This is a genomic window from Agrobacterium tumefaciens (genome assembly GCF_013318015.2).
GTDB lineage: Bacteria > Pseudomonadota > Alphaproteobacteria > Rhizobiales > Rhizobiaceae > Agrobacterium > Agrobacterium tumefaciens.
The window spans coordinates 2,095,656-2,153,326 of sequence record NZ_CP115841.1 but is presented as its reverse complement, the minus strand read 5'-3'; the positions used below and the strand labels follow the sequence as shown (position 1 = coordinate 2,153,326).

50 protein-coding genes and 1 pseudogene (2 of these 51 cut by a window edge) are annotated in these 57,671 nt (G+C 58.9%); 34 read left to right on the top strand and 17 right to left on the bottom strand.

Annotation, left to right across the window (positions count from 1 at the left end; genetic code table 11):
• Positions 1-786: the 5' end (the start) of a DUF2817 domain-containing protein gene (locus G6L97_RS10660; protein WP_076844623.1), read on the bottom strand. The gene continues 1,176 nt to the left of window position 1, outside the view; only the first 786 of its 1,962 coding nucleotides appear in the window; its start codon is at positions 784-786; its stop codon lies beyond the left edge, outside the window.
• A gap of 138 nt (positions 787-924) precedes the next feature.
• Complete coding sequence (locus G6L97_RS10655; RefSeq protein ID WP_065702562.1) at positions 925-1,965, bottom strand: aromatic ring-hydroxylating dioxygenase subunit alpha; 1,041 nt, start codon at positions 1,963-1,965, stop codon at positions 925-927.
• 183 nt (positions 1,966-2,148) lie between these two features.
• Between G6L97_RS10655 and G6L97_RS10650 the strand changes: the two genes are divergently transcribed.
• The gene (locus tag G6L97_RS10650; protein WP_065658617.1) at positions 2,149-3,015 is read left to right on the top strand and encodes a LysR substrate-binding domain-containing protein; all 867 of its coding nucleotides are present in this window, start codon (positions 2,149-2,151) and stop codon (positions 3,013-3,015) included.
• Positions 3,016-3,038: 23 nt separating this feature from the next.
• Here the strand turns inward: G6L97_RS10650 and G6L97_RS10645 are convergent, their stop codons facing one another.
• Positions 3,039-3,554 (bottom strand): flavin reductase family protein, encoded by a 516-nt coding sequence (locus tag G6L97_RS10645; protein ID WP_013636818.1) that lies wholly within the window; start codon positions 3,552-3,554, stop codon positions 3,039-3,041.
• Between the two features lie 11 nt (positions 3,555-3,565).
• Positions 3,566-4,930 carry an LLM class flavin-dependent oxidoreductase gene (locus tag G6L97_RS10640; protein ID WP_111783441.1) on the bottom strand — a complete coding sequence of 455 codons (1,365 nt, stop codon included), beginning with the start codon at positions 4,928-4,930 and terminating at the stop codon, positions 3,566-3,568.
• Positions 4,931-5,357: 427 nt separating this feature from the next.
• On the opposite strand from G6L97_RS10640, the gene G6L97_RS10635 reads away from it, so the two are divergent.
• The 10 genes from G6L97_RS10635 to G6L97_RS10590 all read left to right on the top strand — a co-directional run bounded on the left by G6L97_RS10635 (position 5,358) and on the right by G6L97_RS10590 (position 14,786).
• Positions 5,358-6,494: an HD domain-containing phosphohydrolase gene (locus G6L97_RS10635; protein WP_245482033.1), complete on the top strand. Its 1,137-nt coding sequence runs from the start codon at positions 5,358-5,360 to the stop codon at positions 6,492-6,494.
• Positions 6,484-6,810, top strand: a complete 327-nt coding sequence (locus G6L97_RS10630; protein WP_081308774.1) for a hypothetical protein — start codon at positions 6,484-6,486, stop codon at positions 6,808-6,810. The genes G6L97_RS10635 and G6L97_RS10630 overlap by 11 nt, the downstream gene beginning before the upstream one ends.
• Positions 6,810-7,178, top strand: coding sequence for a response regulator (locus G6L97_RS10625; protein ID WP_013636814.1), 369 nt, complete (start codon positions 6,810-6,812; stop codon positions 7,176-7,178). Before G6L97_RS10630 ends, G6L97_RS10625 begins: the two co-directional genes overlap by 1 nt.
• Positions 7,175-9,142 carry a chemotaxis protein CheA gene (locus G6L97_RS10620; RefSeq protein WP_003514186.1) on the top strand — a complete coding sequence of 656 codons (1,968 nt, stop codon included), beginning with the start codon at positions 7,175-7,177 and terminating at the stop codon, positions 9,140-9,142. The genes G6L97_RS10625 and G6L97_RS10620 overlap by 4 nt, the downstream gene beginning before the upstream one ends.
• The gene (locus G6L97_RS10615; RefSeq protein ID WP_111783443.1) at positions 9,139-9,684 is read left to right on the top strand and encodes a chemotaxis protein CheW; all 546 of its coding nucleotides are present in this window, start codon (positions 9,139-9,141) and stop codon (positions 9,682-9,684) included. Before G6L97_RS10620 ends, G6L97_RS10615 begins: the two co-directional genes overlap by 4 nt.
• Position 9,685: 1 nt before the next feature.
• Complete coding sequence (locus G6L97_RS10610; RefSeq protein WP_013636812.1) at positions 9,686-11,503, top strand: methyl-accepting chemotaxis protein; 1,818 nt, start codon at positions 9,686-9,688, stop codon at positions 11,501-11,503.
• A gap of 2 nt (positions 11,504-11,505) precedes the next feature.
• Positions 11,506-12,000, top strand: coding sequence for a chemotaxis protein CheW (locus tag G6L97_RS10605; protein WP_003514179.1), 495 nt, complete (start codon positions 11,506-11,508; stop codon positions 11,998-12,000).
• Positions 11,997-12,866 carry a CheR family methyltransferase gene (locus G6L97_RS10600; protein ID WP_065658622.1) on the top strand — a complete coding sequence of 290 codons (870 nt, stop codon included), beginning with the start codon at positions 11,997-11,999 and terminating at the stop codon, positions 12,864-12,866. Before G6L97_RS10605 ends, G6L97_RS10600 begins: the two co-directional genes overlap by 4 nt.
• Positions 12,867-12,878: 12 nt before the next feature.
• A complete protein-coding gene (locus G6L97_RS10595) occupies positions 12,879-13,967 on the top strand; it encodes a protein-glutamate methylesterase/protein-glutamine glutaminase (RefSeq protein ID WP_003514176.1) in 1,089 nt (362 codons plus the stop codon).
• A 117-nt stretch (positions 13,968-14,084) separates the two neighbouring features.
• Complete coding sequence (locus tag G6L97_RS10590) at positions 14,085-14,786, top strand: ParA family protein (RefSeq protein WP_111783444.1); 702 nt, start codon at positions 14,085-14,087, stop codon at positions 14,784-14,786.
• 58 nt (positions 14,787-14,844) lie between these two features.
• Here the strand turns inward: G6L97_RS10590 and G6L97_RS10585 are convergent, their stop codons facing one another.
• The 3 genes from G6L97_RS10585 to G6L97_RS10575 form a co-directional block, all read right to left on the bottom strand.
• Positions 14,845-16,572, bottom strand: coding sequence for a chemotaxis protein (locus tag G6L97_RS10585; protein WP_111783445.1), 1,728 nt, complete (start codon positions 16,570-16,572; stop codon positions 14,845-14,847).
• 139 nt (positions 16,573-16,711) lie between these two features.
• Positions 16,712-18,826 carry a sensor histidine kinase gene (locus G6L97_RS10580; RefSeq protein ID WP_111783446.1) on the bottom strand — a complete coding sequence of 705 codons (2,115 nt, stop codon included), beginning with the start codon at positions 18,824-18,826 and terminating at the stop codon, positions 16,712-16,714.
• Complete coding sequence (locus G6L97_RS10575; protein WP_003514167.1) at positions 18,823-19,563, bottom strand: response regulator transcription factor; 741 nt, start codon at positions 19,561-19,563, stop codon at positions 18,823-18,825. Before G6L97_RS10575 ends, G6L97_RS10580 begins: the two co-directional genes overlap by 4 nt.
• Positions 19,564-19,792: 229 nt before the next feature.
• On the opposite strand from G6L97_RS10575, the gene G6L97_RS10570 reads away from it, so the two are divergent.
• From G6L97_RS10570 to G6L97_RS10555, 4 genes are all read left to right on the top strand, one after another.
• A complete protein-coding gene (locus tag G6L97_RS10570; RefSeq protein WP_164876668.1) occupies positions 19,793-20,785 on the top strand; it encodes an ABC transporter substrate-binding protein in 993 nt (330 codons plus the stop codon).
• Positions 20,786-20,902: 117 nt separating this feature from the next.
• The gene (locus tag G6L97_RS10565; protein ID WP_111783448.1) at positions 20,903-21,928 is read left to right on the top strand and encodes an ABC transporter substrate-binding protein; all 1,026 of its coding nucleotides are present in this window, start codon (positions 20,903-20,905) and stop codon (positions 21,926-21,928) included.
• Between the two features lie 86 nt (positions 21,929-22,014).
• Complete coding sequence (locus G6L97_RS10560; protein ID WP_019565040.1) at positions 22,015-24,246, top strand: ABC transporter permease; 2,232 nt, start codon at positions 22,015-22,017, stop codon at positions 24,244-24,246.
• Positions 24,243-25,304, top strand: a complete 1,062-nt coding sequence (locus tag G6L97_RS10555; protein WP_003514159.1) for an ABC transporter ATP-binding protein — start codon at positions 24,243-24,245, stop codon at positions 25,302-25,304. The genes G6L97_RS10560 and G6L97_RS10555 overlap by 4 nt, the downstream gene beginning before the upstream one ends.
• A gap of 27 nt (positions 25,305-25,331) precedes the next feature.
• Here G6L97_RS10555 and G6L97_RS10550 read toward each other — a convergent pair whose 3' ends face one another.
• Positions 25,332-27,368 carry an NADH:flavin oxidoreductase gene (locus G6L97_RS10550; RefSeq protein WP_111783449.1) on the bottom strand — a complete coding sequence of 679 codons (2,037 nt, stop codon included), beginning with the start codon at positions 27,366-27,368 and terminating at the stop codon, positions 25,332-25,334.
• 145 nt (positions 27,369-27,513) lie between these two features.
• Here G6L97_RS10550 and G6L97_RS10545 point away from each other — a divergent pair, with 145 nt between their 5' ends.
• From G6L97_RS10545 to G6L97_RS10530, 4 genes and pseudogenes are all read left to right on the top strand, one after another.
• Positions 27,514-28,143, top strand: coding sequence for a TetR/AcrR family transcriptional regulator (locus tag G6L97_RS10545; RefSeq protein WP_013636802.1), 630 nt, complete (start codon positions 27,514-27,516; stop codon positions 28,141-28,143).
• Positions 28,144-28,282: 139 nt separating this feature from the next.
• On the top strand, positions 28,283-28,957 hold the full coding sequence (locus tag G6L97_RS10540; protein WP_111783450.1) for a response regulator transcription factor: 675 nt from the start codon (positions 28,283-28,285) through the stop codon (positions 28,955-28,957).
• 35 nt (positions 28,958-28,992) lie between these two features.
• On the top strand, positions 28,993-30,390 hold the full coding sequence (locus G6L97_RS10535; protein WP_236762625.1) for a sensor histidine kinase: 1,398 nt from the start codon (positions 28,993-28,995) through the stop codon (positions 30,388-30,390).
• A 35-nt stretch (positions 30,391-30,425) separates the two neighbouring features.
• Positions 30,426-30,618, top strand: a pseudogene (locus G6L97_RS10530) (outer membrane protein); the annotation flags it as partial.
• A gap of 113 nt (positions 30,619-30,731) precedes the next feature.
• Here G6L97_RS10530 and G6L97_RS10525 read toward each other — a convergent pair.
• On the bottom strand, positions 30,732-31,118 hold the full coding sequence (locus G6L97_RS10525) for a hypothetical protein (RefSeq protein ID WP_162686674.1): 387 nt from the start codon (positions 31,116-31,118) through the stop codon (positions 30,732-30,734).
• Between the two features lie 104 nt (positions 31,119-31,222).
• Positions 31,223-31,654 (bottom strand): MarR family winged helix-turn-helix transcriptional regulator, encoded by a 432-nt coding sequence (locus tag G6L97_RS10520; RefSeq protein WP_025594436.1) that lies wholly within the window; start codon positions 31,652-31,654, stop codon positions 31,223-31,225.
• A gap of 206 nt (positions 31,655-31,860) precedes the next feature.
• On the opposite strand from G6L97_RS10520, the gene graD reads away from it, so the two are divergent.
• The 7 genes from graD to G6L97_RS10485 all read left to right on the top strand — a co-directional run bounded on the left by graD (position 31,861) and on the right by G6L97_RS10485 (position 38,525).
• Positions 31,861-32,400, top strand: a complete 540-nt coding sequence (gene graD, locus G6L97_RS10515; protein WP_003514147.1) for an FADH(2)-dependent resorcinol hydroxylase reductase component — start codon at positions 31,861-31,863, stop codon at positions 32,398-32,400.
• 36 nt (positions 32,401-32,436) lie between these two features.
• A complete protein-coding gene (gene graA / locus G6L97_RS10510) occupies positions 32,437-33,666 on the top strand; it encodes an FADH(2)-dependent resorcinol hydroxylase oxygenase component (protein WP_111783453.1) in 1,230 nt (409 codons plus the stop codon).
• A 46-nt stretch (positions 33,667-33,712) separates the two neighbouring features.
• A complete protein-coding gene (gene tsdA / locus G6L97_RS10505) occupies positions 33,713-34,696 on the top strand; it encodes a gamma-resorcylate decarboxylase (protein WP_174002903.1) in 984 nt (327 codons plus the stop codon).
• 3 nt (positions 34,697-34,699) lie between these two features.
• Positions 34,700-35,755 (top strand): maleylacetate reductase, encoded by a 1,056-nt coding sequence (gene graC, locus G6L97_RS10500; RefSeq protein ID WP_111783454.1) that lies wholly within the window; start codon positions 34,700-34,702, stop codon positions 35,753-35,755.
• 40 nt (positions 35,756-35,795) lie between these two features.
• Positions 35,796-36,683 (top strand): hydroxyquinol 1,2-dioxygenase, encoded by an 888-nt coding sequence (gene graB, locus G6L97_RS10495; protein ID WP_111783455.1) that lies wholly within the window; start codon positions 35,796-35,798, stop codon positions 36,681-36,683.
• Complete coding sequence (locus tag G6L97_RS10490) at positions 36,680-37,018, top strand: YciI family protein (protein WP_111783456.1); 339 nt, start codon at positions 36,680-36,682, stop codon at positions 37,016-37,018. The genes graB and G6L97_RS10490 overlap by 4 nt, the downstream gene beginning before the upstream one ends.
• Positions 37,019-37,238: 220 nt before the next feature.
• Positions 37,239-38,525: an MFS transporter gene (locus G6L97_RS10485; RefSeq protein ID WP_013636793.1), complete on the top strand. Its 1,287-nt coding sequence runs from the start codon at positions 37,239-37,241 to the stop codon at positions 38,523-38,525.
• Between the two features lie 53 nt (positions 38,526-38,578).
• Here the strand turns inward: G6L97_RS10485 and G6L97_RS10480 are convergent, their stop codons facing one another.
• From G6L97_RS10480 to mprF, 4 genes are all read right to left on the bottom strand, one after another.
• Positions 38,579-40,906, bottom strand: a complete 2,328-nt coding sequence (locus tag G6L97_RS10480; protein WP_162686675.1) for a DUF1217 domain-containing protein — start codon at positions 40,904-40,906, stop codon at positions 38,579-38,581.
• 377 nt (positions 40,907-41,283) lie between these two features.
• Complete coding sequence (telA, locus tag G6L97_RS10475) at positions 41,284-42,609, bottom strand: telomere resolvase TelA (RefSeq protein ID WP_111783457.1); 1,326 nt, start codon at positions 42,607-42,609, stop codon at positions 41,284-41,286.
• Positions 42,610-42,897: 288 nt separating this feature from the next.
• Entirely contained in the window at positions 42,898-44,268 is a 1,371-nt protein-coding gene (locus tag G6L97_RS10470; RefSeq protein WP_111783458.1) for a virulence factor, read from the bottom strand.
• An 11-nt stretch (positions 44,269-44,279) separates the two neighbouring features.
• Positions 44,280-46,880, bottom strand: coding sequence for a bifunctional lysylphosphatidylglycerol flippase/synthetase MprF (gene mprF, locus G6L97_RS10465; protein ID WP_013636789.1), 2,601 nt, complete (start codon positions 46,878-46,880; stop codon positions 44,280-44,282).
• A 275-nt stretch (positions 46,881-47,155) separates the two neighbouring features.
• Here mprF and G6L97_RS10460 point away from each other — a divergent pair, with 275 nt between their 5' ends.
• A complete protein-coding gene (locus G6L97_RS10460; RefSeq protein ID WP_003514125.1) occupies positions 47,156-47,449 on the top strand; it encodes a hypothetical protein in 294 nt (97 codons plus the stop codon).
• 60 nt (positions 47,450-47,509) lie between these two features.
• Here G6L97_RS10460 and G6L97_RS10455 read toward each other — a convergent pair whose 3' ends face one another.
• On the bottom strand, positions 47,510-48,550 hold the full coding sequence (locus tag G6L97_RS10455) for a dipeptidase (RefSeq protein ID WP_013636788.1): 1,041 nt from the start codon (positions 48,548-48,550) through the stop codon (positions 47,510-47,512).
• A 235-nt stretch (positions 48,551-48,785) separates the two neighbouring features.
• Here G6L97_RS10455 and G6L97_RS10450 point away from each other — a divergent pair, with 235 nt between their 5' ends.
• The 7 genes from G6L97_RS10450 (at position 48,786) to G6L97_RS10420 (ending at position 56,480) form a co-directional block, all read left to right on the top strand.
• On the top strand, positions 48,786-50,381 hold the full coding sequence (locus G6L97_RS10450; RefSeq protein ID WP_003514121.1) for an ABC transporter substrate-binding protein: 1,596 nt from the start codon (positions 48,786-48,788) through the stop codon (positions 50,379-50,381).
• 2 nt (positions 50,382-50,383) lie between these two features.
• Positions 50,384-51,397: an ABC transporter permease gene (locus G6L97_RS10445; protein ID WP_111783460.1), complete on the top strand. Its 1,014-nt coding sequence runs from the start codon at positions 50,384-50,386 to the stop codon at positions 51,395-51,397.
• On the top strand, positions 51,394-52,296 hold the full coding sequence (gene nikC, locus G6L97_RS10440) for a nickel transporter permease (protein ID WP_003514116.1): 903 nt from the start codon (positions 51,394-51,396) through the stop codon (positions 52,294-52,296). The genes G6L97_RS10445 and nikC overlap by 4 nt, the downstream gene beginning before the upstream one ends.
• A 3-nt stretch (positions 52,297-52,299) precedes the next feature.
• Positions 52,300-53,130, top strand: a complete 831-nt coding sequence (locus G6L97_RS10435) for an ABC transporter ATP-binding protein (RefSeq protein ID WP_003503986.1) — start codon at positions 52,300-52,302, stop codon at positions 53,128-53,130.
• Complete coding sequence (locus G6L97_RS10430) at positions 53,127-53,867, top strand: ABC transporter ATP-binding protein (RefSeq protein WP_111783461.1); 741 nt, start codon at positions 53,127-53,129, stop codon at positions 53,865-53,867. The genes G6L97_RS10435 and G6L97_RS10430 overlap by 4 nt, the downstream gene beginning before the upstream one ends.
• Positions 53,868-53,983: 116 nt before the next feature.
• Complete coding sequence (locus G6L97_RS10425; protein ID WP_111783462.1) at positions 53,984-55,495, top strand: serine hydrolase domain-containing protein; 1,512 nt, start codon at positions 53,984-53,986, stop codon at positions 55,493-55,495.
• A gap of 88 nt (positions 55,496-55,583) precedes the next feature.
• Positions 55,584-56,480, top strand: a complete 897-nt coding sequence (locus G6L97_RS10420) for a LysR substrate-binding domain-containing protein (RefSeq protein ID WP_111788421.1) — start codon at positions 55,584-55,586, stop codon at positions 56,478-56,480.
• 6 nt (positions 56,481-56,486) lie between these two features.
• Here G6L97_RS10420 and G6L97_RS10415 read toward each other — a convergent pair whose 3' ends face one another.
• Positions 56,487-57,353 carry a D-amino-acid transaminase gene (locus tag G6L97_RS10415; protein WP_111783464.1) on the bottom strand — a complete coding sequence of 289 codons (867 nt, stop codon included), beginning with the start codon at positions 57,351-57,353 and terminating at the stop codon, positions 56,487-56,489.
• Between the two features lie 20 nt (positions 57,354-57,373).
• Positions 57,374-57,671, bottom strand: partial view of a P1 family peptidase gene (locus G6L97_RS10410; protein WP_111783465.1) — the end only. 761 nt of this gene lie beyond the right edge of the window; the window shows 298 of its 1,059 coding nt (coding positions 762-1,059); the start codon falls outside the window, past its right edge; it ends in the stop codon at positions 57,374-57,376.

Sequence of the window (57,671 nt, the reverse complement as noted above, 5' to 3'; positions counted from 1 at the left end):
CACGACCGCGAGTGCGTGGCCATAGGTTTTTCTGCCCCATTCCAGACCGGCATGGTCCTCTTCCGCCACGGATAGCAGCGCGGGATATCCGTAAGGGCCTGCACCGGTGTGAAGATCGAAGACGACGACATCCGACGCGCCGCTGACGAAAGTGCTCAAGATATCGTTGAGGGTGCGGTTCGACCATGTCGGGCCGTTGCCGCCATAAAACAGTCCGTCTGGAAAGTCGTATTGGCCTGCTTCGATAATCGCGGCGATACCGGCGTGACCGTTTAATGCGGCCTTGGCATCTCTCAGCAGTTGATCGGCACGGTCACGATCGGGTCCATCCCACTCGGCGCAGACAAATGCATTGTGCAGTGGGGCGTATCGTTCGTTTCGTGGAACGGCTCTCTTCCAGTCAACGAAGTTTCGGTTGAGATCGACATTGTCCTCGTTGACCCGTCGGCTCCATGCTGTTCCCCACGGGTTGATCAGATGGATCATCACCACAGCCGTATCGGGAGGAAGCGGTAACGGGTTATTTGCGGCAAGCCATTCAGCCTGGCAAGCCGATCCGAATTGCCCCTCAACTCCGTGCGTGCCGGACAAGATGACGAGTTTTTTTGACGCGTTGCGTTCGCCCAGATATGCAACATCCGTGAAAAGGTGCTCTCCACCTGGGCCATGCAATGGATGCTTATATTCGAACAACGCAGCATTCGACCGGCGCGCGGCGGAAAGAAAACGTTGCCGCAGCACATTATAGTCCACTGAATAGAGCTCAGGCTGCCTGATGTGGCGCATCAAGGATACTCCCGATTTGTGGCGGGCGTCGGCTTTTGCCGATCACCAGCTATGTTCCCGGTTATTATTTTTTTGCCATCTCCGCCTGACCATTTGAGCAGGCGAAGACCATATCGTTAGTCATTCCGGCGCAGGCGCTTACTCCGCGGCAGCGACGACATTCATGGTCTCGCTATCGATCATCTGTGAAAGCTTGCGTCTGAACCGCAGCGGTCCGACATCGATCTTCAGATCGAGGTTTGGAGTCTTCTTGTTCGCGATCCCGTGGTGGACCGCCTCCAGCACGACACGGTCTTCCTCGAATGCGCCGCGTACGGATGTTGCGAAGCGCGCTGAAACTTCCGGGTCGTCGGGCGCGAAATTTCGCATCTGAAACCAGTAATACTTCGTGCGGTTCTCATCGACTGGCGTCATGAAATTGTAGCTGTCCATCAAGAACGTATTGGCTGGCAATTCGCGGCCTTCGCCGCCGGAGCCTGATGGTGCAAAGATGGCCTTGATGATGGCATTGCTGGGGTAGCGAACCTCGTAATGCTGTTTTCGATCGCATTTCCCCTCAAATTGCAGGAACGGTGCGTAGAAGGGGGCTGGATCTGAATCCAGCATCCAGCGCCAGACGACGACGCCATCGCTTTTCACCGTTGTTTCCAATGGCGTTTCTTCGCAGGCGGAACTGGCGAACGAGCTCTGATGTACCCATGCGACGTGGGATGGGTCCAGCAGATTGTCCGTCATGTAGAGGTAATTGCAGTTGATCGTCATCGACTCGCCGCGATTGACGCCCCAGGACGGATCACCGAAATGTTCGACATGGAAAATCTCTGCAGGATCGGCTTTCGCGGCCTCACCCATCCAGACCCAGACGAGCCCGTAACGTTCCTCCACCGGGTAGGAGCGGACGCAGGCCACATGTGGAATACGCTCTGCACCCGGCACGCGGGTGCAGGCGCCGGAACAGTCGAAGGTCAGTCCGTGATAGCCGCATTCGACGTCGTCGCCCTTGATACGCCCCATGGACAAGGGGAGCTTGCGATGGGGACAGGCATCTTCGAGCGCTGCAAGCTTGCCATTCTGAAGACGATAAAGAACGATATTTTCGCCGAGCATCGTTACGGGTGTCAGGTCTCGTCCGATTTCGTGATCCCAGGTGGCGACGTACCAAGCATTCTTGAGAAACATTTTCTTCCCCCGTTCTCGCTTTAATCGGATCAGTATTTTCCTTGTTGCGATGCGGAACAAGCGGATTTTCGTTGCGTTTTTGTTTAGAAAAACTTAACAAAAAGCAGAACTGGAGATACTCTATTGGCTATGCCCCCACTCCATGCCCTGCAAGCTTTCGAAGCCGTAGGAAGGTGCGGCACGATGAGCACGGCCGCCAAAGAACTGGGCGTAACACCCAGTGCCATCAGCCAACAGGTGCGCAAGCTTGAGAACCATCTCGGCGTTACGCTCCTCGAACGTATCGGACGCCGTGTGGAACTGACGTCGTGGGGTGTTCTTCTTCACAAGGAAGTCGCCAAAGGCTTCAGCCAGCTCAATCATTCCGTCGATGTTCTCGAACGGGCGCGGAGCCAGACCGGCATCGTGCTGACTGCGCTCAGCTCGGTGGTGAACAAGTGGATCGGCCGCAAGATCTTCGAGTGGCAGGCTCTCTATCCGGAAGCCAATGTCCGTATCATCGGCAAGGATGACGAACCCAGCCTGTCGGGCGGCCAGAGCGATTTTCGCATAACCTATGGAAAGCGGGCAGAGGTGCACGCGCATTTCGTGCCGCTTTATACGGATTGGGTGGTTCCCGCATGTTCGCCGCGTTTGCTCGGGGGACGGACATTATCGGCGCCCGCCGACCTTCTCAAATTCCCTTTGCTCAATATCGAGTGGGAAGCCCATTACAGCCGTCCGCCACAATGGAGCGAGTGGGCGCAGCTGGTTGGCGCGACCGTGAATGAAAAACTCTCGAGCCTGTTTTTCGCGCTGTCGAGCAACGCAATCGACGCTGCGGTCAACGGACACGGCTTCGTGCTGGCTCAGGTCTCGATGATCGAGGACGAGTTGCAGGCCGGTACACTTGTTGTTCCTTTCGACATCCGCCTTCCGCTTCCCGAGAGCTACTATCTGGCATGGGATCGTTCCGTTTTCGATAAGCCCTACGGAAGAGAATTTCACATGTGGGTGATGGGGATCGCGAAAAAGCAGTCTGTCGCATCGTCCCCGAACCGCAGTGCGTGAATAAGGGCCTACCGCTCGGGATATCACCTTCTGATGTGTTGATATTCTCCGCGCCAGTACAGAAGTGGCCGGGCATCGTCATGTGTCCTTATCGACCGGACGAGGCCGATCAGGATCACATGAGATCGATGGATGATCGCGTCTTCGAGTTCGCAGTCCAGACTTGCCAGAGCGCCATCCAGCGCAAGGCCGCCTGACGCCATCGTGTGCCAGACGGCGCCATCGTAGCGGCTGGCACCCTTAAGGCCATTAAAACCCGAGAATGAGTGGGCGACGTTTTCCTGACCTTCAGCGACGACGTTGACGCAAAACCGTCTGGCTTTCTCGACGATTTCCCAGGACGAGGATCCACGATTGAGTGCGACCATCACCGTCGGGCCATCCGCAGAAAGTGCTGTGACGGATGTTGCGGTGAAGCCGGTTCGTGTTTCACCCGTGCCTGTCGTGATGACGCAAACGGCACCCGCCAGATTCCGCATGGAGGATTTGAAGAGGTCAGCGCCCGGAGACGGCACCTGCATTTTCATCTGGTCCACCATGATTGGCTCCTTCAGATGCGCTCTTTATCGCCTTTGGCGGCCGTGTAACGGTTGGCAGGCATCGAAAGCCCCAGGTTCTCGCGCAGCGTCGATCCTTCATATTCCTCACGAAACAGTCCGCGTCGCCGCAACTCCGGCAAGACAAGGCGGACGAAATCTTCCAGGCTTGCGGGAAGTGTCGGGAACATAAGAATGAAACCGTCGGCGGCACGGGTTTCGAACCACTCTTCCATGTAGTCTGCGATCTGTTTTGGTGTCCCGGTTATTCCGTTTCCGGTGTGGCGTTCTGCGTAGTGGCGGATCAATTGTCCCACTGTCTGTCCTTGTTTGACGAACTCGACGAGCTGGTCAAACATCTTGCGCGAGCCTTTCGGCTCGGCGGGCAGCCGGTCCATCGGAAATGGTTGATCGAGGGGAACGCCACGAAGGTCGGCTTCGAGGAACTCCGAAAGCATCAAGCGACCCACGTCCGGATGCAGGCTGTCGATGAGAAAATCGACTTTTGCCTTCGCCTCGGCCTCGGTCTCCCCGACATTGACGACAATGCCCGGCATGACCTTGAGATCTTCGGGATCGCGACCGAATGCCGGCATACGTCCTTTGACGTTCTGGTAGAAAGCCCTGTTGCTCTCGATGTTGGATGCCAGGCTGAAGACGATTTCAGACGTCCGTGCAGCAAGGTTCATTCCGGCCTCGGAGCCGCCGGCCTGAGCAATAACAGGCCGCCCCTGCTCGGAAGGCGCAATGTTGAGGGGGCCGCGCACCTGAAAATGCTTGCCGACATGATTGAGGGTATGGTGCTTGGCCTTGTCATAATAAACGCCGCTTTCGCGATCGAGCAGCAAGGCGTCGCGTTCAAAGCTGTCCCATAGGCCGAACACTACGTCGATGAATTCCTGCGCGCGCTCGTAACGGACGGCGTGAGGATCGAGACCCTGACGATTGAAGTTGTAGCCGGTCTCGTCATGATCGGAGGTGACGACATTCCAGCACGCGCGTCCCCGGCTCAGCTGATCGATAGACGCGAAAATCCGGGCGACATTGAAGGGTTCATAATAGCTCGTCGATACCGTCGAGACCAGGCCCAGTCTTTCCGTCATCACTGAAAGTGCCGAGATGAGAGAAAGCGGTTCGAACCGGTTCTGCTTGGTCGGGCTGCGCGCCAGGGCGTCGGGGTCACCAACGGCAGCCGCAGCGGAATCGGCGAGGAACATGAAATCGAATTTGGCAGCTTCAGAAATTCTGGCCACATTCAACATGTGGCTGAAGTCGGTTGCTGCCGTTACCTTGCTTGCCGGGTGCCGCCATGCGGCTGCATGGAAGCCGAACGTGTAAACAAAGGTTCCGAGCTTGATCTTGTCCTGCCGTTTCGACATCGTTCCCTCTTTTGACTGATACCAATTCTGGTCTCAGGCTATTCGAGGATCAACGCTGCAACAATCGGCCGAAATCTTCTCCGTAGGTTAGAAATACTAACAAGGCTTAGTGGCGCGTCTGCGCATCAGCCCGAGAGGCTGCGGCGCCACGCCACGGGATCACATTCCCGTTGGGAGGCCTGATGATGGCGCTTCACTATAAGTATTCATAAGTCACACTTAAGTCGCTGTTAACCAACATCTGGTCAATTTATTCATATAAGAAGTTGTCTTCGCAGGCGAATTTCGCGCAGGCGCTTCATTTTTATGACCACATGACGCGGTCGTCTTTTCCCAAAAAAATGTTTCCAGATCCGTTGAATTCGCTCGGTAAAAGCCGAGGAGTTCGCGCGTCTATTCGCCCGCAATCCAATGATAGCGAGGACAAGTGCAAATCGTATTGGTCGATGACAGCAAGTCGATTCTTGTTGCCCTGAAAGCGACGGTCCGCGGGCTTCCGGATGTCGGCACCATCGTGGGCTTCACCGATCCCACGGAGGCGTTGGAATTCTGCCGCAACAATGCGGTCGATCTGCTTGTGGTGGATTATACGATGCCGAAATATAACGGCATACAGCTCCTCAAGGCACTGAATACGTATGAGCATTTCGCGCATGTGCCTGTCATCATGATCACATCGGAAAGAGGCCGGCCTGTCCTTATCGAAGCGATAGAGAGCGGTGTCACGGAATTCATCCACAAGCCCTTTGACCCGGTGGAGCTGAAGGCGCGGGTGCGCAACCTTCTCGCCTTGCGCAAGGCGCAGCGCGATCTTGCCGGACAGGCGCGCAGCCTTGTGGATGAGGTGCGCAAGGCCACCCGGCAACTCGCGGCCCGCGAAGAAGAAATCATCTGGCGCCTGGCGCGGGCCATCGAATTCCGCGACGGCCACACCGGCGACCATATTTCCCGCGTCGCGCAAATCAGCATGCTGATGGCAAAGGATATCGGCCTCGATGACGAGCATTGCCGCATGATCTATCTCGCGGCACCCTTGCACGATGTCGGCAAGATTGGAATTTCCGACAGCGTGCTGCTGAAGCCGGGTCGCCTGACGCCTGATGAGATCACCGAAATGCGAAAACATGTCGGTATCGGCGTGCAGATTCTCGAAAACGGTTCATCCGACCTGCTGCGCATAGCCGAGGCGATTGCAGGTGGCCATCACGAAAAATGGGATGGAACGGGATATCCGCACGGCTTGTCGGGCGATGGCATTCCGCTGGAAGCCCGTATCGTCGCCATTGCGGACGTCTTTGAGGCTCTCTGCTCCGAGCGCCCTTACAAGAAGGCGTGGTCGACCCAAGAGGCCTATGCGCATGTTGTCGCGCAGAGCGGCAGCCATTTCGATCCCGCTTGCGTCGCGGCGTTCCAGCGCCAATGGACGCTGATCGAGAGGCTCATGACGGGCCACGGCGTTCTGGAGATCGAAGTGCCGAGCCTCGAAACACCGGAAGAACAACCGATCAGGGCGGATGGCGGCATGCAAGCCGCAGCCGTTCGGGAGACTCCCCATGTTTTTTGATGAAACCACGAACGACACACTGAAGATGCCGCAAGCGCTTTCCATACGGTCGATTGCGTCGGCACATGGTCTTCTTCTCGACCGTCTCAAAGACACCGACAGGCTGGTGGTCGAGGTGCCCAAGGATGCGGATGCGGATTTGAGCTTCGTGCAGCTGATGGAAGCCTCGCGCAATTTCGCGGCGCAGAACAACAAGACGATAACATTGAAAGAGCCGGCTGACGGTCAGGTTTTGCAGACATTGCGGCGGGGCGGTTTCCTGTCGCGGATGGATGAAGCCTCCCGCCAGTTCTGGTTGCATGGAAAGGACATATGATGAGCGCACATATTTTAACGGTCGACGATTCCGCCAGCATTCGCATGACGACGAAGATCGCCCTCACAGGCGCGGGCTACCAGATTACCGAGGCCGTTGATGGGCAGGACGGTCTTGCCAAGGCGAAGGCCGCGAATTTCGACCTCATCGTCACTGATCTCAACATGCCGAACATGAATGGTCTCGAGATGATTGAGGCGCTTCGGCAATCTCCGGCTCATACCGGCATTCCGATCATCTTTTTGACGACGGAATCCGATGCGGACATGAAGGCGCGCGCCAAGGCCGCCGGTGCCACCGGCTGGCTGACCAAGCCCTTCGATGCCGAACATCTGGTCAAGATCGTCAGAAAGGTCCTCGGAAAATGACGACGCTGGACCCTATTCAGGTTTTCAGAACGGAGGCTGCGGAGCTTTTCGAGCAAATCGAGGGTGGCCTTCTCGATCTGCTTCACGATTTGACCGATCAGGATCAGATCGACGCCGTTTTCCGCGGACTGCATACATTGAAGGGGTCCGGGGCAATGTTCGGGTTCGAGGCGCTTGCCGCTTTCACCCACCATTGCGAAACCGCCTTTGACCGGGTGCGCAAGGGCGAGGTTCCGGCAACCAGCGAACTGGTCGCAGCCGTTCTTGAAGCGCAGGATCATATGCAGGCGCTGGTCGACAATCCGCACGGTGTGCAGGGTGATGTTGGAGAGCAGCTGCTCGCCAAGCTTCGTGCGGCAGTCGGCACTCGTGGCGATGGCGGTGTCCTGACACATGTTCCGGCGCAGAATCTCGCCAGGAAGCAGGCAAAGGCAAAAGCCGCCACCTGGGAAATCCGGTTCCGGTTGCCCGTCAATGCCATGGCAAACGGAACCAATCCCCTTGGTCTTCTCGATGAGCTGGCCGAACTCGGCGATTGTGAAATCGTTGCCGACACCTCGACGGTGCCGTCTCTCGATGCACTCAATCCGAGCGATCTCCATCTGGGCTGGACAGTCCGGCTGACGACCGAGCAGCCGCAATCGGCAATCGACGACGTTTTCATCTTCGTGATGGATGACATGGAGATCGATATCCGCGCAATCGAAGCGGTTGTCGAAGAAGAGCTCCCCGTTTCCGAAATCCTGCCGGAAGCCAGAAAGGTCGCCGCCGATCCGAAGGGCGGCAAGGCGGCCGAAAACGTGCGGGTGCCTGCTGAAAGACTTGACGAGTTGATGGATCGGGTCGGTGAACTCGTCATTGCCCAGTCCCGACTTTCGCAGCTGGCGGGTAGCAGCGTCGATATTCTTTTGCGCTCTGTTTCGGAGGATGTCGAGCGTCTTTCCGGAGAACTTCGCGATACGATGATGGTCCTGCGAATGGTGCCGATCGCCCAGCTTTTTGGTCGGTTCCGCCGTCTGATCCATGACCTGGCGCGGGAAACGGGCAAACAGATCGAGCTGGAGACCGAGGGCGAAGGCACAGAGGTCGACAAGGCGGTGATCGAACGCCTGGCTGATCCACTTGTGCACCTTGTCCGTAACTCCTGCGACCATGGACTCGAAAAAAGCGATGAGCGTGTGGCGGCCGGCAAACCGGCGACGGGGCGGATCACCCTCATTGCCCGCCAGTCGGGCGGTGATGTGACGATCACCATCCGTGACGATGGCCGTGGCATTGATCGCCAGCGCGTCCGGGCAAAAGCTGAGGCTTCCGGCCTTTTGGCTCCGAACGCGCAGGTCAGCGATCAGGAACTGCTGCAGATGATCTTCCAGCCGGGCTTTTCGACAGCCTCTGAAGTTACCAGTCTTTCCGGCCGTGGTGTCGGCATGGATGTGGTGAAAAAGAGTGTCGAGGCCCTTCGCGGCACGATCAGCGTTACCAGCACGCCGGGCGCGGGTTCGGAAGTTTCGCTGGCGATCCCGTTGACTCTGGCCATCATCGACGGCCTGCTGGTGCGGGTCGGCAATGGTTGTTACGTCATTCCGCTGCCGGCGGTGGAGGAATGCCTGGAACTGTCGCCTGACGACGATATTCGTTCGCGGGGCCGGTCCTTCATTTCACTGCGCGAGAGCCTCGTTCCCTTCATTCGCCTGCGCGAATTGTTCAACACCGGAACCAAGCCGGATCAGTTCCAGAAGATCGTCGTCATTTCCACCGGCTCCGAGCGGGTCGGGCTTGTGGTCGACCAGATCATCGGTGACCACCAGACGGTCATCAAGGCCATGTCGAAACTGCACCATGACGTCGCGACATTCTCCGGCGCGACCATCCTCGGTGACGGCAATGTCGCCCTTATCCTCGATGTCGCACATCTGGTGATGGCGGGGCAACAACAGGAGGCGCGATTGCGGGCCGCGGGATGAACCAGTCTCTCTTGAAGCAGACGGACGAATTTTGGGGCGTGTCCGACGCCGTGGAAGTTCTGACCTTCAACATCGCGGGCGAGACCTTCGCCATCGAGGCGGTGAAGGTCCGGGAAATTCTGGATCTTCTGCCCGAAACCGCCGTTCCCGGTGCTAAAGCCTTTGTGGCGAGTGTTATCAACTTCCGGGGCAAGGTCATCCCTCTGGCCGATATCCGTCTTGCCTTTGGCATGGAAGCCACCGAGCGAACCATTGATAGCCGTATCGTCGTCATAGAACTGCCGTTTGATGGCGAGCCGGCATTGATCGGCATCAGGACCGATAAGGTCAACGAGGTGACCACGTTCAGCCGGGCAGCCAGCGAACCGCCGCCGAGCGTCGGCATGCGGTGGCGGGCGGATTACATCCATTGCCTCATCAAACGCGGCAGCGAGTTCGTCATTCTTCCAAATCTGACAGCAATTTTCACGGGGCATCGCGAGTCCGGACCGGTTTCGTCCGGCGCGCGTGGCAACGTCATCGAACTTTCCAAGGAGCATTGAGATGCGATTTACAATCAAGATGAAGCTGGCGGTTGCCTTCGGCTTTCTGATCCTGATGCTTGCCGGAACGGCCGGCTACGGCATCTACAGCCTCGGTATCGCCAAGAATGCCATGGACGATGTGGTCGATGGCACTGTCGTGCGCCTCGACAAGGTTCACCAGATGAACGCACTGGCGCTGGCAACTGTCCGGTCGCAGAAGAATATCATCCTTGCTGCTTCGCCGGAGGAAACCCAGCTTTTCAAGGCGGCAGGTAACGAAAGTCGCGACCAGTTGACGGCCATGCTGAATGATATGGCAGCCACCGCCAGCGCCGAGACGCGTGCGTTCTGGACGGATCTGCAGGCCATCACCAAGGCTTTCGAGGCCAGTGATGATCACGTCCGGGAACTGGTTGCGCAGGGCAATACGTCGCTCGCCGCGTCGTACTCGTCCGGCAAGGGCCGTGACGCTGCCAATGCCCTGACCGGGAAACTGGGCGAGGGCGTCAAGATGAACCGCGACCGTCTTGAAGAATCGAAGCAATTGGCGGCTGATGACTATGAGCAGACCCGCACCCTGCTGGTCAGTGCATCGGTCGTTGCCGTACTCATCGCCATCGCGACAGCATTCTGGATCGCGCTCGGCATCAGCAGCGGATTGCGCAAGATCATGACCGTGGCGGAGGCGGTTGCGATCGGCGATCTTGATCAGAATGTCGAGATCAAGACCAATGACGAGATCAAGGATCTCGTTGCGCGCATCAACACGATGACGGGCAATCTGCGCAATACCGCAGGCATTGCCGACAGGATTGCGGATGGCGATCTTACCGTCATGCCGAAACCCCTGTCCGACAGGGATACTCTCGGCCTTGCGCTGGAACGGATGGTTGAGCGCCTGCGCGGCATTGTCGCCGATGCGCTTTCCGCTTCCGACAATGTGTCCTCCGGCAGCCAGGAACTGTCGGCCAGCTCCGAACAGCTGAGCCAGGGCGCGACCGAGCAGGCATCGTCTGCCGAAGAGGCCTCGGCCTCGATGGAAGAGATGGCTGCCAACATCAAGCAGAATGCCGACAATGCCGCGCAAACGGAAAAGATCGCGCGTCAGTCGTCCAAGGACGCCGAAGCCAGCGGTGAAGCCGTCAACCGCGCTGTGGTCGCCATGCGCACCATCGCCGAGAAGATTTCCATCGTGCAGGAAATTGCCCGCCAGACCGATCTTCTGGCGCTGAACGCCGCCGTTGAGGCGGCGCGCGCTGGGGAACACGGCAAGGGTTTTGCTGTCGTGGCATCGGAAGTGCGCAAGCTCGCCGAACGCAGCCAGGCTGCTGCCAGCGAGATCAGCTCGCTTTCCGGCGAGACCGTGCAGGTGGCAACCGAAGCGGGCGACATGCTGAACCGTCTGGTGCCGGACATTCGCAAGACCGCCGAGCTGGTCGCCGAAATCTCCGCCGCCTGCCGTGAGCAGGATATCGGCGCCTCGCAGATCAACGAGGCAATCCAGCAGCTTGACAAGGTGACGCAGCAGAACTCCGGCGCTTCGGAAGAAATGTCGGCGACTTCAGAAGAGCTGGCAGCGCAGGCCGAAGAGTTGCAGAGCAGTATCGCCTTCTTCAAGGTGGATACCTCAAGCGTCTCGTCGCGCCCCGCACAGGCTGCACATCGGCCTGCCGCAAAGCCTGCTGCGACGCGTCCGGCGATGAAGCCGGCCCCCGTTCGCAAACCGCAGACGGGCAATACCGTCAGCGCCCAGCAAGCCCGCGTCAAAGGTTTCGCACTGGATATGTCCATGGGCGGTCCCGATGCTGACGACGCGGATTTCCGCGAAAGCGCCTGACCATGACCAGCACATCTTCAGAAGGCCAGTTCGTGACATTCAGCCTCGGTGAGGAGGTCTTTGCGGTATCCGTCGCGGTCGTCCGTGAAATCCTCGACTATGAGGACACGTTCAAGATTCCGCATAGTCCTGAATATCTGCTGGGTCTGAGAGATGTGCGCGGGCAGGGTGTGCCCATCATCGATCTGCGGCTGCGGCTCGGAATGAGCCGCAGCGTGCGGACACCCCATACCCGCGTGCTGGTGCTGGATATTCCGTTTCCATCCCGCACGCTGGCGATAGGTCTCGTGGCGGACAAGGTGTTCGAGGTGACGCCGTTCCGTCGCGACCAGATGGAAACGGCACCCGATATCGGCGTTCACTGGAACTCCGACTACATTGCAGGTGTGGTTCGCCGGGAAGGTGATTTCGTCGTCATCATCGATCTTGCAAAGCTTTTCTCGAACGAAGAAAACGCCATTGCCCGCCAGGGCGGCACACCGGTTCAGGCGGCATGAGGAGAGCCCTTTCCGTGGATGCCTCAATTGCTGCCAGCTCCGCGCATGATGGCCTGAGTCAGCGGGATTTCCGGCTGCTCGCCGAATACATCTACAATTACAGCGGCATAAAGATGCCGGACAGCAAGCGCACCATGCTGGAAGGGCGTCTTCGCAAGCGCCTTCGCGCCACGGGGCATGCCACCTTCGCTCAATATTGCAATTTCCTCTTCCGCGAAGACGGGCTGGAAGAGGAAGCGATCTACCTGATTGACGTGGTGACGACCAACAAGACGGATTTTTTCCGTGAACCGAACCATTTCGACTACATGGAGAAATTCGCTTTGCCTGCACTTGCGGGTGAAGGCCATGGGCGTATCCGCGCCTGGAGTTCCGCCTGTTCGACGGGTGCGGAACCCTATACCATGGCGATGGTGCTGGCCGAAGCGGCCGAGAAACAGGTCATCAACAATTTCAGCATCCTTGCGACCGACCTTTCCACTGATGTGCTCAGGAAAGCCCATAGCGGTATCTATGCCCGTGAACTGCTCGAACCGGTTCCGGCCGACATGATGCGCAAATATGTCATGCGGTCGGTCGATGCCGGACGACGGGAGGTTCGGATCGTGCCGCGGCTGCGTTCCAAGATCGGTTTTGCCCGCCTCAACCTCATGGACCCGACCTACCAGATCGGCGATGCGGTGCACCTTCTCTTCTGCCGTAACGTTCTCATCTACTTTGATAAAAAAACGCAGGTGCACGTCCTGACTCAATTGTGCAAGCGCCTGGTGCCGGGCGGTTACCTTTTCATCGGTCATTCCGAAACGATAACCGGTATCGACCTGCCCCTGCGGCAGGTCGCCAATACCGTTTTCAAGAAGCAATAGCGGCAGAGAGCCATGTCGAAAAAAATCCGCGTTCTTATCGTCGACGATTCCGCCAGCGTCCGGCAGACCCTGACGGAGGTTCTCGAAAGCGATCCCGGCATTGAGGTGATCGGGGCCGCTGCCGATCCGTTTGTTGCGGCCAAGCGCATTCAGGAAGAAATTCCCGATGTCATCACGCTTGATGTGGAAATGCCGCGCATGGACGGCATCACCTTCCTGCGCAAGATCATGTCGCAGAAACCGATCCCTGTAGTCATGTGCTCGTCGCTGACCGAGGCCGGATCGGAAACCCTGCTTCAGGCACTGGAGGCGGGGGCGGTCGACATCATCCTGAAGCCGAGGATAGGCGCTGCGGATCATCTGGCGGAGCAGGCCACGCGCATCTGCGAGGTCGTCAAAAGTGCGGCGCACGCCCGCGTCGGCAATGCGCGGGCGGTGCTGCGTTCGGCTGCCGCAAGCGGTCCGCAGGCCAAGCTGACCGCCGATGCCGTGCTGCCGCCGCCTTCGGGCAAGGCCATGGCACGCACTACTGAAATGGTGGTCTGTGTCGGTGCATCCACCGGCGGCACAGAAGCGTTGCGCGCAATGCTGATGAAGCTGCCAGCCAATTCACCCGGCATCGTGATCGTTCAGCATATGCCGGAAAAATTTACCGCCGCATTTGCAAAACGCCTGAACAGTCTCTGCGATGTCGAGATCAAGGAGGCCGAGGACGGCGATCCGGTGCTGCGCGGCCATGTGCTGATTGCGCCGGGCGACAGACATATGCTGCTGGAGCGGCAGGGTGCACGTTATCGCGTTTCGGTCCGCACCGGGCCACTGGTTTCGCGACACCGGCCTTCAGTGGACGTTCTGTTTCGTTCTTCCGCGCGTGCCGCCGGTGCCAACGCTATGGGCATCATCATGACAGGCATGGGTGATGATGGCGCACGCGGCATGCTGGAAATGCATCAGGCCGGCGCCTTCACGGTGGCGCAGGACGAAGCATCCTCTGTTGTCTTCGGCATGCCGAAGGAAGCGATCGCCCATGGCGGTGTCGACAAGGTTCTGCCACTCGACAGGATCGCGCTGGAAATTCAGGCCGAAGACCGCCGCCGCTGATGGCGCGACCCTTTTTTACCCGGCATTAACCAAACTCGCCAATGATGGCGGTAACACCATGCGACAGGTGCGTTCCGCGAGGCATGACCGTCTCCGCCCAGTTTTCCGGATCATGCCATGCCAGTTATCACCTTCGCGAATACCAAGGGCGGCGCCGGGAAAACCACGGCGGTTCTTCTCCTGGCGTCCGAACTGGCGCGGCGCGGATCACGGGTTTGCGTCATCGATACCGATCCACAGCGCTGGATTTCCCGCTGGCGTGAAAAGGCCGATGCGCGTGTCGATTTTTCAGTCATCACCTATGTGACGGCGGCTACGTTACAGCAGCATGTCATCGACAGCCGCCGTGCATTCGATCATGTGATCATCGACCTGCCCGGTGCGCAATCGCCCCTGCTCGCGACTGCGATCGGTCTCTCCAACCATGTGCTGATACCCGTTCAGGGCAGCACCATGGATGCGCAGGGCGGGGCGCAGGTGCTGGAGCTGCTGCGTTATCTCGATGAAAAGGCGAATATCCGGATCGACCATTCCGTCGTGCTGACCCGCGTCAATCCGCTGGTCACGACCCGCGCGCTTCTGGCCGCACGGGAACTGCTGGCGCAAAGGAATGTACGTGTTCTCGATACGCCCATTTTCGAACGTTCTGCGTTTCGCGATATGTTCGAATTCGATGGATGCCTGCATATGATGAAAGCCAGCCATGTCAGCAATCTCGACAAAGCTCTGCAGAATGCCGAAGCTTTTGCCGCCGAGGTTCTCCGTCTCCTTGAGGCCTCCAGCAAGAAAAGCCCTGGCAAACTGATGCAGGCGGCCTGACGCCGGGAACCCGGCGCAGTAAAAGCGCCCCATCGATCCTGTTTAGATCGGGTACGCTCTAGAAAAGCGCGTCGGCAAACAGATCGTCGTCATCTTCGACGGCGGCGGGTGCTTTCTGCCCGGGCGCAAAATCGACCGGCAAGTAGCGAAGATGCACGTCGCGCTCCTGCGCCATCGTGTAGATCTTGTAGATGCGTGTCGAAAACGGCTGGATTTTCTCTGCGAAGCCGGAAATGTCTCCGGCGCCGCCGGCGGCCAGCCCGCTTGCCACGTGATGGCATTCTTTCAGGACATCGCCGAGTTCGCTTTCGAAATCGAGCTTGATCACGGCTGCACTGATGCGGCTGAAAACGGCCTGACCTTCCGTGGCGAGATTCTGAAGACCGGTTTCCATCTGACCCTTGGCGTGGCTTATGGCTTCCAGTGCTTCGTTCAATGGTTCCCGCAGGTCACCGGCGCTCCGGTTCTCAGCCGTCTTCAGATTTGTAATGACGCTTTCGATCCGGTGGAGATCGGCAACGATCGAATCCGCCGGGCTTTCCAGCTTGTCGGCAAAGACCCGCAGCTCGCCGCTGACGACATTGACCGACCGGCCTTCGTCGCCCAGTTTCGAGCAGCGCAGGTTTGAGTTCAGCGCCATATAATGGATTTCAGTCTTGATCGAGCGCAGCACTTCAATGCCGTGCAACAGGTCCTGTGCGGTACCGGTAACGGAAGCGACGACCGCATTGGCATCCGCCATGCCTTCCTGAACGCGCCCGGCCAGATCGCACGCCTTTGCTATGTCCTTCTCAAGCAGCTGCAACGCGCTGCCGCCATCATTGGCAGCATCTTCCACCAAGGTGTCGCGCAGTGAAAGAATGGTTGCGGCATCGTCGGCGAAACTTGAGATGCCTGCAAAAATCTTGCGGCAATCCTGCTGGAAGGTGGTTGCCATCTCGTCGATCTGGGCGCTGACCATCTCGAAAACGGTGTCGTAAAGAGCGTCCATTTCGGCGGAATTTAACGCCTGCGCCTCTTCGGAATTCAGATAATCGCTGAACAGGGCGAGTGTCGTCTGCACATGTTCGACACGTTGGCGGGTGATGTCGCCGATCTGGAGGGAGGACAGCGTTGCCGCTATCTTGCCCTGCACGCCCTGCGCGACGGATTTCACCTTGGCAGCCATGGCCGTCATGGCGCGATGCTGTTCGCCGATGCGACCGGAATTTGTCTTCAAACCTCCGACGATGCCGGGGATCGTTGCTTCGAAATCGGCGCCGATGGCGGAGGAGACGTCGCGCGCTCTGGCAAGCTGCTTGTCCATGAGATCGAGATATTGCGCGAATTTGCCGACTTCAGTACCGCCGAAATGGATGCGTTCGCGGATTTCCTCGGCAAAGGAGGAAAATTCGGCGATGCCTGCGCCGGTGATCTTTACCGTGACCGCAAAGGTTTTCAGGTAACGGATCGTCTCGCGGATATCATCGACATGGCCGTTTGCAGACTTGCAAAGGGAACTCATTTCAACGAAGGCGGCCTGTCGCAACTGTTCGGTTTCCGGCAGGCGGACCATGTCCTCAATGGTCTTTTGCATGTTGGCCATTGCCGCATCCGCGGTATCGCCGTCCATCGAACCCGTCATGCGGTCCAATATGGTGATGAGCTGGTTCAGGATGTCCATGACTGAAACGAGCACGGAGCCGCCTTCGAGAAAGGTCTTCTCGATACGAGACTGTGCGGTTGCAAGGCGCGCGGTCAGGTACGCTTGCGGATCACTGGCTTCAGCTTTTGGTTGATTTTTCACGACGGTACTGTTTCCCATACTCGGATGGCGTGATCCTAGAGAGCAGGAAGAAACGGACAGTGAATATTCTGAGTTGATCGGGAGTTAACAACTCAATTGGTTGACGAATTCCTCTCCCCCTGGAAGGCCTTCTCGGGGCTTATCGAATCTGGACGTGGTCCGCGCCTACCGGAAAAGTCAGTTGTACCCTTGCGCCATCGCCCGGCATTGAGCTGATATGCGCCTCGCCGCCGCTCTGCCGGACGAAGCCGTAGACCATTGCAAGGCCGAGGCCTGCCCCGCCGTGTTCCTGCCGGGTGGTGAAATAGGGCTCGAAGGCCTTGTCCACCGCCTCGGGCGTCATGCCCACCCCCTCGTCGGTGACCGCGATCAACAGTGTATCCTTCTCGGAAGCGGCGCTGATCGAGATCAGGCCACCATCGGGCATGGCCGCTGCCGCATTCAGGCAAAGGTTGAGGATGGACTGCTCGAGGAGGGCAGGGTCTAGCGCAACCGAGGGAAGATCCTCGTCAATCTCCAGCGCAATCCGGCATTTCGGGCCGACTGCAATCTCAAGGATATCGGCCATGCCGCGCAGCAGGTTTGCGACGTTGATGCAGCTCGGATGAATGGGCTGCTGGCTGCCGATGGTCAGCATGCTGCTGGCCAGAGAACGGCCGCGATCCGCCGCCTTGCGGATACGGGCGATATGGCGTTTCTGGCGATCGTTGAAACCAGTTTCGCGCTCCAGCAGGCCGAGGCTGCCGGTGATGATGCCGATCATGTTGCCCACTTCATGACTGACCTGATGGGTCATGCGCATGATGCCATCAAGCCTCTGGGCTTTTGCGGCCTCCGCCTCCTGACGATCGAGAGAAGTTACATCCCGCGCCAGCAGCACGATACCGCCATCCGGCTGGCGTGACATCGATACTTCGATCACTCGTTGATCTCCAGTGCGATGGCGCACGACTGCCCGGTCCATCAACTCGCCTCGGCCGCTCTCGAAAGGGAACAGTGCGGGATCGATCTCCGGTATCGGTTCGACAAAACGGCGAAGCGGCAGCTTACGCGACGAGCCGGAACGACCGACAAGTTCTATGATCCGGCGGTTCATGGTGATTGGCCGACCGGTCGGATCGAACAGCGCTATTCCCTCATTCATGTTGCGGAAGGTCGAGCGGATGGTTCGGGCCGCCGCTTCCGCCGTGCGCCGCAGGCGGGAGACACGATCGACGCTGTCATGGAAAGCCCGGAAAGCATCGAGCAGGCGGATCAGTTCCGTCTCCGATCCGGTGTAGGATGGCGGGCCGACATCCTTTTCACCCTTGGCGAGCGCGTTCATGCCGTTGGAAAGCGTCGCGATCCCGCGTGAGACACGCATCACTGATCGAATCGAGAATGTTGCCATGACCAGAACCAGAAGCGAAGCGACTGCGACGATGACCAATAGCCGGCTCAGAGCGTCCGAGGTCGAGATCAGGTCCTCGTTGAGGCTGCGGGCAACCGCATCGCTCTGGGTTTCGGTGACATGAGACAGATCGCGCGACACAATGTGAAGCCGCGATACCGAGGCGCGGATCGCAAACATTTCCAAGAGGTAACGGCTCTGCGCTTCAAAGACCCGCTCATAGGGTTGCAGCTCGGCCACGGGGAGCCGCTCTCCGGGATAACCTTCCTGGCGCGCGGTGGTTTCGGCAACATAGCGGCGGCGCAGTTCACCAAGCTGGAAGAGGCTGTCGGATGCGGATGCGGCCTGCACGATGCCGTTCATCCGCCGGCGCAGTTCGGGATCGGTGATGCCGCGACCCGTGGCAATTTCGCCAAGCGCGGCTGCCGCTTCCGCCTTGTGGCCCTGCGCCGCATCGGCATCCTTTGCCAGATCCAGCGTCTGTGTTCTGATCAATTCAAGGAGTTCGACGATGCGCTCGTTGGCAAAGCCGCGGGCGACCCGATCACCGTTGCCTGGCCCTGTCATCTCCAGCAGGATATCGACCTGCTGGACCACGGACCGGCTTTCGCTGGAGACGCGATAGGGCGAGGCGGCATTCATCAGGAAAGGTGCGCTCGAGACGAGGTCGGAGACCTGCCGCGAAACCAGCGATGCCTTGGCAAGGCTGGAAAAGGCCTGCAGGCCGTAGGCGGCCATTTCATCGCGGGCGCGTTGCAGGCCGTAGATGGCGATGGCGGATAGGCTGAAGACGAGGATGCAGATGAAGACGATCGCAAAGGGCAGGCGAAAGGCGATCGAGGAAAGGAAGGAGCGGCTGATCACGGAGAAAGCTCGCCCTCGTCGGTGTGGAGCACATAACCCCTGCCGCGCCGCGTCTTGATGTGACGCGGCAGATCGGGGTTTCGCTCGATCTTGCGCCTCAGCCGCAGCACCAGCACATCGACGTTTCTATCGATATAGCGGTCGCTTTCCGAGCCCAGTCTGTCGAGGATCTGGGAGCGGCTGACGGGCTGGTTGGGCGTTTCGGCCAGAATTTCCAGAAGTGCGAATTCGGCACTTGTCAGCGTTCGGCTGCGATCGGTCAGGCAGACCGCCTGTCGGGCATTGAGATCAATCGCCCAGTCGCTGAGGAGCAATGCTGCCCGGCCGTGGTCGCGCTCGCTGTCCTTTTCCTGCTTCAAGGAGGGGATCGTCCGGCGCAGAACGGCCTTGATCCGTGCCGTGAGTTCGATCGGTTCGAAGGGTTTGACGACATAATCGTCGGCCGCTGTTTCCAGGCCGAGAACCCGGTCGGCGGCGCTGCCGGCAGCCGTTACCATGACGATGCCGATATCAACCTTGCTGCGTAGTCTCTGGGCAAAGGTGCGGCCGGAGGTGCCGGGCAAGTTGTGGTCTACGAGCACCAGCTGCATCACGTCCTTCGCCAATATCTCGTCCGCTTCCTCGGCGGAGCGCGCGCAGGTGGGCAGCCAGCCCTCGGCCTCGACGAGGTCCGAGATAAGCTCTGCCATATCCGGATCGTCCTCGACGATCAGAATGCGAACCTTCTGATTAAGCACTGCGTATTCCTCCCGCCATCATCATAGGCGCGGCGGACGCGATCTTCAAAGCCTAGCTGGTTATCCGCCCTGTCATATTTGTAATATCTGTAATCTTGTTCGGAAAGATTGGTAACCATTCTTCGATTGCGGTGCGGTCAGGATGTGACATGCTAATGGCGGAGATTGGAACGGGGAGGTTCCAAGCAGGGAGGCTCAGTTGAGAGCATTGACCGCACTTGCGGCGAGCATGGCCTTATGGCTGTGCGGCGCAGGGCATGGCATGGCCGCGACGAAGTTGAACGTCCTGTGCGGCGTCGACGAGGCTTGGTGCGTGACCATGCAGCGGGCTTTCGAAGCGCGGATGGGGGTCGAGATTTCGATGGTTCGCAAGAGCACCGGCGAAATCCTCGATCAGATTCGTGCCGAACGCGCCCATCCGACTGTCGACGTCTGGTGGGGCGGTACCGGCGACACTCATTTGCAGGCGGGTTCGGAAGGCCTTCTGGAAGAGTATCAGCCCGCCCATCAGCAGGATCTGCTGCCATGGGCGCAGAATTTCAATGCGATGTCGGGATCGAAATCGGCCGGAATCTATGCTGGTGCGCTCGGTTTTGCCTATAATTCGGAACTGCTTGCCAAGAACAATCTGCCGGCCCCGACATGCTGGAAGGATCTGGCGAAGGAGATTTATCGCGGCCATATCCAGACCGGCAACCCGAACTATTCGGGCACGGCCTTCACCATGCTTGCCACGCTTGTCCAGCTCTTTGGCGAGGAGGAGGCTTTCAGTTTCATGGGCAAGCTTAACCAGAATGTGGTGAGTTACACCAAGGTCGGCTCGGCGCCCGTAAAGGCGGCGGCGCGGGGGGAGGTTCTAATCGGGATTTCCTTCATGCATGACGCCGTGACACAGAAGATCGAAGGCTTTCCGCTGGTGATCGTCGCCCCTTGCGAGGGAACCGGTTACGAGATCGGGGCGGTCAGCATCGTCAAGGGCAACCACAACGATGCGCTGGCGCAGGCCTTCGTTGAATTCGCGCTGACCCCGGAAGGACAGGCGACCGGTGCAAAGGCGGGGCAGAACCAGGTGCCATCCAACCCCCGGGCGACATTGCCGCTGACGGCGCCCGATATATCGATGATCAAGATGGTGGATTACGACTTCGCCACCTTTGGCCAACCCGAAGAGCGAAGTCGATTGTTAAGCCGCTTCGACAACGAAATTCACCCGAGCCAGTAGGGGTCAGCAATCGAAGACCGAAAATACAGACAGCGTGGCAGCACAAGATGCCACGAACGGCAGCGCCATGTTTGTGGACTGCCGAACCATTCAGACGCAAGCTACAGGAGGATAACCATGCGACTGACGATACTTTCCACATTGCTTTTTGCCGGTACGGCACTCGGCACCACATCGGTGCAGGCGGCAGGCGAGCTTAACCTGATATGCTCGGCCGATGTCGTCATCTGCGAACAGATGAAGGGCGATTTCGAAAAGTCGTATGACATCAAGGTCAATATGGTTCGCCTGTCTTCCGGCGAAACTTATGCCAAGGTGCGTGCGGAAGCCCGCAACCCGAAGACCGATATCTGGTGGGCCGGCACCGGCGATCCGCACATGCAGGCGGCCTCCGAAAACCTGACGCTCGAATACAAGTCGCCGATGCTGGATCAGCTGCAGGACTGGGCCGTCAAACAGGCGGAAAGCACCGGTTACAGAACCGTCGGCGTTTATGCCGGCGCGCTGGGCTGGGGTTACAACACCGAAATCTTCAAATCCAAGGGTTACAAGGAGCCGAAGTGCTGGGCCGATCTGCTGGCACCGGAACTGAAGGGCGAAATCCAGATCGCCAATCCCAACTCTTCGGGCACAGCCTATACGGCGCTTGCCTCGCTCGTGCAGATCATGGGCGAAGACCAGGCGATCGATTATCTGAAGAAGCTCAACGCCAACATCTCGCAATATACCAAGTCCGGCTCCGCGCCGGTGAAGGCGGCAGCGCGTGGCGAGACGGCACTCGGCATCGTCTTCATGCATGATGCCGTGGCGCAGACAGCGGAAGGTTTCCCCGTCAAGTCCATCGCGCCCTGCGAAGGTACCGGCTACGAAATTGGCTCCATGTCGATCATCAAGGGTGCCCGCAACCTCGAAAATGCCAAGACCTGGTATGACTGGGCGCTGAAGCCAGAGGTCCAGTCACGCATGAAGGACGCCAAGTCCTTCCAGCTTCCATCCAACAAAACCGCGGAAGTGCCGAAGGAAGCGCCGAAGTTCGAGGACATCAAGCTCATCGACTACGACTTCAAGACCTATGGCGACCCGGCCAAGCGCAAGGCGCTGCTGGAACGCTGGGACCGCGAGGTCGGTGCAGTCGCAAACTGATCTGAACTCCGGCGATCGGCATCCCGGCTTTTGAAAGCCGGGATGTCCGCCGTTCTTTCATCGGCATGAAATAAGCGAGGTCGGCCATGACACGTGGCAATCGCAGGCTGAACATTGTCCTGGCGCTCGGGGCTTTTGCCCTGGTTTTTCTTCCCTGGTATCGCATTGAAGGCGGCTTCTTCAGCTTCCGCTGGCTGTCTGAGTTTCTTTCTTCCCCCAGCAATGCGCCCGGTGTGCTGCAAATATTGGTTTATGGAAAACCCTGGCTTGCCGGTGCTGGCCTGTTTTTCCTTGCCGGATGCCTTGTCCGCCCGATTGGCGATCCGATGTTGCGGGGCAAGCTGCTTGCGTGGATTGGTGCTGCCGGTCTCGTGGTTCTGATTTTGCAGGGATTGGCGATCGGCTTTACCGGCTGGACATGGAGCGTCAGTGAAAACCTGTTCGGCGTGCTTTCCGATGGCCAGCCCGCCATGGGCGCCGGCGCCGTCGTCATGTCGCTGGTCTTTGTGCTTTTCTTTGCCTTCGGGCTTGCCGAACGCGGCGTGATGAAGGGCGATGCCTTTGTCGTCGGCTCGATTTCCATTCTGGCCTTCCTCGTTACCGTTTTCGTGTTCTATCCGATCGGCAGCATGCTGATCGCATCCGTTCAGGATTTCGATGGCTCCTTTAATGCCGATGGCTTCATCCGCAATATTCAGGATCCCGGCATCTGGAGCCTTGGCTGTGTCACGGGTGAAGAGCGCTGCGGCGTTGCCTGGCGAACGCTCTTCCTCGCCTTGATGACCGCCTTCGGCTCCACAGTCCTTGGGTTGGGTTTCGCGCTGGTCGCCACCCGCACCCGTTTTCCGTTCAAGAAGGGCCTGCGCCTTCTGACGGTTCTACCGATCATAACGCCGCCTTTCGTCATCGGTCTTGCCCTGACGCTGCTCTTCGGCCGCGCCGGTGTCGTCACTGAATGGCTTTCCTATCTCTTCGGCATCGAACCCGGCCGCTGGCTTTACGGCATGACCGGCATATGGATCGCGCAGGTTCTCTCCTTCACGCCGATATCCTTCCTGGTGCTGATCGGTGTCGTCGAAGGTGTCAGCCCGTCGATGGAGGAGGCGTCGCAAACGCTTCGCGCCGACCGCTGGCGCACCTTCTGGCGCGTGTCGCTGCCGTTGATGAAGCCGGGTCTCGCCAATGCGTTTCTCATCGGCTTCATCGAAAGCATGGCGGATTTCGGCAATCCGCTGGTGCTTGGTGGCACGCATGGGGTGCTGTCGACGGAAATCTTCTTTGCCGTTGTCGGTTCGCAGAACGACCCTTCACGCGCCGCTGTTCTCGCCATTATCCTCCTGTGCTTCACGCTTTCGGCCTTCCTCGCCCAGCGTTTCTGGCTGGCCGGCAAGAACTTCGCCACGGTTACCGGCAAGGGCGACAGCGGCGCGCATATCGCGCTGCCACGCGGCCTGTCCATTGGTGTCCACGCTGTCGTCGTGCCGTGGATGGTCTTCACCATCGTCGTGTACGGCATGATCCTCGTCGGCGGTTTCGTGAAGACCTGGGGTCTGGACAATTCGCTGACGCTCGACCACTACATCCGCGCGTTCTCCGTCAGCTTCTCCAACGGCTCGATCGCCTGGACCGGTGTTGCCTGGAACTCGTTCTGGACCACCATGGAGATCGCGCTGGTGTCGGCGCCGCTGACCGCTGCCGTCGGTCTGCTGACGGCCTATATCATCGTGCGGCAGAAGTTTGCCGGTCGGAACATCTTCGAATTTGCCCTGATGATGAGCTTTGCCATTCCCGGAACGGTCATCGGCGTCAGCTACATCATGGCCTTCAACCTGCCGCCGGTGGAAATGACGGGATCGGCGCTGATCCTGATCGCCTGCTTCGTCTTCCGCAACATGCCGGTCGGCGTGCGCGGCGGCATTGCGGCAATGAGCCAACTCGACAAAAGCCTCGATGAGGCCTCGCTGACGCTGCGCGCCGACAGTTTCCGCACGATCAGGAAAGTGATCCTGCCACTGCTGCGCCCGGCGATCACGGCGGCTCTGGTCTACTCCTTCGTCCGAGCGATTACCTCGATCAGCGCCGTCATCTTCCTCGTCAGCGCCCAGTACAACATGGCGACCTCCTATATCGTCGGTCTCGTCGAAAACGGTGAATACGGTGTCGCCATTGCCTATTCCTCCATGCTGATCGTGGTGATGATCACTGTTATCACCGGCTTCCAGCTCATTGTAGGCGAGCGTCGCCTGCGCCGCGAAAACCGCGTCGCGGGACTGCCGTCCGCATCCTCCGTTCCTCTCGCTCAGGAGAAAACCGCATGATTTCCGTAAAGCCCGGCTCCGTCACCTTTCAGAATGTCCGCAAGACATTTGGCGCCTTCACCGCCATCCCCGACCTTTCGCTCACCATCGAACCCGGCACGCTGGTGACACTTCTCGGTCCCTCCGGTTGCGGCAAGACGACGACGCTGCGCATGCTGGCGGGGCTCGAACATCCGACGGCCGGTCGCATTCTGATCGGCGACAAGGATGTGACCATGCTGCCGGCCAATGAGCGCGATGTCTCGATGGTTTTCCAGTCCTATGCCCTGTTCCCCCACATGACGGCGCTCGACAATGTCGCTTATGGCCTGCAATCCTCCGGACTGCGCAAGGCGGAAGCACGGGAGAAGGCCGAGGAAGGTCTGAAGCTCGTGGGGCTGGCCGGCATGGGACATCGTCTGCCTGCCGAGCTTTCCGGTGGTCAGCAGCAGCGCGTGGCGGTTGCCCGTGCTCTGGTGCTGGAGCCGCAGGTGCTGCTGCTCGATGAACCCCTTTCCAACCTCGATGCGCGTCTTCGCCGCCGGGTTCGTACCGAAATCCGGGAATTGCAGCAGCGGCTTGGTTTTACCGCCGTTTATGTGACGCATGATCAGGACGAGGCGCTGGCCGTTTCCGACCGGATCATCGTGATGAAGGAAGGCGAGATCGCCCAGTCAGGCGCGCCGCGGGAACTCTACGAGGCGCCGGCTTCTTCCTTCATCGCCGACTTCATGGGCGAGGCGAATGTCGTCGGCTGCGAGGTGGTCAGCCTTGAGGGCGCCGATGCGTTGATCCGCGTTGGGGGGATCGATCATCGTGTTGCGGCACGCAACGCTAAACCCGGCCCGGCAAAGCTTGCGGTTCGTCCGGGTTCGATTTCCATCGCCCAATCGGGCGGGCAGGGACTTGCCGGGCGGGTGCTGCACAGTGCCTATCTCGGCGGTCACGTCGAATATGAAGTCGAGACCGATATCGGCACGCTCTTCATCATCGACCATGCCGTCGAGACCAGCCTGCCGCCCGAAAGCGATGTAACACTCGGGTTCAAGAACCGTGGCATTGCCTTGATCCAGGCCTGAGTTTCAAAGCGTATCGCGGCGGCCCTCTCAAATGTCCTTTGCGAGACGCAGCGCATCGTAGATCGCCGCATGTGTATTGCGTGCGGCGACCGCATCGCCGATGCGGAACAGCCGGTAGGCACCGCAAGGGTTGCGCTCGACGGTTTGGGCGGAGCCCTCCAGCAAGGCGTCGTAGGATATTTCGCCAAGGTTCCTGGAGCCGGGCTTGAGGTCGAAATAGAGATCGTCCAGCGGCACCGTGCCGTGATTGACGACGATCTGGTCCACGGTCCTTGATTTCGTCACGCCGCCATAATCGCTGCCGATGTGGGCGACGAGCTGGTTGCCGTTTCTTTCCGCCGCTTCCAGCCGATAGGTGACGGTGAAGGTGACGTCGAGTTTTTGCAGTGAGCGCATGTAAGGAACCAGATTCATCGCCATGACTTCGGGCGCGAAGGCGCGATCCGGGGTCATGATCTCCACTTTTGCGCCCGCCTTTGCGAGAAATTCTGCTGCCTGCAAGCCCGCATGGTCGCCGGCATCGTCGAAAACCAGCACATTCGTTCCCGGCTTGACGTCGCCGGAAATGATATCCCACGAGGAAACGACCAGATCATTGCCGTTTGAAAGCACATCGGTATGCGGCAATCCGCCGGTGGCGATGATGACGACATCTGGGCTTTCCGAGAGAACCGTGTCCGCTTCCGCCCAGCTGTTGAAGTGAAAGGTAACGCCGAGCCTTTCGCACTGGCTCATGCGCCAGTCGATAATGCTGATCATTTCGCGGCGGCGTTCGCTTTGCGCGGTCAGGCGGATCTGGCCGCCCGGATCGTTTGCGGCCTCGAAGACGACGACCTCATGGCCGCGTTCGGCACAGACATGCGCGGCCTCAAGCCCGGCCGGACCGGCGCCGACGATCACGACCTTCAGGCTTTCCGTCGCCTTGGTAATCTCGTGCGGCATCGTTTCTTCGCGGCCTGTCGCCGGATTGTGAATGCAGAATGCGAGGCCGCCCTGATAGATGCGGTCGAGACAGTAATTGGCGCCAACGCAAGGCCTGATATCGTCCTCCCGCTTTTCCATGATCTTGCGCACGATATGCGGGTCCGTCATGTGAGCGCGGGTCATGCCGACCATATCGACCTTGCCGGAAGCGATGGCGTATCTGGCGGTGGCGACATCCTGGATCTTGGCGGCGTGGAAGGTGGGGAAACTGGTTGCCGCGCGGATTTCGCCCGCGAAGTCCAGATGCGGCGCGTTCGCCATGCCCTGAATGGGAATGACGTCGGTCAGGCCGGGATCGGTGTCGATATGGCCCCTGATAACGTTGAGGTAGTCGATCAGGCCGCTCTCCCGCAACCGGCGCGAGATTTCGAGGCCTTCCGCCTTTCCGGTGCCGCCTTCAAGACATTCGTCGGCGGTATAGCGAACCCCGAGGATGAAATCGTCGCCGACACGTTCGCGCATCGCCCTGAAGACGTCGAAACAGAAACGCATGCGGTTGTCCAGCGAGCCGCCATAGGGGCCATCCAGCTCGTTGGTCAGCGGCGAGACGAACTGGTCGATGAGATGGCCATAGGCTTCAAGCTCCACCCCGTCCATGCCGCCCGCCTTCATGCGTTCCGCAGCGTCGGCGAAGTCCTTGATGATGCGCTCGATATCCCAATCCTCGATCTTCTTTGGGAAAGCGCGATGCGCGGCCTCCCGCTGGTGGGATGGTGCCAGCACCGGCAGCCAGTCGCCCTTGTCCCAGCGCGTGCGGCGGCCGAGATGCGTCAGCTGGATCATGATCGCTGCACCCTCTTCATGCACGGCGTCGGTCATTTCCCTGATCCACGGAACGATTTCATCCTTGTAGGCCAAGAGGTTGTTGAAGACGGGCGGGCTGTCTTTCGAGACGGCTGCGGAGCCTGCCGTCATTGTCATGGCGACGCCGCCCTTTGCCCGCTCGAGCGTATAGGCGCGGTAGCGTCCTTTCGGCATGCCGTCCTCCGGATAGGCGGGTTCATGCGAGGTAACGATGATGCGGTTTCGCAGGGTGAGATGCTTTAGCTGGTAGGGCTGAAGAAGGGGGTCATTCGACATGGCGACCGTGCTCCGAGAACGTTTATGGGAGAAGGCTAAGCGGGAATGTACATAAGTGTCAATTAATAAAACACTTGTGTTTATGCATTCGACATGAGTGGACATTCGCCTTGTCGCGACCAGACCGATTTGCTAGGAAATCATCATGGAAGCGACATTGAACGAGACCGGTTGGCGCGGATCGCAGGAGGGCTGGCTTGAGGCCGCCTACCAGGCACTTCTCGAATCCGGCGTGGATTCCGTGAAAATCCTGCCGTTGGCGAAAAAACTCGGTCTGTCGCGCACGAGTTTCTACTGGTTCTTCCGGGATCGGGAGGAGTTGCTGGCCGCACTCGTCTCCCGCTGGCGCGAAAAGAATACCGGCAGCATCGTCAGGCAGTCGGAGGCCTATGCGGAGACCCTGGCCGAAGCGATGCTGAATGTCTTCGATTGCTGGCTGGATGCCGGCCTCTTCGACAACAGGTTCGAATTTGCGGTTCGCAGTTGGGCTCTTCAGTCCGATGATATTCTTGCCGAGGTGCGTAAGGCCGATCAGACGAGAATGGATGCGCTTTCGCGCATGTTCATGCGGTTTGGCCATTCCGAAAATATGGCGGATGTGCGTGCCCGCACCACCTATCTCGTGCAGATCGGCTATATCTCCATGCAGTCGGAGGAAGATATGGCCGTGCGCATGAAAAGGATCCCGGACTATATTGCGATCTACACTGGTGAGGTGCCGCAGCAGCGCGAGCTTGACCGGTTTTATGCAAGACATGGGTACAGGCCGGGATAAGGCATCCAAGGTGTGACGGTCGATTTGCGTCTGGCAGGACGGTGAGAGAAGGATAGTCCGGCTCCTTGCCTGCAATGTAGCTGTAACATTCACCGACCAGTGGTGAGGACGGCAAGAGTTCACCTTTGGGGAAAAGTCATTGCGAATCCTGCTTCTCGAGGATGAACCGGAAATGGCGCGGGCCCTGCTCGAAGCCCTGCGACGGTGTGATGTGCTTGCGGATCATGTCAGGACGATTGCCGATGCCGACGCGCTGGCGCGTGACGGCTCTTACGATGTGCTGGTTCTTGATCGCCGTCTTCCGGATGGTGAAGGGTTGAACCTTGTGTCTTCGCTTCGCAAAGCCAGGCATTCGGTGCCGATCCTCGTTCTGACGGCGCTCGGAAGTGTCGATCACCGCGTTGACGGTCTTGACGCCGGCGCGGATGATTACCTCGCCAAGCCCTTTGCGATCGAGGAATTGCTTGCCCGCCTTCGGGCGCTGCACAGGCGCGGCCCTTCGCTCTCCAGTCAATATGTGAGCTTCGGAAATCTGAGCATTGATCCGAAGAGCAATGAAGTCACGGTTGCCGGTGCCATCATCGAGTTTCGACGGCGGGAATATCTGGCGCTCGAGGCTCTGATGCGACGTCCGAACCGCATCGTGACGCGTTCCAATCTGGTCGAAGCGGTTTACAATCTGGATGATGAGATCGAATCCAACGCTCTCGACGCCCATATCTCCCGCATCAGGAAGAAGCTCGCGCAGGCCGAAGCAACGGTCGAGATAAGAGCCGTGCGAAACATCGGCTATCTCATCCGGGCGAATACATGAAGCAGGAGCGCAACCGATCCCTGCGGTGGGCGCTGATGAAGCGTCTTTTCGCCTTGCAGGCGTTCTTGCTCGTTCTGTTTGTCATCCTCCTCGTCGGCTGGATCTGGATCATCGATCCACGGCTGGAGGGCGCCAATGAAGAGGCTGTCCGCATCGTTGCGGAAAGCGTGACAAAGGATGGGCAGGGCCGGGCGCAAGTTTTGCCCACGCCCGGATTGGTCGAGCTGAAACAGCGCTATCCGAATCTTTGGTTCTTGGTGCGGGACGCCGATGAAATCGTCCTGCGATATGGAGAAATCCCAGTACCGGCTTTGGCGGCAGTTTTTCCGTCAAGCATCGAAAGGGCGCGTCTGGAAGCGGGTGAAACAGTCCGGGCCACCATGGAAAACCGCGATACACCTGCCGGGCGGCTGCAATTCATTGCCGGGACGGAAAAAGGCATCCCGAATGACGGCCTCAGCCTATGGATCAGTATGCAGTTAGATCTGGAAAAAGATGCCAACGGCGAGATCCGCTGGCTTACTGTCTTGCCGGGTGTGGGCTTCGTCATTCTTATCGCCGTCGTGCCCATGCTGATCCTGACTGGTATCGCGACATTGATCGTGACCCCGAGGGCGGTCGGCCGTTCACTTGGCGGCCTCATGGAAACGGTCAGCCAGGCGCAATCCATCGATTTCGAGAACCGGTCTGCCCGTATCAATCGTTCCAAGGTGCCCAGCGAAATCATTCCCCTGGTAAATGCCTTCAACGTCGCGCTCTCCAAGCTGGATGAGGGATATAATCGGCGTAACCGCTTCCTTGCCGATGCCGCGCATGAGTTGAGAACGCCGATTGCAATCGCGCGGATCAGGGCTGATCTTTTGCCCGATGACGCGCTGAGCCGACAACTCCGGGCCGATATCGATCGCCTCACACGCGTTGCGCACCAGTTGCTGGAGATGCAGGCGGTCGGCGTGGTGGAATTACCCGCCGAGCGGCAGGACCTGAACATCCTTGTCGAGCGCATCGCGACCGATCTCGCGCCGATTGCGATGGATGCCGGTTACGAGTTCGATTTCGAGCCAAGTGAAGGAGAGGCCGTGTTCACGGTCCAGACTTCGATCATCGAGATGGCGGTCGTCAATCTCGTTCGCAACGCAATCGATCATGGCGGCGGCAAGGGTGCTATCACGATCCGGGTCGGTGCTGCGGGCTTCATTGACGTTTGCGATGAAGGGCCGGGCATCCCCGTCTCGGAGCGCGAGCAGGTATTCGAGCCGTTTCACCGCGTCAATACGAACTCGCCAGGAGCAGGCCTCGGGTTGAACCTAGTCCAGAAGGCGGCAGAGATCCATTGCGGACGCGTTGTCTTCCTCGACCTCAATCCCGGTTTTTGCGTCCGACTGGAAATTCGCTCGGTGGCTTCGAAAGGTGCTGCGGCTGACACTGTCTAGCTGACGGGATTTTAAGCGATCAGGCACGTTTCCCCGGCCTTACCACCACCAAGCTCAAGGATGGAAACGGCTTCACGGGTGCCGACGGCTGGAAACAGGGCTATCGGGTTGGCGCCGGCGTCGAACAGAGCTTCGGCGGCGGCCTGTCGGCCAAGTTTGGCAAGCGGCAGGTCGAAGACCGATCTAAATGATCACGTCATCAAGGCCGGCCTGAACTGCCGCTTCTGACCGGCCCATCCGATGAGAAATCCCAGGGAGAACGTTCCAACGAAAACCGCCGCTTCGAGCATCAAAGCGGCGGTCAAAAATCTGGGAGGGCGGAGTTTGAAATCCGGAAACGATCACTCGCATTCGAGCGCCGGTTGCCGGAAGCTCGTGACATACCATTCGCCGCCGGAATTGCGTGTGTAGAAAGTATAGAAGCAGTCTATGCGCTCGACATAACCCGGCGTCTCGGACACTTCGTAACGCTCTCCGCGCCGTGTTGTCCGCACTTCGCCACTCGATGATCCGGCGACAGCCTGTGTCTTGTTCTTCCGCCACTGGTAGACCTGCTGTCCACCACCAAGGCTATAGATATTGTCCGGCGGCCCATAGTCCAGCATCACGCTGGTGATGGGCGCGCCGATGTAGTTTTTCATGACTGTCGAGGCGCAGGCCGAAACCAGGATCGATGCTGTGACAAGGGCGAGCGTTGTCAGGTAGGCGGGTGACAATCTCTCGGACATGGGCAATTTCCCTCCGCTGTGGTGAGTTGCCACAGGGATAGGAACCAGCCATTGCAAGTACATTGCACGCGAAGGTCGTGACGGGTCAGCGGATCCTTGGGGGATCAGAGACCGGCAATATTGCGTCCGATGTGGCGCAGGATGCTTTTGAAAAGTTTCACTTCGGCCGGGTCAAGGCCTTCGATCGCGGTCTTTTCGAACATGGCGGCGATGGGCATCAGTTCCTCGGCAAGTTCTTCACCCTTTGGCGTCAGCGTGATGCGCACGATCCGCGCATTGTCGACAGGTCGCTCGCGGCTGACGAGGTTGCGTCTGACGAGCAGGCCAACAAGCCGGGAGAGCGTGGAAATCTCCACCGACACGAGGTCTGAAAGCTCGGTCAGCGTTTTGCTTTCCTGTTGTCTCAGCGTTGCCAGCACACGATACATCGGCAGGGTGATGTCATAGGATGCCAGCCTCAGGGAGAAGCGCTCTCCAAGCCGAACACCTACCCAGTTGAGCAGGTAGGGTACCGAGTCAGTGAACTGATAAGACACAAGCAAAACCCCGTTTTGAGAAACACGTGCGCGGATGACGTGGCGCACCCATCGGCTGTACCGGCATAATCTATCAGTTTCAATAGTTTCGCTCCAGAAGACCGGGGACGGCGAGGCCATATCGCAGCCTCCCCCGCCATAAAACATTTGCATTGACAAATGTTGCAAATGAAAATATTTAAAAATGCAGGATTTGGGAGGATCTCATGACATCAGCACTGTTTGGCCTGAACAATCTTGCGCCTGAAGGCGTCGGCCAGAATTTCCGCACGACGATGCGCCGTTTTCCGGCGACCGTGACGGTCATCACTGCCTGTGCCACGGGTGATCAGCGCGATCACGGCATGACGGTTACCGCCGTCACCTCGGTTTCGATGGAGCCGCCCTCTCTTCTGGTTTGCCTGAACAACCGCACGTTTCTGCACGAATTGCTGCTCTGCCGGCCCGATTTCATCGTGAATGTGCTGACGCAGGACCAGATTGCCTTGTCTGATGCTTTCAGCGGCAAGGTTTCACCGGAGGAGCGTTTCCGCAACGGCGAGTGGCAGCGTCATGACAACGGTGTTCTTTATCTGCCCACGGCCCATGCCGCCATCGCCTGCCGCCGTGTCGCGGCAATGCCATATGGAACGCATACGGTGTTTATCGGACAGGTGGTGTCGGCCGATGTAAGCGAGACGACACGACCGCTGCTTTACGAAAATGCCCAATATTGCGCCGCAAGCCCGGCAGGCCTGTCCGCCTGATATTTCCCGGCTAGACTATTCTCGGAGGAGACAATCATGAACGATATGAGCCATGCGCCGCAGCCGGCGCAAACGAACCCGCATGTCCGCCTCGTCGGTCGCGTTGCCGGTGTAGCGGATCTTTTCCGGTCCAGCGCCCGACAAACAGAGGAGGCGCGCCGCGTTCCCGCCAGTCATATCGCGGCGCTGCGCGGCATCGGCTATTTCGATGTCGTCAAACCGCGGGCTTTCGGTGGGCAGGGCGGTGAATTTGCTGAGCTTGTCGAAGCCAATATCGAGCTTTCGGCGGCCTGCGCGTCGACTGGCTGGGTTGCCGGCCTGCTTTCCGCCCATCAATGGCTGCTGGCGATGTTTCCAGAGGAGGCGCAGGCGGATGTCTGGGACGAAAACCCTGACGCGCTTCTGTGTGGTTCCTATGCGCCGGTAAAGATGGCGGAGGCCGCTGACGGCGGTTACCGCCTGAGCGGCAAATGGGCCTTTGCCTCGGGCTGCGAGAATGCCCAATGGTCTCTCTGCGCCGCCATCCTGCCGCCGCAGGGCGAAGGCAGGCCGGTTCCGGCCTTCCTTCTCGTGCCTGCAAGCCAATATGCCATTGAAGACACGTGGCATGTGGTCGGGCTGGCCGGCACGGGTTCCAAGACGCTGGTTCTCGATGATGTCTTTGTTCCCAAACATCGGGTTCTGACCTTTCCGGACGCGACCAGCGGCCACACGCCGGGCGGGCGGTTTTATGCGCAGGAAGGTCTCTTCAACATGCCGCTTCTTACCGGCATTCCTTCCTGTCTCGCCTCGGCTGGCGTCGGCGCAGCCAAGGGTGCCCTGGCAGCCTATGTCGATCATGTCGGTGGCCGGGTGACCCGCGGTGCGGTGGCGGGCGGCAATAACCGCATGGCGGAATTTCCAACCATCCAGCTGCGTGTCGCGGAAGCCGCTGCGAGCGTGGATGCCGCTTGTGAAATCCTGTTGCGCGACGTTGCCCGGGCTCAGGCACTCTCACAGGCAAGGCTTGAAGGGCGGGCGGAATTTTCGGTGGACGACCGGCTATTGAGCCGTCGCGGCCAGTCCTTTTCGGTCTCTCTGGCGCTGCGCGCCGTGCAGGCACTCAACGATTCCACCGGCGGTGTCGGGCTTGATCTTTCCAATCCGGTCCAGCGGGCCTGGCGGGATGCGAATGCGGTGGGCCGCCATATCAGCATGAACTGGGATGCCGTGGGCACCATGATCGGCCAGAGCATGCTCGGCCTGGAACCCAAGGGCCAATATTGACCGCACACTTGGCGGCAAGTGAACAGCGATTTTCGGAGGAAATAACATGCAAGGCAAGGTCGCTCTCGAAGAGCATTTCGCAATCCCGGAAACACTTCAGGATTCGGCCGGGTTCGTGCCCGGTGATTACTGGAAGGAACTGCAGCATCGCCTGCTCGACATTCAGGATACGCGCCTGAAGCTGATGGATGCGCATGGCATCGAAACCATGATCCTGTCGCTGAATGCGCCGGCGGTGCAGGCTATTCCCGACAGGAGGAAGGCGATCGAGATTGCGCGCCGCGCCAATGACGTCCTGGCTGAAGAATGCGCAAAGCGGCCGGACCGCTTCCTTGCCTTCGCAGCCCTGCCGTTGCAGGACCCGGATGCGGCGACCGAGGAGCTTCAGCGTTGCGTCAACGATCTCGGTTTCGTCGGCGCGCTCGTCAACGGCTTCAGCCAGGAGGGCGATGGCCAGACACCGCTATATTACGACCTGCCGCAATATCGTCCATTCTGGGGCGAGGTGGAAAAGCTTGATGTGCCTTTCTATCTGCATCCGCGCAATCCGCTGCCGCAGGATTCCCGCATCTATGACGGCCACCCCTGGCTGCTTGGCCCCACCTGGGCGTTTGCGCAGGAAACGGCGGTTCACGCGCTGCGCCTCATGGCATCAGGCCTGTTCGACGAGCATCCGCGCCTCAACATCATTCTTGGCCATATGGGCGAGGGCCTGCCCTACATGATGTGGCGCATCGACCACCGCAATGCCTGGGTGAAGCTGCCGCCGCGCTATCCGGCCAAGCGCCGTTTCATGGATTATTTCAACGAGAATTTCCACATCACCACCTCTGGCAATTTCCGCACCCAGACCCTGATCGATGCCATTCTGGAAATCGGTGCCGACCGCATCCTGTTCTCCACCGACTGGCCCTTCGAGAACATCGATCATGCCTCCGACTGGTTCAATGCGACGAGCATTGCCGAGGCCGACCGGGTAAAGATCGGCCGTACCAATGCGCGCCGCCTGTTCAAGCTCGACGCAGCCTGAGCCATGCAGCCGTTCGTCTACACGACGGCCCCGGCCCGCATCGTCTTTGGCACGGGTAGCTCCGTGGGGGTGGCGGAGGAAATCCGTCGCCTCGGGCTGTCACGGGCGTTGGTGCTTTCCACACCCCATCAGAAGGGCGATGCGGAGGCTTTGGCCGCCCGGCTTGGCCAATTGGCTGCCGGTGTTTTTGCCGATGCGGCCATGCACACGCCGGTCGAGGTGACGAAAAGGGCGGTCGAGGCCTATCGCGCTGCCGGTGCCGATTGCGTCGTATCGCTCGGCGGCGGCTCTACCACCGGTCTTGGCAAGGCCATTGCCTTGCGCACCGATGCGCCCCAGATCGTCATTCCAACGACCTATGCCGGCTCTGAGGTGACGCCCATTCTTGGCCAGACGGAAAATGGCGTGAAGACCACCCTGCGCGGTCCGGAAATCCTGCCGGAAGTGGTGATTTACGATGCCGAGCTGACACTTGGATTACCTGTTGGCATCAGCATGACCAGCGGGCTAAACGCCATGGCCCATGCGGCAGAGGTGCTTTATGCTCGGGATCGCAATCCCATCGCCAGTATGATGGCGGTGGAAGGGTTGCGTGCGATGATCGAGGCGCTTCCCGGTGTGAGGATGGCGCCGCAAGATACCAAGGCGCGCGAAACGGCACTTTACGGCGCGTGGCTGTGTGGCACGGTGCTTGGCGCTGTTGGCATGTCGCTGCATCACAAGCTTTGTCATACGCTGGGCGGCAGTCTGGATTTGCCGCATGCGGAAACCCATGCGGTGCTTCTGCCGCATACCATCGCTTATGTGGAACAGGCGGTGCCGGATCAGCTTGCGCCGCTGGCCGCACTTGTCGGTGGCAGGGCAGGGACGGGTCTTTACGATTTTGCCGCCCGGCTCGGCGCGCCGGCAAGCCTTGCAGCACTCGGTGTTGGCGAGGAACATCTCGACGCTATGGCCGAGCTTGCGACCGCCAATCCTTACTGGTGCCCGCGGCCAGTTGAAAAAACCGCGATCCGCGCCCTGTTGCAACGCGCCTTCGAGGGCGCAAGGCCAGAGTGATCCGGCAAGCAGGGAGTAGCAATGATGGGAGGAGGACATTATGGACATGAAAACGACCGGTGACGACGGCTATTTCGTCGAGGAACGTTCGGCCGAAACCGTGATTGCCCGTATGCGCGATTGTGACGATCCGCGTCTCAAGGAGATCATGTCGGTCGTCACCCGCAAGCTTCACGAGGCGGTGAAAGAGATTGAGCCGACTGAAGAGGAATGGATGAAGGCGATCCATTTTCTGACCGAGGTCGGCCAGATCTGCAATGAATGGCGGCAGGAGTGGATCCTCTTTTCCGATATTCTCGGCGTTTCCATGCTGGTCGATGCGATCAACCACCGCAAGCCGAGCGGCGCCTCGGAATCCACCGTTCTCGGGCCTTTTCATGTGGCCGATGCGCCTGAGATGCCGATGGGCGCCAATATCTGCCTCGACGGCAAGGGCGAGGACATGCTGGTAACCGGCCGCATTCTCGACGCCGACGGAATGCCGGTCGCAGGCGCCCGCATTGACGTCTGGCAGGCCAATGATGAAGGTTTCTACGACGTGCAGCAGAAGGGCATTCAGCCCGATTTCAACCTGCGTGGCGTATTCGTCACCGGTGAGGACGGACGCTACTGGTTCCGGGCGGCGAAGCCGAAATATTACCCGATACCGGATGATGGCCCCGTGGGGCAGCTTCTGCGAGCCATGGGGCGTCATCCCTACCGACCAGCGCATCTGCACTACATCGTTTCGGCAGAAGGCTTCACCACGCTCGTCACGCATATTTTCGACCCTGATGATCCTTACATTCGTTCGGATGCAGTTTTCGGTGTGAAGGAAAGCCTGCTGGCCGATTTTCAGCGCGTGGAGGATGCGCAGAGGGCGCAGGAGCTTGGGTTCGCCAACGGCTGGTTCTGGTCGGTGGACCACGATTTCGTGCTCGCCCGATGACCCGCCGTAGCGACCGTCCCCGGCTCTATGTGCGTTTTGCGGAAAGTGATCCCGCTGCCGCTGAGCAAAGGTTGGCGCAGATGAGTGCCCATAAGGCTCATTTACGCAACGAAGATGGCGTTCCGGAAGGATTCAGAATTCTCGCATCCGGCCCGATGCAGGCGGAAAGCGGAGGGTCTGCCGCGGCCCTCATCATTGCTGAAGCCCGCTGTATCGAGGACGTCATGGCTTTTAGCGACGCCGACCCCTTTGTCATTCACGGCGTCTATAACCGCATTCGTATTTTGAACTGGACGCCGACTTTGTCGAGGATTTCGGGGCTGGAAGGCGACTGAAATACACGCCTGGAATGGCTGTTGACGATTGTTAATATTTCAATTGCAATTTTTGCAAACGCAACATTTAATCGAAGGCGGGTGATGCCGGCGATATGTGTCTTGACAGGAGCGAGACGCACATCAGGGTGGAGCAAGCCGGGCACCCAGGGAGCAATCGCAGGAACGGGAAGACGTCGATCCATTCCGGGTGGCGCGTTCATGCGTGAAAGGGAGGAATATGTCCACGAACTATATGAGCGCCGCCTCGGTGCGGACGAAGAACCCGGCTGGCGTCATCGCGACATGCGGCCTGATGATCATGTTCGACGGTTACGATCTTGTCGTTTACGGCGCTGTCGCACCGGCGTTGCTGAAAGAAGGCGCATGGGCGCTCAATCCGGCCATGGTCGGGCGCGCTGCCGCCTTGACGTTGGTGGGCATGCTGCTCGGCGCGCTGTTTGCCGGCACCATGGCGGACCGTATCGGCCGCCGGAAGGTCGTTCTCATCAGCCTTGCCGGATTTTCAGCGATGATGATCGCCTCGGCCATGACGCCGAACTTTCTTGCTTTCGAAATCACGCGCTTCTTCGCCGGTCTCGGCCTTGGCGCGCTCCTGCCGACGGTTACCGCGCTCGTGCTGGAATTCTCGCCGCCCAAGCGCAGGGCACAGGCAAACTCCCTGTCGTTCCTCGGTTATCTTATCGGCGGCATTATTTCCGGCCTCATGGGTATTTTGCTTCTGGAGAGCTATGGCTGGCGGCCATTGATGCTGATCGGCGGCCTGCCGCTTATTCTTCTGCCGATCTTCATGCGGTTCCTGCCGGAATCGCCGGAATGGCTGGCAAGCAAGGGCCGGCAGGCAGAGGCAGACGGGATTTGCGACACTTACGGCCTGCAACGCATTACGCCGCATGCCAAGATCCAAAAGGGCGGCGTGGGCGCCCTCTTCTCGGAAGGCCGGCTGCTTTCGACGCTGAATGCCTGGGGCATTCACTTTTGCTCGCTTCTGCTGACCTTCGGCATGGTCAACTGGCTGCCCACCATCATGAACAAGATGGGCTACGACATCAGTTCGGCGCTCAGTTTTTCCATCATGCTCAATGTCGGAGCCGCAATTGGCATTCTCATCGGCGGGCGTTTCGCCGACAAGGGTAACGTTAAAGTGGTTGTGGCCGTCCTGTTTGCCATTGGCGCGGCCTCGATCTGGGCGTTGACGGTAAACAAGGGGCCGTTGCTCTATCTTTTCGTTGCCCTTGCGGGTGCGGGAACGATTGGAACCCAGATTCTTGCAAATGTTCTGGTGGGACGGCTTTATCCTGTCCATATTCGCGGTACGGGTCTTGGCTTTTCCCTGGCCGTCGGGCGGCTGGGCGGCATTGCCGGTCCGATGATCGGCGGTCTCGTGCTGCAACGGGGCCTGGCTCCGGAGTGGAACTTCTACATTTTCGGCTCGGTCGCGCTGGTCGGGCTGGCTTTGACCGTATTGACCCTGCTCTACCGCACTTCAGGCGACGGGCGGGTTTGACTAAGACGATGTTGGCCGCAGGGCAAAACCTGCGGCCAGCACTAATAGATGGTCTAACCTCTGCGGCGGCTGCGGAGTTGCCCCAACGTCGCGAGTGTATTGCCGCTAATGGACGTGCTGCCGCTGCCGAATAGAGCGAGACGCGGATCCGACGTTGCGTTGTTCGCTTCGAATGTCAGCAAAAAGCGATTGACCAGTTTTTCGACCTTCTTGGGGTCCTGCAGGTCCTTTATCTTCAACTTCTTCTCGATCATCTTTGCCTGCGCATCCACCTTGGAGTTTGCGGTTTCTGCGGGAATTCCAAGGGCGGTGCGGGTGAACTCCGCAAGCGCATTATCGGCGAGTATGTCATAGGGATTGGAAATGCTGGCAGCCATGCGCTTGAAATAGAGCGCAAGGCGAACGCCGGAATTTTCTTCGCCGACCCGCTGTTCCAGCGTCTGCCGAACATATTTGTCGCGTGTTTCCATGAGGCTGCGGGTGTTCTGCACGCTCTGGCCGGCTTTCGCGACGATATTCCCCTTGGCGTCGAAATTGAAGGAGCCGGCAAGTGCGCGGAAGCGGGCATCTTTTTCGGTATTGGCGAAACTTTTGGGGTCCTTGAGGTCGGACTTGAAGATCTTCTTGAGGTAGTCGGTGGTGACCGTTTTGGGGTCGATACGCTGCGCAATCAGCATGAAATCGAGAAGGCGGCGGTCGGAGAGCAATTGATCGACGGTTTCAATCGTTTCCATTTTCTGGCGATAGTAGGTGACCTCCTTTTCGCCTTTCTCCCTGACCTTTTTGTCCTTGTCCCAACGGGTAACTTCCTTCAGATAATTTCGCGATATTCGAGTGATCTCGTTTTCCGACTGGGCGAGCCGGGGTGAGCCGATCTTGCCCTCGGCATCAAAGTTGAAAGCCTTGGCCAGCCGCACGAAACGCTCGTCTTTCAAAGTATAAACGTAACTTTTCGTGTCTGACAGATCGCTGGTAAATACCCGTTTCAGCGTGAAGGACGAGGCTTCTTCAGCGGTAATATCGAAGGCCTTCAGGGCGAAGTTTCGAATGATGACCGCGCCCTGCGCGTTCGACAGAAAATCCTCGAGATTTTTCGTCAGGCCGATGTAGCGCTGGTAGTTCTTGATTGCCTTTTCGTCCGCTGCTTCGTCCTTGTCATCGTAACGGCTGAAGTAGAGGTTCATCATGGTGTTGAGCTGTTCGGCGGTCTGCGCTACCTTGCCGGTCTTGATCTTGCCATCCGCACCGAAATTGAAGGCGCGTGCCAGATCGACAAGACCTTTGTCCTTCTCCTTATGGATAGGGCTTTTCGGATCATTCGGATCCTGCAAGACGGCCCAGCCGATTTTCTTGTCCGTCTCATCATTGTCGGTCAGATTGAAGCTGACGATGAGCATCGTTCTCAGGCGCGCAAACTGCGTCATCTGGCTGGCCTCGGTGATGGTTTTCATCTTGTCCGCGAAATACTCGCGGTTGAGAACAGCTCCGGCCTGCGTCAGGCGGGGATTTGAAAGAACGTAGGTTTCGTTAATCAGTCGCCTCTGCGCAGCCGTCTGCGCCGGCATGCCGTCATCTACGCGGCCGTCGTCCCGGAAATTAAACGCGGCCGCCATCTCGAACAGTTTGTTGGCATCGTTGATACGCTTGTTATATTGGCTGATCAGGTAGTCGATCTTTGCGAGCGCCGGTTTGTCGGTGGACGCGACGCCTGCACGTTCTATGCGCAGATCGGCCGCCTTTGCCTTCCACTCCGGGATCAATGACTTGTAGGTCTTGTTGATGTAGCTATCGGCATTGCTGATATCGCTCGTCAGAACGTTTTTGACGTGCTTGTAGCTGAAGGTCTCGGGGTCGATGCCGAAGGATTTGAAGATATAATCCCGAAGCCGCGTGTTCTTGAAGATATCGTCGACATGCCCGACCTTCTCGATGGCAATGTTGTAAAAACGGGTCTCTTCCTTTAATTCGGCGCCTTCCTGTTCGATCGTAGCGTGATAGGTGGCAATCAACCGGTCCTGCTGGGATTTTGTCTGAACCGATTTTTCCGCTTTGATCGTGCCAAAATCGAAAGAGGCAGCGAAGTCGCGGTATCGCGTATCCTTCAGTTTGTTGGCGAAGCTGTTCGGATCGTTGAGATTGCTTTCCAGCACCTTCTTCATGAAGGCGGTGGCATAGATCATTTCCTCCAGTCCATGTGCCTTCATGGCGTAGGAATAGAGCCGGAAGTCCTTCAGGAACGCGTCGAGGTTTTTGACCTTGCCGATATTATCCGCATAATATTTGGCGTCGCGCGATACGACGGGGTCGTTCGCGACGCGTTTCAGCGACAATTCCATATCACGATTGTAAAGAGCGTAAGTCGTATATGCGGGCAGCACCATGTGTCTCCGAAAAAACTATGGCAAAATCTGTGCGTGAACCAGTTATGAAGCGGATAATTGCAGTATAGTCTTGCGCGTAGCTGTATAATTAAAAGTAATATTTAGGATGAATATTTTGTATTATTAAATTAGTTGAGATTTATATTGATTGTTTGGTGCGTGGCTGCGTTCAGATCGCGTGCAGGCAGAAGCGGCCCCAAGCGCCAACGCCAATACCACGCCGGCAGACAAAGGGGAAAGACTTGGCAAAAGCTGAGGGCGGCACATTTGTCCGGGCTGTTGGGACAGACATGCGAAAATACCGCTGGCAGCGTGTTCAGCGCTATCCTGAGGCAAGGCCGTATTAGAGGCGTTTTCTAGGGCAGTTCCGGGTACCGCTACGGGTTCTTGCGGGAGACGGGGGCGATGGTCGCCATCTGCAACAATGTGCGCTCATTCGTGCGTTTGGCTCGCGCCAATGCATCGTCGCGGTCTTCCGGCAGCGTGTAGGTCATGTAGGACAGCGAGGTTTCGAGGTCGTTATTGTTGTGTCCGAGGATGGCCGCGAAATAGCTGTTCTTGGTGACATGGGGCGGCGCGAAATTGTGATACGCCACCTCCGCATAAAGGTGCCGCAAGCCATAGGGCTTGGGCAGTTCTTCCTTCGGCCAGAGATCCTCGAACAGATTAAAAACCGTGTCCCGAAGCAGCAGGCGGGTTTCCGATGAAAAATCGTCGATCGACATGCCGTGCCACAATTTTCCCTGCCCGCTTTCGCGCAGGCGCTGGTAGGCGGACAGGATGGTTGCGGAGCGTGCAAGGACCGGGATCTCGTAGGTAATCCCGAATTTCGTTCCTTCGCCCTGCTTCGTCTTGGCCTGGCCGTTAAACAGGATGCTCCATTTGGAAACGCCCTTGCCATAGGGGGCGGGTGAAAACTCGGCCTGCGTAAAGACCTCGTAGGGGCGTCGCCCCGTCATGCCGATCAGGCCGATGCCGATCATCAGTGGATCGCTGGACTTGAGACAATCCTCGCAGATCTTCAGCACCTGCCGGTAATTCTCGAATGTGATGAGCGCGCCGTGCTTGTTGGCGATCTTCTCCATCTTCACCCGGCGTGCCTCGTCATACATTGCGGCATCGCCGGTGGCGATCTTCAGCATCGGATGGTCGTCACCGAAGGCTTCGCGGATGGCGTTACGATATTTGGTGATGTAGGAAATGATCGTCGTCTGGGCGCGGCCCTTCATGACGGCGATTTCGGCGTCCCACAAGGCCTGCATCTCTTCTTTCGAGCCCAGGCCGTTCATCGCTGCAATAAAATCCGCGATCCGCAAAAGCACTGTCGGCTTGCGGCCGGCGGTGTTGAACTCCGCCCGTTCGATCTTTTCGACAATGGAGGTCGCCACGCCGGATTTCGGATAGTCGGCCCGCTCTATATAGGTCTTCAGCCGCTCCCGCAGCTTTTTCATGTTGCAGATGGCAAGCGGGGTGCTCTTTGCTCCAAATTCGGCCTTCAGGGCATAGCGATATTTCATGATGTAAAGTTCGAGCGTCTTTTCCGTGCGGCCATTGTCGAAATGGTAGCGGACCTCTGCGTCCCAAAGATCGCGGATTTTTTTGTTTCGCAACGTCTCGCTGCTTTTCATTGCCTCCCTGACCCGACCGACGAACTGGTCGATGCGTTCCACGAGAACTGGAGTTTTGGTCTTTCGTGCGAGCATGCGGCGGCCCCTGAACCGGTCGGGAAATATAAAATCTATGATTGGCAATCAACAGAAGCATGGTTGCGGAAATGCCATGGATATTCGCTGCCAGCATATTTCTTTTGAATAATAGTTTAATCGATTCCGCAAGTATGGCCGTGATGCGTGGAACCTTCAAGGAAGGTTTGCGAGCCGAGATCGGCAAGTCGGGGAGCCGGCATCCTGCCGGCGGCGCTTCGGGTGATTGAATTCTGATGGAAGTATGGGCTTCGGGAATTCTCCCGAAGCCGCAGAGGTTGCGACAGCCTATTTCGGTAGCCGGGTTTTCAGGGAGGTCACGATGCGCTTGGCAAGCCCCTCATAGTCCTCATCGAAATGGTGGCCACCTTCGATGCCGACCGTCTCCACGCCCTTTGCCTTCAGGCCGGGGCAGGGGTCTTCATCCTCTTCCTCCGTGCCATAGACGCATTGCACCAGCTTCGGATCGATCTTGACGATGTCATCGATGGTCTTGCCGCCCTTGCCTTCGCCGGCAACGCCGAGCCAGCCCTGGACGGAAATCTCGAAATCGACTTCGGTCGAAAGTCCAAGCAGCGTCAGCTGCACGACATGCGATTTCGCGCGTTCGGGCAGGAGATTATAGGTGGCGGGAATGATATCGGCGCCAAAGGAATAGCCGATCAGCACGACGTTCCGAACCTTCCATTCCTTGCGGTAGGTGTCGATGATGCGTGCAAGGTCATTGGCCACTTCCTGCGGTTGTTTTTCTTTCCAGAAGTAACGCAGGGCATCGACGCCGATCACAGGTATCCCCTGCTTTTGCAGCGCGCCGCCGACTTCCTCGTCCAGATCGCGCCAGCCGCCGTCACCGGAATAGATCACCGCCATGGTGTCCATCGCCGGGCTCGTTTCGAGAACCGTGATCGGCAGGCCTAGCGGGCTGCTGGTGTCGCCCGCCGCATCGACCTTGTCGGACAGGGTCTGGGACAAAATCTCATCCGCCTTGCCTGTCACATCAGTCACTTCGATATCGGGATGAAGCTTCACCAGGGCGTTAACGTGGTCGCGGCCCTTCTGATCCGCATCGGGCGTGAACAGCACGCTGACAGGAGCTGGCAGCGGGCCATCGGTCAGGCCATAAACCGTTTCACCGTCCACCTTGTCCTTGGTGGCGGGGGTGCAGAGTATCTTCTCAAGCGGCAGGCCAGCCTTGGGGTCGACCGCGATGGCTTCCTGAACGGTGGAGACCGGGCTTTGCGCGATCATGGCGAGCGCCAGCGTTCCGCCCTTGCCGATGCCGGTGAGGATAGGCTGGCGATAGCTGGCCGTCCCGGCGGTGCGCTGGATCTGCTCCGACAGCGACTCGATGTCCGAGATCATATAGATACACTCGTCATCATCGGCCTCGAGCGCCTTCAGATATTCCTTGAAATCGATGCCGACCACCGCGGCACCCTTTTCCACCAGTGCTTTGGCGCGTTCTTCGTCGGTGCCGGTCCATCCGTCCGCATCGGAAATCAGGAAGACGCTGGCGAGAATTTCGCCATCAGGCACCATGATGTGCTCGGCGGGGATCATGCCGGTGTCATAGGCTGGCTTGTCCTGCGAAAAGGCGGCACTGGAAGCAAACAACGGGGAGAGGAACAGGGCGGAAGCGGCAAGGGCTGCCTTCAGCATGCTGTATTTTCTCATTTTCCGATCACTCCTCTGACACCGCCACTGATCAGAACCGTCGCGTCCATCAGCGCCAGAGCGGCGTCTGCGCCATTCTGTACGGCGAGGTAACGCGGTTCCCATTTCGGGTGGAACTTCGTCTTGAACGCACGAAGGCCCTTAAAGTTGTAGAAACGTTCGCCATGTTCGAAAAGCGTGCTGCCAATGCGGTCCCAGACCGGTGCCGCATCGCGCTTCGACATGCCGGACATGGGTGCCATGCCGAGATTGAAGCTTTCATATCCCGCCTCGCGCAGGTGCTGCATGATGCTGACGAAGAGGAAATCCATCGAGCCGCGCGGTGCATCCGGTGAAAAGCGCATGAGATCGACGGTGGCTTCCTTTTTCGTGTCCGTCACCATCAGATTGGCGAAGGCGGTGATCTTGCCATCCTTGCGCAGCACGGCGACGGGCTGGGAGAGAATGTAGTTGGGCTCGAACGCACCAAGAGAAAATCGCTTTTCCCTTGTATTGTGGTGGGTGAGCCAGCCATCCGAGACCTGCTTGAGATCATCCAGAATATCGGCAACATGCGATTGCTCGACAACTTCGAAGGTCAGCCCGTCGCGGGCGCCGCGGCTCAGTGACTGGCGAAGGGTCGCGAGCTTGCCGCCCTTCAATTCGAATGCGGTAAGATCGACCAGCGCCAGTTCGCCAAGCTTGAAGGCACGCAGGCCCGCATCGGCGCAATGGGACAGGAGGAAGGGCGAAATCTGGTAGAAGGCGGCGCGCGCACCCGCCGAACGGGCGGATTCCACGAATTGCCAGACCAGATCGGGAAAATCCTCCTCGTTACCGACGGGGTCGGCGAAGGCTATCCATGATCGGCCCTGAATGCCGTACATGATGAAGGCGCTGCCGCTTTCCGAGAACATCACATGCTTGTCGCCCATGCGCACCAGATTGGCATCGGCCGAATCCTGCTGCATGACGATGTCGGTTGCACGTTCAACGTCTTCCGGCTGGATGGAATCCGGCTTGAAAGTGACCGGCCGCATCAGGCTGAAAATTGCAATGGTGGAGGAAGCGAGCACCAGGCCGAGAAGGGCGCGCAGACCGCGCGGGGCTTCTTCGGAGAACTCGAATTCCCACCACAATGTGTGGCTGTAATCGGTGTCGCGGTAGACGAACAGAAGGATCGTTGCCGCGCCGGCGATGATGACGGCCATAGCGGCGAGCCAGCTCGGTCCCAGCGCCTGTTTGACCAGCGAGGCATGACGGTTGAAGCTGCGCATATTGAGGGCGAGCGCCGCGATGAAGATGCCGAGGAAGATTGCCTCGAAAACGGCGATCGCCTTCACCAGCGACAGGATGAGCGCCAGCGATGCGGCGACAAGGGCAATCCACCACGCCCCATCCAGCCGCTGCCCGAGGCCGCGGGAGGCGACAACGAGGCCAAGGCCGAGAATGCTCGTCAGAAAGTGCGCCGCCTCGATGATCGGCAGTGGCACGAAATTCGACAGGAAATCCAGATTGCTGCCGGGCGTCGGAGTCACGCTCGAAAAGATCAGCATGGTGCCGAGAATAATCGCGAAGGTGGAGAGCAGCGGTGGCGCCAGCCGCACGGCAAGCTGGCTGATATCGGAGACCACCGGCTTGGCCGCGAACTGCTTCATTTCGGAAACGATCATCACCAGAATGGCAACAACCAGCGGCAGGACGTGATAGATGACGCGATAAAGAACGAGGCTTCCGAGCAGCTGATCGACGCTGATCGCGTTGCCGAGCCCGGCTACCATGACCGTTTCGAACACACCGAGACCGGCGGGAACATGGCTGAGAACGCCAAGGCCAACGGCGGTGGCATAGATCGCGAAGAATGTCGGCCAGCCGAGATGTGTCTCGGGCAGGAGCACGTAAAGCACGGAGGCGGAGGCGGCGATATCAAAGGCGGAGACGAGGAACTGGCGCGAGGAGGTGCGGCTGTCGGGAAGGCGCAGTCGCCATTTGCCAAGCCGGATCGCCTTGCCGTTGCGGCCGACGTAGGCGGTGGTAACGAGAACGGCAATGACGGCGAGCGCTCCGCCCCTTAGAACAGTCGGGTCGAGACCGATGATGGCGGCGATGCGTGGTGCGACGATGAAGGTCGAAAGGGCGCTGACCGACAAAAGCCCCAGCCCGAAGGACAGCGTGACGAAGGCGATGACACGGGCGATGTCACCCGGCGAAAGTCCCAGCCTGGAATAGGCGCGAAAGCGTATGGCGCCGCCGCTCAAGGGGCCAAATCCAGCAGTGTTGCCGATGGCGTAAGCGGCAAAAGCGGTGGCCGCCATGGACGGGAAGCGCACCTTTTTTCCGACATATTCGATCGCGTTGGCGTCATAGAAAATCAGCGACAGGAAGCTCAGCGCCGTAAAGACCATTGCAAGAAGAATGGCCGGAAGCGAAGTGTCCAGAAGGGCTGCGATCACATCATCGTACCGCACTTCGGATGTGAGGCGGTAAATCGCAAACGTCATCATCACGAAGATGAGCGTAATGGCGATGGCCGTCAGATAGGGCCGGTTTCTGGCAAAGAAGCTTTCAACCGGGGATTCGGTAATATCGGTCTGTATAATTTCGCTCTTGTCTGCCATTTGCTTTTTCCAGCGCCAGTCCCTTGGTTGGCGAACCACAGGATTGTGTCGCTAATTCGTTTCGGTTGAGGAAATTTGCTTAGCAGAAATGCGTGACGTGTCGATGTGAAGTTTGGCGACAAACCAACGGGATTTTCGCCGTTAAAATGAAAAATGCAACCAAAAAGAGCGATGTTCAAATTTTAGATCAAAAACTCCGTGAATTAAACGTTCCGATTGCTTGGAGGCGATGTTTGATGTGATTAAACGCTTCTTTCAATTGAAGGAAATGCAAAATGAACATGCCTACAAGAATAGTAATTTCGCTGATCGCAGCCCTTTTGGTGGGCGGCGGCTACATGGCTTATGACAAGATGCGGGGCGCCGAATGGGTTGTCTCGCCGCAGCAGATCGCTGATGCGAAGGCCGGCGGGCAGGCCGGATATGAATCGCGTCCGGGAACAGTGACCGTTCTGCCGATCCGTAGCGAGACGGCGGATGTACTGCCGATCAAATGGGCCATTGCTGGTCTGGTCGCAGGCCTGCTGGCGTTTCGGTCCACGGGCAAAAAGAAAGCGGCAAAGGCCTGAGGCCTGCCGCTTCATGTCTCCGGCACGGAAGTCCGGGGAGAATGCCAAAGTCGGGGCGCGTTACGCGCCCCACGTTTTCTCCAGCACGCGTACCCAGTTGCCATGGCAGATCTTGGCGAGTGCGGCGTCGTCATAACCGCCGTTGCGTAGGGCTGTGACCAGCAATTGCAGATCGGCCGCATCCTTCATGGCTGCTGGAATGGTGGTGCCGTCGAAATCCGAGCCGAGTGCGACGTGATCGATGCCGATGCGGTTGACGATATAGTCGACATGGCGGACCAGTTCGCCAAGATCGGTAGCCGGGTTCTTCACGCCGTCCTGGCGCAGGAACAGAACGCCGAAATTGATGCCGGCAAGACCGCCTGTGTCGCGGATCGCGTCCAGCTGGCGGTCCGTCAGGTTGCGGCTGTGGTTGCACAGCGCATAGGTGTTGGAATGGGACGCCACCAGCGGTGCGTCCGAAATCTTCGCGATGTCCCAGAAACCCTGTTCGTTCATGTGCGACAGGTCGACCATGATCTTCAGTTCGTTGCAGGTCTTTACCAGCCGTTTTCCGGCATCGGTGAGGCCGGGGCCGATATCCGGTGTCGACGGGAAGCGGAAGGGAACGCCGTAGGCGAAGATGTTCGGGCGGCTCCAGACCGGGCCGAGCGTGCGAAGGCCAGCCTCGTGGAGAACATGCAGCGCATCCAGATCGGCGCCGATCGCTTCTGCGCCCTCGATATGGAAGACGGAGGCAAAGGCGCCCTCTGCCATCGCGCTGCGGATCTCGGCGGCCGTGCGGCAGACTTTCAGCGCACCGCCTGATTGTTTCTCGGCGCGGAACAGTAGGGCCGCCATGCCAAGCGTCGCCTTCAGCGCGTCCGCTTCAGCCGGTGTCGTGAAGTCGCCGTTCGCGTCCTTCTCCATGCTGGGCGAGGGGACGTAGATGGCGCAGAGGCCACCGGCCAACCCGCCCTTCCTGGCGCGCGGCAGGTCGATGTGGCCGACCGTATCACCCTCGATGAGAAGCGTTTCGGGAGAGGCATTGCCCGATCGCCATAACCGCAGAAGCACGTCGTTGTGGCCGTCGAAGACGGGTACGGTTTTTTCATCGGTCATGGTCATTCACCTTTGGATACGGGCGGGGCGCGGGCGCGCGGTCGTCAGACTTTTGAGAATTGGTAGAGGAAAGGTCAAGGTCGGAGCAAATGCAATCCGTGCATAGGCTCTGCCAAATTTGGAATTGGTCGCGCCTCGTTTGCTCGTGGTAATCGCGGGAAAACATAAAAAAAATGACTGGATTGGGGCGAACCCATACCGTTTCCGAAAAATAAGGTCCGAAAGGGGATTTTCGATGATTTCAAGACGCAACCTGCTGATTGCCGGCGCTGCTGTACCGTTCCTGTCCTATGCGCACATTCCGGCATTTGCTGCGACACCCAAGGATATTCTGGTGGTCGCGCAGCAGCTGGACAACATGACGAGCCTTGATCCGCATGAGGGTTTCGAAGCCGTCGGCGGTGAAATCATGTCCAACATGTACCAGAAGCTGGTGCGGGCGAACCGTGAAGATTCCACCAAGGTCGATCCGGTCATCGCGAAGTCCTGGGAAGCCGATGCGGAAAGCAAGGTTTTCACCTTTGTGATCGGTGACGATGCGACCTTCTCGAGCGGTGCGAAAGTGACCGCGGAAGACGTGGCCTTTTCTCTGCAGCGCGCCATCAAGATGAACAAGAGCCCGGCCTTCATCATCGGCCAGTTCGGCTTCACGCCTGACAATGCCGAAACGACCATCGTTGCCGCCGACGAAAAGACGGTGAAGCTGACGACGGCAAAGCCGACCGCAATCTCGTTCCTGCTCTATTGCCTCTCCGCCAATATCGGCGCGATCGTTGAAAAGAAGGCCGTGCTGGCAAATGCCTCGGGCGAAGACCTCGGCAATGGCTGGCTGCAGAAAAACAGCGCCGGTTCCGGCGATTTCATGTTGCAGGCCTGGAAGCCGAGCGAGAGCGTAGCGCTCACCGTCAACCCGAATGGCCCCTACAAGGGTAACATCAAGCGCGTCATCCTGCGCCATGTCACCGATCCGTCTTCCCAGCTTCTGATGTTGCAGAAGGGCGATATCGACATTGCCCGCGACCTGACCTCGGAACAGCTGCGTACCGTCCAGAACGACGCCAACATCGAGTTGCAGCGCAAGAGCATCGCCTCGCTGGTGCTGATCTCGCTCAATCAGGGCAATGAGAACCTTGCCAAGCCACAGGTCTGGCAGGCCATCAAATGGGCGCTGGACTACAAGGGCATGCAGGAAAACATCGTGCCGCTGACGCACAAGGTTCACCAGAGCTTCGAGCCGGAAGGTTTCCCCGGCGCCGTTAACGACACGCCGTACCAGCGCGATGTCGAAAAGGCCAAGGCGCTGATGGCGGAAGCCGGTCTTGCCGACGGTTTCGAAATCACCATGGATCACTATTCCGCCCAGCCTTACCCGGATCTGGCGCAGGCTATCCAGGCAAATCTTGCCGATATCGGCATCAAGGTGCGTCTGCAATCTGCCGAGAACCGTCAGGTTCTGACCAAGATGCGTGGCCGCGAACACCAGATGGCGCTTTCCGCCTGGGGCACGGATTACTTCGATCCGCATTCCAATGCCGATGTCTTCAACATCAACAAGGACAATGGCGACGACGCCAAGTCCAAGCCCTTCCTGTGGCGTTCGCGCTTCAAGAACGACGACTTTGCCGCGAAGGCAGAAGCCGCCCGTGACGAGAAGGACCCGGCAAAGCGCATCGAGCTTTATGAAGCGTTGCAGCGCGAGCACATGGAAAACAGCCCCTTCGTCTTCATGTTCCAGACGACGAAGACGGCCGCGTTCCGCAAGGGCGTTTCCGGCTTTGAACTCGGCGTTCTCTCCGAGGGCAATTCCTACCACGATGCTAAGAAAGCGTAACATTGAACAAGCGCGTCAAAAGCATATCGTCGACACTGAGCAGCGTCATTCTGACGCTGTTCGGGTTGATGGTCATCACCTTCCTGATCGGGCGCGTCATGCCTGTCGATCCTGTCATCGCGGCAGTCGGCGACAACGCGCCTGAAGACGTCATCGTGCGGGTTCGGGCCGAAATGGGCCTGGACCAGCCACTGGTCGTTCAGTTTTTCCACTATGTGTCGCAGGTGCTGCACGGTGATTTCGGCAATTCCATTCTGACCCGCAACCCGGTCTGGATCGATATAAAGCGCGTTTTCCCCGCCACCTTCGAGCTTGCTACGGCAGCACTCGTTCTCGCGGCGCTGATCGGCATTCCGCTCGGCGTATGGGCCGCCGTGAAGCAGGGTAAGTTGACGGACCAGATCATCCGCGTCGTCTGCCTTGCCGGCCATTCCGTGCCCGTCTTCATGCTGGCGCTGATTTCGCTGCTGGTATTTTACGCCACGCTTGGCGTCGCACCCGGACCGGGCAGGCAGGACATCATCTATGACGGCATGATCTCGCCGGTCACGGGCCTGATGACGGTCGATACGCTGCTTGCCGGCGACTGGGACGCGTTTTACGACGCCATCGCCCATATGGTGCAGCCCGTCTGCATCCTTGCCTATTTCAGCATGGCCTATATCACCCGCATGACACGCGCCTTCATGATCGATGCGCTGAAGGGCGAATATGTCATTACCGCCCGTGCCAAGGGGCTTTCGGCAATGACCGTCATCTGGGGGCACGCCTTCCCGACGGTTGCCGTACAGCTCGTCACGGTTCTCGCACTCACCTATGCCGGCCTTCTGGAAGGTGCCGTGGTGACGGAAACCGTCTTCAGCTGGCCGGGCCTTGGCCAATATCTCACCGTCTCGCTCATGAACGCGGACATGAACCCTGTCGTCGGAGCGACCCTGTTGATCGGCCTGATCTATGTCGGCCTCAACCTGCTCGCAGACGTACTTTACCGAGTAATGGATCCCCGCGTTCGATGATGTTAGCAACTTTCAGAAACTGGGCTCTGGATGAGACGCCGCATTCCCGCAGGCAGGCTGCCTGGGGAAACCGGTACCGCATCTGGCTGAACCTCAAGTCCAATCCGCTGGCGGTGGTCGGTCTCACGATCATCATCGTCTTCATTGCGCTGTCGCTGCTGGCGCCGTTCATCGCGCCTTACGATCCGGCCGCGCAGAACCTCGGCAACCGCCTTGCCTTCCCGAGTGCCGAGCACTGGTTCGGCACGGATGAGCTGGGTCGCGACATTCTTTCCCGCATTCTTTATGGTGGTCGCGTCACGCTTGGCATGGTCATTGCCGTCGTCGTTCTCGTTGCGCCGATCGGTCTCGCCATCGGCTGCATCGCCGGTTATTTCGGCGGTATCGTCGATACGGTGTTGATGCGGGTGACCGATGTGTTCCTGGCCTTCCCGCGCCTCATCCTGGCGCTTGCCTTCGTCGCGGCGCTGAAGCCTGGCGTCGAAAGCGCCATTCTCGCCATTGCGCTCACCGCCTGGCCGCCCTATGCGCGTCTCGCTCGCGCCGAAACCATGACGGTTCGCGGCAGCGATTTCGTTGCGGCCTACCGGCTGACAGGCGCTTCCGCCTGGCGCATCATCGCCCGTCACATCGCGCCGCTCTGCGTGCCGAGCCTCATCGTGCGCATCACGCTCGACATGAGCTCGATCATCATCACCGCCGCAAGCCTCGGCTTCCTCGGCATGGGCGCGCAGCCGCCTTCGCCGGAGTGGGGTGCGATGATTGCGACGGCCAAGCGCTTCATCTTCGAACAATGGTGGGTCGCCACCATTCCGGGCATCGCCATCTTCCTCGTCTCGCTCGCCTTCAACTTCCTTGGCGATGGTCTGCGCGACGTGCTCGACCCGAAGGGACATTGAGCCATGCTGGTCGAAATCGAAAATCTGAAGATCGCGTTCCAGACCCGCACCAGCCGCTTCGAGGCGGTGCGCGGTGTTTCCATGAAGCTCGGAACAGAAAAGCTCGGCATCGTCGGTGAATCCGGTTCGGGCAAGAGCCTCACGGCGCGCGCGCTGATGAAGCTTCTGCCCTCCAATGCTGATATCAGGGCCGACAAGCTCTCCTTTGACGGTATCGACGTGCTTTCCGCCAGTGAAAAGCAGATGCGCCAGATCCGAGGAAAACGGGCAGGTTTCATCCTTCAGGATCCGAAATATTCGCTGAACCCGGTCAAGACCATGGGTGCACAGATCGCGGAAGCCTGGCGCGCCCACAAGGGCGGCAGCAAGCGTGCGGCCATGGAGGCGGCAATCGCTCTGCTCGATCAGGTGAAGATCCGCAATCCGCGCCAGGTCGCTTCGTCCTACGCTCACGAGGTTTCCGGCGGCATGGGCCAGCGTGTCATGATCGCCATGATGCTGGCGCCTGATCCAGAGCTTCTGATCGCCGACGAACCGACAAGCGCTCTCGATGCCACGGTGCAGGCGGAAATCCTGCGGCTGATCGAGGAGCTGGTATCGGAACGCGGCATGGGTCTCATCCTCATCAGCCACGACCTGCCGCTTGTCTCGCATTTCTGCGACCGCGTGGCTGTCATGTATTCCGGCCGGGTGATGGAGGAACTGAAAGCTTCCGAACTCCTGAAAGCACAGCATCCTTACACGCAGGGTCTCTTGAACTGCATTCCCTCGCTGACGCATCCGCGCGAGCGTCTTCCCGTTCTCAACCGTGATGCAGCGTGGTCCAGCCTATGATCGACGTCGAAAATCTCCGTATCAAGTTCGGCGACCGTGAAGTGGTGAAGGGCGTGTCCTTTTCGGTGGAAAAGGGCGGCAGCTTCGGCATCGTTGGCGAAAGCGGCTCGGGCAAGTCCACCATCCTGCGCGCCATGGCCGGCCTTAATGAAAGCTGGGAAGGCCGCATCGCCTTTGCCGGCAAGGATGCGCCGCTGAAGCGCACGCCGGAATTCTTCCGGCAGGTGCAGATGGTGTTTCAGGACCCCTATGGTTCGCTGCATCCGCGCCAGACCATCGACCGCATTCTCAGCGAATTGCCGTTGGTGCACGGCATGGACAATATCGAAAAACGCATCCAGCAGGCGCTATCGGATGTGGCCCTGCCGCAGTCGGTGCGCTTCCGTTACCCGCACCAGCTCTCCGGCGGTCAGCGTCAGCGCGTGGCGATTGCGCGTGCTTTGATTGCCGATCCGCAGGTTCTGCTGCTCGATGAGCCGACTTCGGCGCTCGATGTTTCAGTGCAGGCGGAAATCCTGAACCTGTTGCAGGATCTGCGGGCGGCGCGCAACCTCACCTATATCCTCGTCAGCCACAATCTGGCTGTTATCGCGCATCTGTGCCCACAGGTGGGCGTGATGCTGAATGGTGAAATGGTCGAGCAGCTGAATGCAGGCGATCTACGCGAAGGCCGCACGAAACACCCGCATACAGAAGAGTTGCGCAGCCTGAGTATCCGGTTGGAAGAGCCGGCTTGAGCCCGCGTCGCACATAAATCGAGCGGATGCTGCTCGCTTCTTCTCCCCACCGGGGAGAAGGTCGCGGCAGCGGTATGAGGCTTCCCACAAGACCCACGAAGACACGAGACCGAACAATGTCACAGCAATTCGACTGGAACGCCGCTTCAACGCTTGCCGAGAGTTTCGTCTCGCAATGGGCCGGCAACGAGCCAGGCGGAGCAGTGATCGGTTTCGATCTCAATGGCATCCGTTTTGCCCATGCGGGCGGGGTTGAGAGCCTTTCGACGTTTGCGCCGTTCACGCCGAAAAGCGTGGTGCGTTACGCATCCGTCACCAAACATGCCTTCTGCGCCATGGTGCTTGCCCATTCCGATCTGATCGGGCTTGACGATCCGCTCGGAAAGCATCTGCCGGAGCTGCAATCGCCACTCCGCGACGTCACTGTCGGGCAGGCGCTGGATATGAGCGGCGGGTTGCCGGACACGCGCGAATGCCTCTCGCTGCTTGGTCTTTCCGTCTACACCGAAACGAAGGCCGGCCCGCTTCTAGACTATCTGTCGCGGCTGACCCGGCTGAACTTTCCGGCCGGCAGCGAGGTTTCCTATTCGAATACCGGTTATCGTCTGGTCGAGGCGGCGCTGGAGCGCCATGGTTTCCGTTTTGACGATTTCGTGCAGACGCAAATTGCCGGACCGTTCGGTGTTTTCCTGAAGGCGCCGGACGTCTGGAACGATCCGGTGGACGGATTGGTGCCGGGTTACTGGAAGGCTGAGAGCAACTGGCAACTTTCGGCGGCGGGCCTGCATATTTCCGCTTCCGGCAGTCTTGCCGGCAGTGCCGAAGCGCTGACCCGCTGGCTGCAGGGGCTGATGCGGGGAGAGGGCAGCTTTGCCGGCGTTCTGGACGGGCTTTCCACCGAGCGGCGGCTCGCCGATGGACGGATGAGCGAATATGGTCTCGGCCTGCGCTGGTCACATCTCGGCGACAGACGTTTCGTCGGTCATGGCGGTTCGCATCCTGGCTACAAGACGTACTTCCTTCTCGATCCGGAAAACGGCACGGGTTTCGTCGTGGTATCGAACCGCGAGGATACCAACGGCTTCAAGATTGCGCTGGAAAGCATGGCGGCCCTGACCGGTCTGCCTTTACCCAAACCCGCCGCCAGCTTGCCGGAAGGCCTCTATGTCACCGAAAGCGGACCGTGGTGGCTGGAGATCAAGGGCAGTACCTCGACCTTCATCGATGGCGACGACACGCTTTATGAAGATGCCGATGGCTGGGTGTCATCGCGCTCCGCATCCTCTCCGATGCTTCTGAGGCTCGAGGGCGACGCGATCGTCGGCGAGGCAGGCCACGCCGCTCGTCGGTTCCTGCCGGTTGGTGACCATGCGGTGCCCGATGAGCTTTCCGGATCTTGGCGCTCTATCGAAGGGGCGGAATTTACGATTTCCGGTTCGTCGCTGACCATGGGTATCGGTCCCACGCGCCGCTCCATGCCTTTGACGGCGCTCGGCAATGGTCGCTTCCTCTTCACGCTCTCGGACGGGCTGTGGACGAAGCGCATCTGCCTCAATCAATTGAGCGACAGCCGGATAGAGCTTGTGGCGAGCCGGGCGCGAATGATCGAATATTCAAGAAGCCTTTAACAGGGTTTCAATCAGCTGCTATTGCTCCTAATAAAGACCCTTGTTCCAGCTAAAGGCCGGTTCAACATCTTTGTGGGAGAACAGGCCCTTGGAAGTCAAATGGCTCGAGGATTTCCTGGCGCTGGCCGGAACGCTCAATTTTTCGAAGGCGGCGGAAGAGCGGCATGTGACGCAATCCGCTTTCAGCCGGAGGATCAAGCAGCTGGAAGCCTGGGTGGGCGCGACGCTGGTCGATCGCGCTTCCTATCCCTCACGGCTGACCGAGGCCGGGGTGAAGTTCGTTCCGGTGGCGCAGGAAACCCTGAAGCAGCTTTACCACGCCCGTCGCACCCTGTTGCAGGAAGACGGTGAGGATGCCAGAACAGTGCGGCTGACGGCGCTGCACACGCTGTCTTTCACCTTCTTCCCGGACTGGCTGAAACGGGTGAACGAGAAGGCGGGACCGCTGTTTTCGGTTCTGCGGCCTGATTCCGGCAGCATGGAGGAGAACCTCAATTCGCTGGTGGACGGGCAGAGCGATTTCCTTCTGACCTACGCCCACCCCGAAGTGCCGATGCTGCTCGATGCGCAGACCTTCGAATTCCGCGTGCTTGGCGCGGAAAACATCATTCCCGTTTCCGCCCCCACAGAGGACGGCGCACCGCTGCACAGCCTGACGGAAAGCGCGAAAAAACCCTTTGCCTATCTGGATTACGAAAAAGCATCGTTCTTCGGGCCGCTGTTGCGCGATCTCCTGAGTGCGCGCCTGCCGAAATTCGAGCGGGTGCATGAGGGCAGCATGTCGGTGGGGCTGAAAGCCATGGCGATGGCGGGATGGGGTGTTGCCTGGGTGCCGGAAAGCCTGATGCGGCACGAGCTGGATAGCGGCGCGCTGGTGCGTGCCGCCGATCACTGTTTCGATATTGCCGTGGATATCCGGCTTTATCGTTCCAAGGAGAACCGCCGTCCCGTTGTCGAGCGCATATGGGCGGTTCTCGAAGATTGATCCTGGTCAGATCGCGGTGCGGTGGGCGTTTTCGAGATAGAGCGCGCGCAGGCGTTTCACCATCGCGCCTGGTTTGCCATCACCCACCGGCTTGCCGTCGATCTTCGTCACCGAAACCACGAAGTTGGAGGCGCTGGTCAGGCAGGCTTCGTCTGCGTTCATCGCTTCTTCCAGCGTGAAAGGCCGTTCTTCCAGCGTGAAACCGGCCTCCTTGGCCAGTTGCAGGGCGGCAAGGCGGGTGCAGCCGGGCAGGGTCTTGTTGCTGTTGCCGCGGGTGATGATCTTCCTGTCGCCGGTGATGATATAGGCGGTGGAGGATGCGCCTTCGGTGACGAAACCATCCTCGATCATCCACGCCTCATCGCAGCCTTCAGCCTTGGCGATGCGTTTTGCCATGACCTGCGGCAGCAGGCAGACGGTCTTGATATCACGGCGCGCCCAGCGCTGGTCGGGAACGGATTTGACCGCAATACCGGTCTCTTCCACGGCGGTGCCGACGAGTTTTTTGGCCTGCGTGAACATCACCAGCGTCGGCTTCAAATCGGCGGAAAACAGGAAGTTGCGGTCTTCCGCGCCGCGCGTCAGTTGCAGGTAGATCATGCCTTCGACAAGGTTGTTGTCGGCAATCAGGCGACGTTCGGCCTCGACGATTTCCTTTGTTGTGACCGGCAGCGGTACGTCGATTTCGCGGGCGCTGCGTTCCAGCCGCGCCATGTGCAGGTCGCTGTCGATCAGCTTGCCTTCGAGAACGGAGGTGACTTCATAAATGCCGTCGCCGAACAGGAAGCCGCGGTCGAAGATGGAAAGGCGGGCTTCCGCCTCGGGCAGGAATTCGCCGTTGAGGTAAACGATGCGACCGGGTTGGCTAGTCATGAAAACTCCGTCTGGAAAAGTCAGGCTGAAAGAAGGGTTTTAAGGGTATCGATGCAAATGGCCTCAACCGTTGCGGCCTTGCCGGTTCCAGCGTTGAAGCCTGATGTTGTTGTTGCCGCGCAGAGCGAATTGAGGATCGCCTCCTCGGTTGCCTCTATTGCGGCTTCGAAGAGCGGCGAGATCGCATCGTTGGAGAGCTCAGGATAGTCTGTAACTGCCTTACGGCGTGCGGGCGTGCGGCGAAGGCGCTCGTTGGTGGAAAATGCCAGCGCATAATCGCCGGAACCATTGCTCAATGCCGCACCGGTGCGCGAGAGG

Coding starts and splice junctions, on each gene's coding strand:
- G6L97_RS10655 (WP_065702562.1), bottom strand. CDS start 1,965: ATGTTTCTCAAGAATGCTTGGTACGTCGCCACCTGGGATCACGAAATC.
- G6L97_RS10650 (WP_065658617.1), top strand. CDS start 2,149: ATGAGCACGGCCGCCAAAGAACTGGGCGTAACACCCAGTGCCATCAGC.
- G6L97_RS10645 (WP_013636818.1), bottom strand. CDS start 3,554: ATGGTGGACCAGATGAAAATGCAGGTGCCGTCTCCGGGCGCTGACCTC.
- G6L97_RS10640 (WP_111783441.1), bottom strand. CDS start 4,930: ATGTCGAAACGGCAGGACAAGATCAAGCTCGGAACCTTTGTTTACACG.
- G6L97_RS10630 (WP_081308774.1), top strand. CDS start 6,484: ATGTTTTTTGATGAAACCACGAACGACACACTGAAGATGCCGCAAGCG.
- G6L97_RS10625 (WP_013636814.1), top strand. CDS start 6,810: ATGAGCGCACATATTTTAACGGTCGACGATTCCGCCAGCATTCGCATG.
- G6L97_RS10620 (WP_003514186.1), top strand. CDS start 7,175: ATGACGACGCTGGACCCTATTCAGGTTTTCAGAACGGAGGCTGCGGAG.
- G6L97_RS10615 (WP_111783443.1), top strand. CDS start 9,139: ATGAACCAGTCTCTCTTGAAGCAGACGGACGAATTTTGGGGCGTGTCC.
- G6L97_RS10610 (WP_013636812.1), top strand. CDS start 9,686: ATGCGATTTACAATCAAGATGAAGCTGGCGGTTGCCTTCGGCTTTCTG.
- G6L97_RS10605 (WP_003514179.1), top strand. CDS start 11,506: ATGACCAGCACATCTTCAGAAGGCCAGTTCGTGACATTCAGCCTCGGT.
- G6L97_RS10600 (WP_065658622.1), top strand. CDS start 11,997: ATGAGGAGAGCCCTTTCCGTGGATGCCTCAATTGCTGCCAGCTCCGCG.
- G6L97_RS10595 (WP_003514176.1), top strand. CDS start 12,879: ATGTCGAAAAAAATCCGCGTTCTTATCGTCGACGATTCCGCCAGCGTC.
- G6L97_RS10590 (WP_111783444.1), top strand. CDS start 14,085: ATGCCAGTTATCACCTTCGCGAATACCAAGGGCGGCGCCGGGAAAACC.
- G6L97_RS10570 (WP_164876668.1), top strand. CDS start 19,793: ATGGCCTTATGGCTGTGCGGCGCAGGGCATGGCATGGCCGCGACGAAG.
- G6L97_RS10565 (WP_111783448.1), top strand. CDS start 20,903: ATGCGACTGACGATACTTTCCACATTGCTTTTTGCCGGTACGGCACTC.
- G6L97_RS10560 (WP_019565040.1), top strand. CDS start 22,015: ATGACACGTGGCAATCGCAGGCTGAACATTGTCCTGGCGCTCGGGGCT.
- G6L97_RS10555 (WP_003514159.1), top strand. CDS start 24,243: ATGATTTCCGTAAAGCCCGGCTCCGTCACCTTTCAGAATGTCCGCAAG.
- G6L97_RS10550 (WP_111783449.1), bottom strand. CDS start 27,368: ATGTCGAATGACCCCCTTCTTCAGCCCTACCAGCTAAAGCATCTCACC.
- G6L97_RS10545 (WP_013636802.1), top strand. CDS start 27,514: ATGGAAGCGACATTGAACGAGACCGGTTGGCGCGGATCGCAGGAGGGC.
- G6L97_RS10535 (WP_236762625.1), top strand. CDS start 28,993: ATGAAGCGTCTTTTCGCCTTGCAGGCGTTCTTGCTCGTTCTGTTTGTC.
- G6L97_RS10525 (WP_162686674.1), bottom strand. CDS start 31,118: ATGTCCGAGAGATTGTCACCCGCCTACCTGACAACGCTCGCCCTTGTC.
- graD (WP_003514147.1), top strand. CDS start 31,861: ATGACATCAGCACTGTTTGGCCTGAACAATCTTGCGCCTGAAGGCGTC.
- graA (WP_111783453.1), top strand. CDS start 32,437: ATGAACGATATGAGCCATGCGCCGCAGCCGGCGCAAACGAACCCGCAT.
- tsdA (WP_174002903.1), top strand. CDS start 33,713: ATGCAAGGCAAGGTCGCTCTCGAAGAGCATTTCGCAATCCCGGAAACA.
- graC (WP_111783454.1), top strand. CDS start 34,700: ATGCAGCCGTTCGTCTACACGACGGCCCCGGCCCGCATCGTCTTTGGC.
- graB (WP_111783455.1), top strand. CDS start 35,796: ATGGACATGAAAACGACCGGTGACGACGGCTATTTCGTCGAGGAACGT.
- G6L97_RS10490 (WP_111783456.1), top strand. CDS start 36,680: ATGACCCGCCGTAGCGACCGTCCCCGGCTCTATGTGCGTTTTGCGGAA.
- G6L97_RS10485 (WP_013636793.1), top strand. CDS start 37,239: ATGTCCACGAACTATATGAGCGCCGCCTCGGTGCGGACGAAGAACCCG.
- G6L97_RS10480 (WP_162686675.1), bottom strand. CDS start 40,906: ATGGTGCTGCCCGCATATACGACTTACGCTCTTTACAATCGTGATATG.
- telA (WP_111783457.1), bottom strand. CDS start 42,609: ATGCTCGCACGAAAGACCAAAACTCCAGTTCTCGTGGAACGCATCGAC.
- G6L97_RS10470 (WP_111783458.1), bottom strand. CDS start 44,268: ATGCTGAAGGCAGCCCTTGCCGCTTCCGCCCTGTTCCTCTCCCCGTTG.
- mprF (WP_013636789.1), bottom strand. CDS start 46,880: ATGGCAGACAAGAGCGAAATTATACAGACCGATATTACCGAATCCCCG.
- G6L97_RS10460 (WP_003514125.1), top strand. CDS start 47,156: ATGAACATGCCTACAAGAATAGTAATTTCGCTGATCGCAGCCCTTTTG.
- G6L97_RS10455 (WP_013636788.1), bottom strand. CDS start 48,550: ATGACCGATGAAAAAACCGTACCCGTCTTCGACGGCCACAACGACGTG.
- G6L97_RS10450 (WP_003514121.1), top strand. CDS start 48,786: ATGATTTCAAGACGCAACCTGCTGATTGCCGGCGCTGCTGTACCGTTC.
- nikC (WP_003514116.1), top strand. CDS start 51,394: ATGATGTTAGCAACTTTCAGAAACTGGGCTCTGGATGAGACGCCGCAT.
- G6L97_RS10435 (WP_003503986.1), top strand. CDS start 52,300: ATGCTGGTCGAAATCGAAAATCTGAAGATCGCGTTCCAGACCCGCACC.
- G6L97_RS10430 (WP_111783461.1), top strand. CDS start 53,127: ATGATCGACGTCGAAAATCTCCGTATCAAGTTCGGCGACCGTGAAGTG.
- G6L97_RS10425 (WP_111783462.1), top strand. CDS start 53,984: ATGTCACAGCAATTCGACTGGAACGCCGCTTCAACGCTTGCCGAGAGT.
- G6L97_RS10415 (WP_111783464.1), bottom strand. CDS start 57,353: ATGACTAGCCAACCCGGTCGCATCGTTTACCTCAACGGCGAATTCCTG.